38 protein-coding genes and 1 tRNA gene are annotated in these 52,678 nt (G+C 68.3%); 13 read left to right on the top strand and 26 right to left on the bottom strand.

Going from position 1 to position 52,678, the window contains the following annotated elements:
• The 7 genes from AOP72_RS13865 to gcvP all read right to left on the bottom strand — a co-directional run.
• The coding region (locus AOP72_RS13865) for a hypothetical protein (protein ID WP_202965627.1) at window positions 1-372 on the bottom strand (372 nt) is incomplete at its 3' end.
• Window positions 373-475: 103 nt separating this feature from the next.
• Complete coding sequence (locus AOP72_RS00190; RefSeq protein ID WP_062130729.1) at window positions 476-3,031, bottom strand: transglutaminaseTgpA domain-containing protein; 2,556 nt, start codon at window positions 3,029-3,031, stop codon at window positions 476-478.
• 53 nt (window positions 3,032-3,084) lie between these two features.
• The gene (locus AOP72_RS00185; RefSeq protein ID WP_062130726.1) at window positions 3,085-4,476 is read right to left on the bottom strand and encodes a DUF58 domain-containing protein; all 1,392 of its coding nucleotides are present in this window, start codon (window positions 4,474-4,476) and stop codon (window positions 3,085-3,087) included.
• The gene (locus AOP72_RS00180; RefSeq protein ID WP_062130723.1) at window positions 4,473-5,438 is read right to left on the bottom strand and encodes an AAA family ATPase; all 966 of its coding nucleotides are present in this window, start codon (window positions 5,436-5,438) and stop codon (window positions 4,473-4,475) included. Before AOP72_RS00180 ends, AOP72_RS00185 begins: the two co-directional genes overlap by 4 nt.
• A gap of 73 nt (window positions 5,439-5,511) precedes the next feature.
• A complete protein-coding gene (locus AOP72_RS13480) occupies window positions 5,512-11,499 on the bottom strand; it encodes an Ig-like domain-containing protein (protein ID WP_062130719.1) in 5,988 nt (1,995 codons plus the stop codon).
• A gap of 3 nt (window positions 11,500-11,502) precedes the next feature.
• Window positions 11,503-12,624, bottom strand: coding sequence for a serine/threonine-protein kinase (locus AOP72_RS00170; protein WP_062130715.1), 1,122 nt, complete (start codon window positions 12,622-12,624; stop codon window positions 11,503-11,505).
• Between the two features lie 150 nt (window positions 12,625-12,774).
• A complete protein-coding gene (gene gcvP, locus AOP72_RS00165) occupies window positions 12,775-15,636 on the bottom strand; it encodes an aminomethyl-transferring glycine dehydrogenase (RefSeq protein WP_274519719.1) in 2,862 nt (953 codons plus the stop codon).
• A 124-nt stretch (window positions 15,637-15,760) separates the two neighbouring features.
• Here gcvP and AOP72_RS00160 point away from each other — a divergent pair, with 124 nt between their 5' ends.
• The 3 genes from AOP72_RS00160 to AOP72_RS00150 all read left to right on the top strand — a co-directional run bounded on the left by AOP72_RS00160 (window position 15,761) and on the right by AOP72_RS00150 (window position 19,596).
• Window positions 15,761-16,051, top strand: a complete 291-nt coding sequence (locus tag AOP72_RS00160; RefSeq protein ID WP_062130707.1) for a hypothetical protein — start codon at window positions 15,761-15,763, stop codon at window positions 16,049-16,051.
• 10 nt (window positions 16,052-16,061) lie between these two features.
• The gene (locus AOP72_RS00155; RefSeq protein WP_062130704.1) at window positions 16,062-17,048 is read left to right on the top strand and encodes a glycosyltransferase family 2 protein; all 987 of its coding nucleotides are present in this window, start codon (window positions 16,062-16,064) and stop codon (window positions 17,046-17,048) included.
• A 91-nt stretch (window positions 17,049-17,139) separates the two neighbouring features.
• The gene (locus AOP72_RS00150) at window positions 17,140-19,596 is read left to right on the top strand and encodes a glycogen/starch/alpha-glucan phosphorylase (protein WP_062130701.1); all 2,457 of its coding nucleotides are present in this window, start codon (window positions 17,140-17,142) and stop codon (window positions 19,594-19,596) included.
• A gap of 155 nt (window positions 19,597-19,751) precedes the next feature.
• On the opposite strand, the gene AOP72_RS00145 is transcribed toward AOP72_RS00150, so the two are convergent.
• Window positions 19,752-20,135, bottom strand: a complete 384-nt coding sequence (locus tag AOP72_RS00145; RefSeq protein WP_062130698.1) for an RNA-binding S4 domain-containing protein — start codon at window positions 20,133-20,135, stop codon at window positions 19,752-19,754.
• A gap of 62 nt (window positions 20,136-20,197) precedes the next feature.
• Between AOP72_RS00145 and AOP72_RS00140 the strand changes: the two genes are divergently transcribed.
• The 6 genes from AOP72_RS00140 to AOP72_RS00115 all read left to right on the top strand — a co-directional run bounded on the left by AOP72_RS00140 (window position 20,198) and on the right by AOP72_RS00115 (window position 24,611).
• Window positions 20,198-20,845, top strand: coding sequence for a hypothetical protein (locus AOP72_RS00140; protein WP_062130694.1), 648 nt, complete (start codon window positions 20,198-20,200; stop codon window positions 20,843-20,845).
• Entirely contained in the window at window positions 20,842-21,936 is a 1,095-nt protein-coding gene (locus tag AOP72_RS00135; RefSeq protein WP_084631036.1) for a threonine aldolase family protein, read from the top strand. Before AOP72_RS00140 ends, AOP72_RS00135 begins: the two co-directional genes overlap by 4 nt.
• A complete protein-coding gene (locus tag AOP72_RS00130) occupies window positions 21,936-22,316 on the top strand; it encodes a YchJ family protein (protein WP_062130689.1) in 381 nt (126 codons plus the stop codon). Before AOP72_RS00135 ends, AOP72_RS00130 begins: the two co-directional genes overlap by 1 nt.
• 68 nt (window positions 22,317-22,384) lie before the next feature.
• Window positions 22,385-23,692 carry an inorganic phosphate transporter gene (locus tag AOP72_RS00125; protein WP_084631790.1) on the top strand — a complete coding sequence of 436 codons (1,308 nt, stop codon included), beginning with the start codon at window positions 22,385-22,387 and terminating at the stop codon, window positions 23,690-23,692.
• A 9-nt stretch (window positions 23,693-23,701) separates the two neighbouring features.
• Complete coding sequence (locus AOP72_RS00120; protein ID WP_084631034.1) at window positions 23,702-23,938, top strand: hypothetical protein; 237 nt, start codon at window positions 23,702-23,704, stop codon at window positions 23,936-23,938.
• A 139-nt stretch (window positions 23,939-24,077) separates the two neighbouring features.
• Window positions 24,078-24,611 (top strand): DJ-1/PfpI/YhbO family deglycase/protease, encoded by a 534-nt coding sequence (locus AOP72_RS00115; protein WP_062130682.1) that lies wholly within the window; start codon window positions 24,078-24,080, stop codon window positions 24,609-24,611.
• A gap of 119 nt (window positions 24,612-24,730) precedes the next feature.
• Here the strand turns inward: AOP72_RS00115 and AOP72_RS13130 are convergent, their stop codons facing one another.
• The 12 genes from AOP72_RS13130 to AOP72_RS00055 form a co-directional block, all read right to left on the bottom strand.
• Window positions 24,731-27,676, bottom strand: coding sequence for an arabinofuranosidase catalytic domain-containing protein (locus AOP72_RS13130; RefSeq protein ID WP_152650180.1), 2,946 nt, complete (start codon window positions 27,674-27,676; stop codon window positions 24,731-24,733).
• A gap of 56 nt (window positions 27,677-27,732) precedes the next feature.
• Entirely contained in the window at window positions 27,733-28,671 is a 939-nt protein-coding gene (locus tag AOP72_RS00105; protein WP_062136591.1) for a glycoside hydrolase family 43 protein, read from the bottom strand.
• Between the two features lie 2 nt (window positions 28,672-28,673).
• Entirely contained in the window at window positions 28,674-30,008 is a 1,335-nt protein-coding gene (locus AOP72_RS00100; protein ID WP_062130678.1) for a family 1 glycosylhydrolase, read from the bottom strand.
• Complete coding sequence (locus AOP72_RS00095) at window positions 30,005-30,859, bottom strand: carbohydrate ABC transporter permease (RefSeq protein ID WP_062130674.1); 855 nt, start codon at window positions 30,857-30,859, stop codon at window positions 30,005-30,007. Before AOP72_RS00095 ends, AOP72_RS00100 begins: the two co-directional genes overlap by 4 nt.
• Entirely contained in the window at window positions 30,849-31,799 is a 951-nt protein-coding gene (locus tag AOP72_RS00090; RefSeq protein ID WP_084631030.1) for a carbohydrate ABC transporter permease, read from the bottom strand. The genes AOP72_RS00095 and AOP72_RS00090 overlap by 11 nt, the downstream gene beginning before the upstream one ends.
• A 1-nt stretch (window position 31,800) precedes the next feature.
• The gene (locus AOP72_RS00085; protein WP_152650179.1) at window positions 31,801-33,081 is read right to left on the bottom strand and encodes an ABC transporter substrate-binding protein; all 1,281 of its coding nucleotides are present in this window, start codon (window positions 33,079-33,081) and stop codon (window positions 31,801-31,803) included.
• 58 nt (window positions 33,082-33,139) lie between these two features.
• Entirely contained in the window at window positions 33,140-34,177 is a 1,038-nt protein-coding gene (locus AOP72_RS00080; protein ID WP_193746323.1) for a LacI family DNA-binding transcriptional regulator, read from the bottom strand.
• A gap of 251 nt (window positions 34,178-34,428) precedes the next feature.
• On the bottom strand, window positions 34,429-35,919 hold the full coding sequence (gtfA, locus tag AOP72_RS00075; RefSeq protein WP_062130668.1) for a sucrose phosphorylase: 1,491 nt from the start codon (window positions 35,917-35,919) through the stop codon (window positions 34,429-34,431).
• A gap of 14 nt (window positions 35,920-35,933) precedes the next feature.
• Entirely contained in the window at window positions 35,934-36,920 is a 987-nt protein-coding gene (locus AOP72_RS00070; protein ID WP_238581567.1) for an alpha/beta hydrolase, read from the bottom strand.
• Window positions 36,917-37,741, bottom strand: a complete 825-nt coding sequence (locus AOP72_RS00065; protein WP_062130662.1) for a carbohydrate ABC transporter permease — start codon at window positions 37,739-37,741, stop codon at window positions 36,917-36,919. The genes AOP72_RS00070 and AOP72_RS00065 overlap by 4 nt, the downstream gene beginning before the upstream one ends.
• Window positions 37,738-38,712 (bottom strand): carbohydrate ABC transporter permease, encoded by a 975-nt coding sequence (locus tag AOP72_RS00060; RefSeq protein WP_084631029.1) that lies wholly within the window; start codon window positions 38,710-38,712, stop codon window positions 37,738-37,740. The genes AOP72_RS00065 and AOP72_RS00060 overlap by 4 nt, the downstream gene beginning before the upstream one ends.
• 8 nt (window positions 38,713-38,720) lie before the next feature.
• Window positions 38,721-40,112 carry an ABC transporter substrate-binding protein gene (locus AOP72_RS00055; protein WP_062130659.1) on the bottom strand — a complete coding sequence of 464 codons (1,392 nt, stop codon included), beginning with the start codon at window positions 40,110-40,112 and terminating at the stop codon, window positions 38,721-38,723.
• Window positions 40,113-40,284: 172 nt separating this feature from the next.
• Here AOP72_RS00055 and AOP72_RS00050 point away from each other — a divergent pair, with 172 nt between their 5' ends.
• The gene (locus AOP72_RS00050) at window positions 40,285-41,349 is read left to right on the top strand and encodes a LacI family DNA-binding transcriptional regulator (RefSeq protein ID WP_193746322.1); all 1,065 of its coding nucleotides are present in this window, start codon (window positions 40,285-40,287) and stop codon (window positions 41,347-41,349) included.
• A gap of 196 nt (window positions 41,350-41,545) precedes the next feature.
• Here the strand turns inward: AOP72_RS00050 and AOP72_RS00045 are convergent, their stop codons facing one another.
• On the bottom strand, window positions 41,546-41,920 hold the full coding sequence (locus AOP72_RS00045) for a hypothetical protein (protein ID WP_152650178.1): 375 nt from the start codon (window positions 41,918-41,920) through the stop codon (window positions 41,546-41,548).
• Between the two features lie 558 nt (window positions 41,921-42,478).
• On the bottom strand, window positions 42,479-43,036 hold the full coding sequence (locus AOP72_RS00040) for a hypothetical protein (protein WP_062130653.1): 558 nt from the start codon (window positions 43,034-43,036) through the stop codon (window positions 42,479-42,481).
• Window positions 43,037-43,865: 829 nt separating this feature from the next.
• On the opposite strand from AOP72_RS00040, the gene AOP72_RS00035 reads away from it, so the two are divergent.
• The gene (locus AOP72_RS00035; RefSeq protein ID WP_062130650.1) at window positions 43,866-44,612 is read left to right on the top strand and encodes a hypothetical protein; all 747 of its coding nucleotides are present in this window, start codon (window positions 43,866-43,868) and stop codon (window positions 44,610-44,612) included.
• Window positions 44,613-45,009: 397 nt separating this feature from the next.
• On the opposite strand, the gene AOP72_RS00030 is transcribed toward AOP72_RS00035, so the two are convergent.
• The 3 genes from AOP72_RS00030 to AOP72_RS00020 form a co-directional block, all read right to left on the bottom strand.
• On the bottom strand, window positions 45,010-46,146 hold the full coding sequence (locus AOP72_RS00030) for a PIN domain-containing protein (RefSeq protein ID WP_152650177.1): 1,137 nt from the start codon (window positions 46,144-46,146) through the stop codon (window positions 45,010-45,012).
• A gap of 694 nt (window positions 46,147-46,840) precedes the next feature.
• Window positions 46,841-48,079, bottom strand: coding sequence for an RNA polymerase sigma factor (locus tag AOP72_RS00025; RefSeq protein ID WP_062130644.1), 1,239 nt, complete (start codon window positions 48,077-48,079; stop codon window positions 46,841-46,843).
• 102 nt (window positions 48,080-48,181) lie between these two features.
• Window positions 48,182-49,438: a hypothetical protein gene (locus tag AOP72_RS00020; RefSeq protein WP_062130641.1), complete on the bottom strand. Its 1,257-nt coding sequence runs from the start codon at window positions 49,436-49,438 to the stop codon at window positions 48,182-48,184.
• A 194-nt stretch (window positions 49,439-49,632) separates the two neighbouring features.
• Here AOP72_RS00020 and AOP72_RS00015 point away from each other — a divergent pair, with 194 nt between their 5' ends.
• Both AOP72_RS00015 and AOP72_RS00010 read left to right on the top strand, forming a co-directional pair.
• Window positions 49,633-51,420 (top strand): hypothetical protein, encoded by a 1,788-nt coding sequence (locus AOP72_RS00015; RefSeq protein ID WP_152650176.1) that lies wholly within the window; start codon window positions 49,633-49,635, stop codon window positions 51,418-51,420.
• An 87-nt stretch (window positions 51,421-51,507) separates the two neighbouring features.
• Window positions 51,508-52,227, top strand: a complete 720-nt coding sequence (locus AOP72_RS00010; RefSeq protein ID WP_152650175.1) for a hypothetical protein — start codon at window positions 51,508-51,510, stop codon at window positions 52,225-52,227.
• Between the two features lie 150 nt (window positions 52,228-52,377).
• Here the strand turns inward: AOP72_RS00010 and AOP72_RS00005 are convergent.
• A tRNA-Leu gene (locus AOP72_RS00005) sits at window positions 52,378-52,460 on the bottom strand.
• Between the last annotated feature and the right edge of the window lie 218 nt (window positions 52,461-52,678).

The raw sequence follows: 52,678 nt of genomic DNA, 5'->3' as shown, positions 1-52,678 counted from the left end.
GCGGAGCTCGACGATGCCCGCCCCGTAGATCCACATGACCCAGCCCACCAGCGAGCCGAGGAGCCACAGGGTGAGCCCGGCGATCAGCGCGATGCGGACCGCCGGAACCACGGCGTCCGCGGCGACCATGACGATCAGAGAGACCACGGCGGTGAGCGCGCCCACCACCTCGACCGTGCGCGCGACCGCGACCGGCACCGTGGCCACTCGACCCTCGCGGGCCGCCGCGACCCACCGCAGCACGGGGATCCACGCCTGGCGGGGGTCGCCCCCCAGCTTGCGCACCAGCGCGCCGAGTGCCAGCCCCATCCAGACCACATCGACCGCCGCGACGACGCCCAGGGACACCAGCACCGCGGTCCCCACTGCCAAGTCCATCTCCGTGGTCCCTCTCTGTTCATGGTGCACGGGGCACCGTTCACCCTGCACTGTCCCACGCGCACCGGGGTCGATGCCCGGCACGCCTCCGCGCGTCCTAGGTTCGGCGTCGCCGTCCGGTCCGGCGGCGCGAACGCGCTGTAGTCCGCCTGCTGCCCGTGCGCGACGTGTGATCCGACCGCCACTGCGGACGGTCCGTGCGGCGCTGCGCGACCGGCGCGGGTGGCGGAGTCGCGACTGACAGCCACACGGACCTCACCGAGACGCGCATCCTGAGTCTGGCCCACCATCCTCGCTCGCGAAGCCACGCCGCGCGGTCGGCCTCGAGGAGCGCCCACAGCTCCGCCGCCTCCTCGGGCGACGGCGCGGCCCCCGAGAACGTCGCGCGGTCCGCGGCGACGGCGATGCGACCCCCACGCTCGGAGCCGTAGGCCTCGGCCGCCTCCGAGCGCGTCGCGAGCGGCAACGGTGCGTGACCGGCCTCGACGGCGGTGTCCACGTACTCGTCCCAGCCGCCGTGCACCGAGTCGAGCGGCGCGCCCCGCCGGCGCCGAGAACGCCGCGCCGCCTTCCAGGCGATCGCCAGCAGGAACGGCCCGCACAGCACCAGCAGCGCGAGCAGGCCGATGCCACCGACGCGCAGCACCGTCCCGAACCAGCCGCTGGCATCGTCGGCTTCGTCCTCCGCCGCAGAGTCGTCATCCGCGATCCCGCGCTGCGACGACGGCGGCACGATGGGTTCCGCCCGTTGCGGGTCGAGATCCGAGGGGTACTCGGGGTCCGTCTGCTGCGACACCTCGGGCGACAGCGGCGACTCGAACTGCGGCGACACGTCAGCCGCCACCCACGACCCGTCCGTGCCCTGGACCTCGACCCACGCGGCGAGGTTGCGCCCCCGGCACTCCCCCGCGTCGCAGGGTGGGACGGTCCAGCCCGCGTCATCGGTCTCCGCGAGCCGCACTCCCACGATGACCCGCGAGGGGAAGCCCAGCTCGGCCGCGAGCAATGCGCCGGCAGCCGCGAACTGCTCGTCGTCGCCGACCGCGGCAACGAGGGAGGAGCTGCGGTTCCCGATGGCCGTCTCCTCCCGTTCGACGAGCGCGGTGAACATCCGGTCCAGGCGGTCGTAGGAGTGCCCCGCGGCCGACGAGGCGAACGCGTAGTCAGGGAGGTCCTGAATCCACCCGGCCGTGGTGGCATCGTCGTCGAGCGCGTGGCTGAGGTACCCGCGCTCCCGCAGCCGGGTGAGGAGCTCCTGGAGCCCGGCGCCGTCGCGCGAGACATTCTGGAGCGTCACCCAATCGGACAGCGAGGGCGGGATCAGATCAGTATCGATGCTGGCCGCTCCGGGGGACGCCCCCAGCTCCGCGAGCGCGGGACGCTCGGCGGGAATGTGACCCTCGACGGTGTAGCTGTCGCCCGCGACGATGCCTCCCTCAGCCCCCATCACCGCGGTCGCGCCGTCCGCGAGATAGTAGAAGCCATCGACGAGCTGCGCCTGGCGCGGTCCGTGAAACTCCACACTGCCGAGCGGCCCGAGCAGCGGCACCCAGATGCCGCCGCCTGCGGCGATCGTGATGTCCGCGCGCACCGTCGTGGTCCCCGGCTCCGGGGCGATGGACGACGGCACGCGCTGAAAGCGCACCGGTGGCGCGTCGGGGCCCGCCGACGCGCTGAACGTCTCCCCGTCGAAGTGGGCAAGCGCGGCAAGGCGCACGCGATCGGAGGTCCCCGTGCGGGGCGCGACCGTGAACAGCACCGCGTCGTAGGCGGGCTCCTCGAAATACGAGCGGTACGACGCGAGGGGAGACACCGACTCGCCGAGCGTGAGTCGCGGATCGATGGCCGTCCTGGCTACCTCGCGCGGCGTCTCGGCCGCGATCGGCCCCGCTGCGAGAGTCCCGATGCCGGCGGCGACCAGCAGGATCGCCACCACTGCGGCGGCACCGCCGATCGCGCGCCCTCGTGGCGCGCGCACCAACCGGGCCTCCGCGCCACTCTGCGCTCGCGCGATCGCGCGGCGACGGGCGTGACCCGCGCGCCACCCGAACCACGCCAGCACCACGGCGAACAGCAGCAGCCCCACCGCGAACTCACGCGTGACGTACGTCTCGAGGCCACGCGCCACCAGCGCATCGGCCCTCACCCCCGGGCCGATCGCGACCGACACCGCGAGCAGTCCGCCGAGCACCACGCCGCCCAGCCCCCACGCCCGCCGCGCACGGCCAGACGCCCAGGTGGCGAGCACCGTCGCCGTGAGGAACAGCGCGAAGACGGGCACCAGGGTGGCGCGGTAGTCGCCGAGCGGCAGCGGCAGGGTGACGATGTCCTTCCACCCGAAGACCGGGCTGCGGACCAGGTCCACCGCCGCGTCCCGCCACGCCGCTGGTCCCTCGAGCGCGCCCGGGATCGCCAGCAGCACACCACCGACCACGTACACGCCGAGTGTGAGCGCCAGCGCGAGACCCGGTCCGCGCCGCAGCCGCTCGCAGAGCACCGCGATGGCCGTCCCGGCAAGGATCGCCACTCCCATCGCCACCACGTACCGAGTGGACGCGAACACCGGCAGCAGGCTCCATGCCGCCACCGCCGCTCCCGCGATGACGAACCCCGCGTTGATCAGCGTGAACCCCCAGGTGGGGCGGTCGGGCATGGCGCCGCCTCGCGCGCTGCGGGCGCCAGGAGCGACGGCGACGCGCGGCCCGCTCACGTCGCGCCCCGCGCGAGCAGCTGGCGCAGATCGTCGAGCACACCGAGGCTCAGCACGCGCGTGCGGCCCATGGCCCGCATCGACGGCTGGGAGTTCGGGTCGCACACCACGGCCGCCACCGCGACGTCGCCCCCGAACGCCAGGGCCGCGCTCTGAAGCTGACTGTGCGTGGCCGCCGCCCCCGTGATGAGGAAGGCGAGCGAGGTGTCGCCCGAGGACTCCACGAGCATGCGCGTCAGGGTGGGCAGGGCCACCACGGCGGCGCCCGACTCGACGCCGGCGAGCTCGTCCAGCAGCGAGCGCGGGGTGGTCACTCGCAGCTGTCGCAGCGAGCGCACCGAGGCGCGGGCGAACTCCGGCACCTCGCCGCTCACCACCACTTGGACGTCCCGGCCATCGCGGATCGCGCGCACCGCCAGCGATCCGACGGCACTCACCGCCATCTCGAACTCGGTGTCCGAGGCGTAGGAGTCCTCGTCCATGTCGAGGACCACGGAGATCGTGGACCGCCGCGTCTCCTCGAACTGGCGCACCATGAGCGTGCCGGTCTTCGCGGTGGACTTCCAGTGGATCTGCCGCTGTGCGTCGCCCCGGGCGTACTCGCGCACTGCGTGGAACGAGATGTCCTCGTTCGTGATGGTCTTGGTGGTGCGCCCCTCGAGATCGCGGACGAACCCCATGGAGGTGCTGGGGATCGCGATGGTGACGGGATGGATGTACAGCGTGCGCACGTCCGCCCAGTGGAACTCTCGCTGCAGGAGGTGGAGGGGGTCCGTGCGGGACGTGGTGGCGGGACCCACGTCGATGATGCCGCGCCGCGCCGCGGGGATGACGATGGACTCGCGATGCTGGTGGTCGCGCCGCAGCAGTGGCACATGGAAGTCGACCAGCCCATGCCCCACGGGCACGTCGACGCGCCCGGGCAGCGCCAGCCGCGCCTGGGTGTTGCGCACCACGATCTCGCCCTCGGCGTCGTCGCCCGCCACCACCGCGTCGTGGCTGAGCCGGAAGTCGACCTCGTAGGCCTCGCGTCCCACCAGGAACGGCAGCGCCACGAGCAGCAGCACCACCGCGACCAGCGCCGCGATGAGGAACTCGCCCCAGCCGAATCCCAGCCCCAGCGCCACCCCGGTGACGGCCACCACGATGGCCGCCCAGCCCGAGGGTGTCACGACCGCCCGCGTGTGCGCCCACCCCGCCGCGACCGCATCGGCCGTGATGCGGGTCGCGCGCAGCGCCCACAGTCCGAGGGCCACCCACCGTCCACGGGACTCGCCCGTGAGCTGGGTGCGCGTACCCGCCCGCGTCGCTCCCGAGCGCGTGTGGCTGCGGGTGTGCGAGGCGGCGGATTCGTCGGCGCGGGTGCGCCCGGTGGACTCGACGCTCAAGCGAGATCCTTCTGGCTCGGCGGCGGGGTGTCGAGCAGCACCTGGCCGATCACGGCGGTCGCGGTGACGCCGTCGAACTCGGCCTCGGGGTCGAGGATGAGCCGGTGCGCGAGCACCGGCTCTGCGAGCGCCTTGACGTCATCGGGCGTCACGTATGTGCGGCCGTGACCGAGCGCCCACGTGCGCGCGCCGCGCGCGAGCGCCATCGCACCGCGCATGGAGGCGCCCAGGCGCACCTGGGTGGCGCTGCGCGTGGCGTCGACGATGCGGGCGATGTAGTCGAGCACCAGGGGGCTCGTGTGGACGGCGGCGGACAGCTCGGTCATCGCCGCGATCGTCTGCAGCTCCACCAGCGCGGGCACGACCACGCGCGGCGGCCGGCCCGCGTCGAGGATGCGCAGCGTGGCGGCGTGGTCCGGGTATCCGAGCGAGGTGCGCATCATGAAGCGGTCCAGCTGCGCCTCGGGGAGCGTGTACGTGCCCGCCTGCTCGACCGGGTTCTGGGTCGCCACCACCATGAACGGCCGGCCCGCCGGGCGCGTGACGCCATCGACCGTGACGGCGCCCTCCTCCATGACCTCGAGCAGCGCGGACTGAGTCTTGGGGCTGGCGCGGTTGATCTCGTCCGCGAGGACCACGTTCGCGAAGACCGGGCCCGCATGGAACTCGAACGTGCCGGAGCTCTGGTCGAAGACCGTGATGCCCGTGACATCTCCTGGCAGCAGGTCGGGCGTGAACTGGATGCGCGTGCTGGTGCCCTTGACGGTCTGCGCCAACGCCCGCGCCAAGGACGTCTTGCCCGTGCCGGGCACGTCCTCGAGCAGCAGGTGCCCCTCGGAGATCATCGCGGTGAACGCGAGCTCGACCACGTGGCGCTTGCCGAGCACGGCGCGCTCGACGTTGTCGGCCAGCGCCGAGTACGTGCTCGCGAACCAGTCGGCCTGCTCCTCGGTGACGGTCATCGGTTCTCCTTGCGTAGGGGATGGCGGCCGGGCGCAGGCCCGGCGGTCATGGGGCGGGACGGCCGATGCGCGGTCATGGCTCGGGCGTCGGCTCTGGGGAGGGGTCGGGCGGCGGTGCGGTGTAGTCGCACGTCACGGTGCGCGAGAAGGAGTTCATGCCGCCGAGGGCCCCCGTGAAGGACACCTCCCAGCGCATGCGGCGCATGTCCTCGATCGCGACTGCATCGCCGCCCGACTCCCCGAGCATCGTGCTGCTCGCCGTGTAGTGCGAACCGTCCGCATTCACGCTGATGCCGCCGATGTTCGGGTCGACGCCCGCTCGACACTGGCTGATCTGCGCTTCGATGGGGTACAGCGGCGACCCGTCTTGCGCAGGCACGATCGTGGTCTGCTCAGAGCACCGGATGTCGCCGCCACCGAAGTCGATGCAGTAGCGGGCGCGCACCTGGGACTCCCGGCCGGTAGGCAGCGAGAAGTTCTGACTCCAGTCGCCGCCGTTCGCAGAGTACTGAGTGAACGTGCCGCGCGGGTTGCGGGGATCCGGCTGGCGGTCGACCACGGTGGTGCACCAGTAGTCGTTCTGGAAGGTGCAGGTGGACGCTACGCGATAGCCGCTGTCGAACGTCGGTGCGCCTGGCTCGAGGTAGGAGTACACCCGCTGATTGATTGTGTTGGACGGCGCGAAGGTGGCGCCCCCGTAGCGGCTCTCGCCGCACAGTGTGAAGTCGGTTCGCGTATTCGGATCCACGTCGGCAGTCAGCTGGGCTCTGCCTCCCGACACCTGCACCCGGTCGCTGCATCCGCGCCACGTCTCGATGCCGACCCAGGTCTGCGAGCCCTCGCCGCCCGAGCGGACCTGAACAGTGAACGTCACCCGGTCACGGTTCTCGTTGAGCGAGTAGTCCGCGCGAAGCAGCTCGGGCGCACCCACACCGTTCGCCGTGAAGCTCGTGGCCTCCCCGTTCGAGTCGCCACCGCCCACGGGTGGGATCTGGAGCGCGGTCATGGGCGTGACCGTCACCGTCTGGGACTGGTTCGAGCCGACCTCGTAGCCGCTGATCGACAGCGTCCTGCCGCTGACCGCGTACTCGCGCGTCGCGCCCGTCGGGCTCGACAAGGTGACGGCGCGCGTGGTCGGATCCGGGATCCGCATCGTGACGTCGATGAGGCCGCCGGCACCGCCGGTGTCGCGCGTGGGGCTCCACTGGACGTCGGTGGGCGAGGCAGGGGGCGCATAGGCCCAAGCCGTGACGGACACCCCGTCGCGGGATTGGCCGACGGCGTTGACGGCGCGTGCCGTGTACTGACGCTTGTCACCGTTCGTCAGGCCGGACAGCTCGGGGCACGTGCCACGCGCGGAACAGGTCGCCACCTGAGCGTTCCCGGCGTACACCTCGAAGCCCGAGATCGCCGGGTAGGCGGCGCTCGCAGGGCCCGGCGTCACCGCGAGCGTCACGCGGCCGTCGGCGAAGGCGGTCTGCCGGATCTCGGCGGGTGCAGCGGGAAACCCCTGAAGGTCGAGGCTGATGGCACCCTGCCGGTCGCCCGCGCTCACGCGCCCCTGCGCATCGCGCACCGTGAAGGTCGCATCGCACACGGCACCGGGTGCATCCTGCGCCCAGGTCGCGCGCACCGTGCGGCCGTCGACGCGGCTCCACGTGACTTGGGGGCACGACGCCGCGCCCGCGACGTCGACCAGCTCAAGGGGGGTGCCCGGCAGCGGATTGACCTCGCCGGAGACGCCCGCGACCGTGACCGTGCACGAGGATCCCGAGGCCTGCGAGCACCGCTGCACGACGCTCGCACCCTTGGGAAGCTCGGACGGGGCGGGGCCCACCTCGAGAGACAGCGACGTCGCGGGGGTCGCCGGGTCGGACGGCAGGGACACGGTCACGACGTCCTGGCGACCGGGGATGGAGGCGTCCTTCGCCGTGACGGTCAGCTCCGTGCCCGCTCGCGACACGTCGAAGTGCTGACCTGAGTAGTCCGTGAAGAACCCGACCGCACGGGCCGCGGCGCCCTGCGGCCAGGACACCATCTGCGCCACGTCGAACGTGGTGGTCTCGCCCGGCGACAGTTCGAGCGAAGCACCGGTGAGGATGGGCTGCGGGTCCTCGGCGATGATCACGATCGGCACCGGCAGCACGGTGGGCTCGTCCTGGCCGGCCAGCGTGACGGGCACCAGGCACGTGTCTGTGTAGGGGTCGCCCATGCCGGCGGCGTAGCGCAGGGTGGTGCCGGAGACCAGCGCGCACGACGAGTCGGCGCGGTGGCCCGATGCGGCCACCCCGCCTGCGTCGATGTCGAGCTCGAACCCCTCCGGGATCGCGGCGAGGTCGATCAGGTCGAACGTGACCGAGTCTCCCTCATCGACCTCAGGCGGCGCGAAGTCGTCGCGCAGCGCGACGCGGACCTCGTCCGCACCCGGCACGCGCAGGAAGCCGTACGACACCACCTGCTCTCCGGCATAGTCCCGACCGGTCACCTGGAACGGCACCAGGCGAGTCACCTCGGGCAGCGGGCCGGCGATGGCACGGCCGTCCAGCGTGAGGTCCGGCTGGTCTCCCCACAGGGACAGCGCCAGATCGTCGGCCTCGCCGGAGCTCCACGACACCCGGTCGGTGAGGACGTCCACCCCGGAGGCGAAGGTGTCGCGGTTCTCCGCAGTCAGCACCGTGTCGTCCACCACCGGCACGTCCGCGACGGGGTCGCGCACGGCCTTGAGGACGATGCGACCGATCGCGGTCGAGCCGACGGGGTTCCGCACGGTGTAGACGAAGGAGTGGGTGCCGGTCTCCTCGCCGACGGACAGCGTCACTCGGCCGTCCTCCACCGACTCGAGCCGCTCGCTCAGCGCGGCGAACTCCTGCGAGGCCGGGTCCGCGTCGGGCCGCACCGACAGCAGCTCCAGGTCTCCGCCAGCGAGGTCGATGTCGTTGCCGGTGGGCTCGAGGCTCACCCTGCGGTCGGGGCCGACCTGCGCCTGCACATAGTCCGAGTAGGTGACCGGGCGCGGGTCGACGTCCGCCGCGAGCACTCCGACCGTCGCGGTTGCGATCGCCCCCTGCCCGCGGGCGTCGACCACGCTGTAGTCGAACGCCACCTGGCCGGCGAAGCCGGCATCGGCCGTGTAGACGATGGACTGGCCGTCGGAGGACACCCGCGCAGAGCCCGATTCCGGCTGCGCCTCGATGCGCTGCAGCGCCACCGCGTCGCCGTCGGGGTCCGTGCCGGTGCCGTCGAACGGCAGGCGAACAGTCTGGCCCGAGGCCACGCGGCCGCTGAGCGGGATCGGCGTCGGCGGCGCGTTCGTGTCAGATTCGAGCACCGTGACGACCACGGTGGCGGTGTCGCGCTGGGCGGGATAGCCGAGCACGTAGGTGGCGTACGAGATCTCGTGCACGCCGGGCTCGTCTGGAGCGAGGTACCGCACCGTCGAGCGTGCGGGGAAAGCGAGACCCGCCCCCTCGCTGGCCTCGACGGATGCGGCATCCAGCGCGATGACGTTGCCCGCGGGGCCCACGTCGTTGGCGAGCACGTCGACGTCCGCCTGCGTCCCGGCACGCACCGTGATGGCGTCGTCCACGGCGAGCGGCGTGGAGGGCACCTCCGAGTCGAGCAGCATCACGGTGACCTCCCCGCGTGCCGTCGCCTCCGTGCGGCCCGAACCATCGGAGACGCTGTAGCGCAGCACCCCCAGCAGGCCCGGCTGTGCATCGGCGGTCTCGCCGCTGATGCGCAGCGCGGAGTGCCCGACGATGTCCGCCGAGAGTCGCGCCCCCTCTGCGGGCTCGGTCTCGAGTTCGTCCAGCAGGAGCACGTGGCCGCCGGGATTGGTCACCGAGGACAGCACGTCGATGGTGGCGTCCTCGCGCGAGCGGACGAAGGCGGTCAGCGGCACGGTCGACAGCCGCTCCTGCTCGGGTGCGATGACGGTCACGCGGGCCAAGCCGCGCACCTCCGCCACCCCGTCCGTGAGGGTGTAGTCGACCAGGGAGGAGCCTGCCTCCGGCGCCGTGAAGGTGAAGCCCACCGTGCCCTGGGCCACGGCGACCGTCGCGTCGTCGCTCGTGTCCGAGGCGGCCTCGGTGATCACCAGCGGCCCTCGCGCTCCCGACACGAGGCCTGCCACGTCCACGGTGGTGGTCACCCCCGCGGTCACGGTGGCCACCACGTCATCGGCGCGCAGCTCGGGCTCGCCCATGACCGCCACCGTCAGGGTGCGTTCCGCCTGCGCGCCGTACGAGTCAGACACGGTGACATCGACCGGCACGGCACCGGACTCGGTCGACGACGCGTTGGTGTGCTGGAACACGACGTCGCCCTCAGGCGACGACGCGACGACGCCGGCCGACGCCTCGGTGCGCGCGCCCGCCACATACATGGGATCGCCCTCAGGGTCGACCCAGCCAGAGAGCACGTCCACCGACACTGTGCCTCCCGGCGCCACCTGCGGTGCCGGCCACGTGGCGAGGCAGTCGTCGACGCCGCACCACACGGGCGGATCGTTCTCGTCGGTGTCCTTCACGGTGAGCGTGACCGAGGCGGGCTCGGACAGCAGTCCCTCTCCGGCCGTCCCGTCGGTGACGGCGTAGGTGAACGTGGAGGCACCGGACGCGCCGGGCGCCACGTCCACGACCACCGTCTGGTCGTCATCCCCCACCGCGAGCGTCCCGAAGGCGGGATCGAGGCCTGCGAGGGAGTTCGGCACCACGGTGAGCACGTCGCCATTGGCGTCGTGGTCGTTCAGCAGCACGGGCAGGCTGATCTGACGGCCGGCGCGCACGCCCAGCGCATCGTCCTCAGCGACGGGTGCGCGCGGATCGGACACCTGGGCGGCGATCTCCTCATCCTCGGGCGCCTGCTGGGCCGTGTCCTCGCGCACCCACTCCTGGGACGACGGCACCAGCGCGCCAGACGGCACACCCCACACCCATCCCGATCGCGCCTCATTGAGGATCAGTCGCGCCCCGTTGGAGCGCAGCTGCGGCGTGCGGCGCTCCCCGAGCGTGCCCTGGCCGTAGTCCAGCTGAGTGGTGGTGCCGTTGGACATCCACAGCGTGCCCGGGCCCTCGCCGACCGGGAGCCACGCCCCGGCGATGATCGCGGTGCCCGGCAGCGGCGCGGGTCGCGCGGGCTGTCCGAGCGCGAGCTCGCTCGACCCGTGGGTGCGCATCGAGCCGCTGCCGTCGAAGGGAACCGTGACGGCTCCGAAGTCGTCGGCGATGATGACCGTGTCCGACTCGGGCGAGGAAGCCTGCAGCAGCGCGCTCGGTGCCGCGTCGGTCGCGACCGGTTCGTCTGCGAGGCTGGTCCACACGAGTCCGCTGTCGGGGTCGAGCAGCACCCACGTGGACCCCACCCACGCCAACTGCACGCCGTCGCTCTCCGGTCCCTCCGGGAGGTGGATGGTGTCGCGCACCTCGCCGTCGATCGCATCGGCCACGAGAACGCTCTGGCGCTGCGCGGAGTAGGCGGCGAGCGTCCCGTCGACCGAGACCGCCGCGGCGACCGCCCGGAACTGTGGCCGGTCCTCGCCTTCGGCGACCTCCACGTCCGCGTAGGGATCGATCGCGCGGGGCGCCACAGCGGTGCCTTCACTGACCGACCCGGCCAGCACCTCGCCCGACTCGGTGAGGTACGCGACCACATCCCCCGTGTGCGCCACTGCCGTGGTCCCCAACGGAGTCGACACCGTCTCGTCGCCGCTGGCCTCGCCGATATCGCGCGGACGCGCCGCGTCAAGAGTCGTCACCGAGCCGAGGTTGTCCGAGAACACCAGCAGCGTGCGGTCCATCTGCAGAATGTCGCTGGGGTCCTCGACGGCCTTGACCGTGTCGACCTCCGAGACCACAGTGTTCACGCGCCCGAACCGTTCGCCCGCAGCGGTCTGCAGCGCCCACACCGACGGGTCGTCGACCTGGACCTCGCGCTCGTCGAAGCCGGGTGACAGTGCAATGCCCACCACGAGGGCCGTGAGAGCGGCGGCCACTGATGCGCGGCGGACCGTGCGCCAGCGCGCGGCGGTGGCCCGTCCCAATCCGGCGTCGACTCCGCTCATCGCCTAGGTCCCGACCACGACGAGCACGGTGATCGCGGCGCCGATCGCAGCGGCGCCGATCACGGCGGCGGTGATGGCGATCGCGCGGCCCACGCGGTTCGCTGCCGCCTCGTGGCGGGTGACAGTGCCCTGGCGCGTGCCGGTGCCCGTGCGCGACGCGCGCTGTGGCCGGCGTGACTCGACGGCGACCGTCGCTCGTGGCGTGGGCGGCGCGGTCTCCGCGTCTCGCATGCCGACGGCAGCCTGGGCCCACTCGTCGGTGGGGACGTCGAGCGGCGTGGGGGCGAGGCCGAGCTCGCGCTCCACCGCACGCAGCGCCTCGCCGAAGGCCATGGCGGTCGGGTACCGGTCGCCCGGGAGTCGGCGCATGCCGCCTTCGAGCGCACGCTCGAGGGCGGCCGGCACGTCCGACCGTCCCGTCGGCGTGTACTTGGCGCGCGAGATGCGGGCGCGGAGCTGCAGGTCGTCCCCGCGGCGGCCGTCGGGCAGGTCGAAGGGCGCGCGCTGCGCGAGCAGGGTGTACACGGTCGCTGCGAGCGCCCACACCTCCGACGCCACCGTGCCGGAGGTGCGCTGCTCCACCACCTCGGGAGCACTCCAGGGCGGCGACAGCGCGATGGTCTCGTCCTCTCCCTGCGCGAGCGCCGAGGCCACCCCGAAGTCAGACAGCACCGGGTGCCCGAAGGACGTGAGCAGGATGTTGGACGGCTTGATGTCCCGGTGCAGCAGGCCCGCGCGATGCGCGGACTCGACGGCGCCGGTGATCTTCACCCCGATCGACAGCACCTCCGCGACCGGCAGCCGCTCGTTGCGATAGCGGTTGGTGAGGGAGGCGGGGCAGAACTCCACCACGAGGTAGGGACGGCCATCCGCGGACACGCTCGCCTGGTAGACCGTGAGGATCGAGGGGTGAGCGCTGAGGCTCGCCATGATGTCCGCCTCCGCAGAGAGCGCACGGGCCGCGGCCTGGTCCTCGATGCGGCTCAGCAGCACCTTGACGGCGACCAGCCGGTGCGGCATGTCCTGCTGGAACAGGAACACGTCCGCGAAGCCGCCCGAGCCGAGAGGGCGAATGTACGTGTAGCCAGGAAGGACCGGGGGACTGAGCGGCTGGCGACGCACCACGGCACCCTCCCGTTCTCAACTCGTGCCACCGTGCTGCGGCCCGACGGCCGTGGGACGGACGTCACTCTAACCCACGGCGCACGCTCGTCACGAGGGCCTGTGGACGCCGTGTGACACAAGCCACGCAGACTGCGCGAGCAGGGCGCCCGGTCAGACCTCTTCGGCGTCGGCGGCGTACGCCTCGACCGGGGGGCAGGAGCACACCAGATGCCGATCTCCGTGAGCGTTGTCGATCCGCGACACGGGAGCCCAGTACTTGTCCTGACGCAGACCCGCCACCGGGAATGCCGCCTGCTCTCGCGAATAGGCGCGGTCCCACGTGTCGGAGACCACCGCATCGGCCGTGTGGGGCGCGTGCCGCAGCGGCGAGTCGGCGGCGGCGATGTCGCCGCGCTCGACTGCCGCGATCTCTTCCCTGATCACCAGCATTGCGTCGATGAAGCGGTCGATCTCCCCCAGGTCCTCGGACTCCGTGGGCTCGACCATCAACGTGCCGGCCACGGGGAAGGACATCGTGGGCGCATGGATCCCGAAGTCGATGAGCCGCTTCGCGATGTCCTCGTTGGTGATCCCCGTGGCCTTCGTGAGCGGTCGGATGTCGAGCACGCACTCATGCGCCACGAGTCCTCCAGGCCCGCGGTACAGGACCTGGAAGGCGTCCGCGAGACGCGTCGCGACATAGTTGGCGGCGAGCACTGCGGTCTCCGTGGCGCGCATGAGTCCCTCGTGTCCCATGAGCGCGATGTATGCCCACGTGATGGGCAGAATCCCCGCAGAGCCGTAGGGGGCGGCGCTCACCGGAGCGCCCCGTCGCTGCAGCTCTGCCGGCCGCTGGATGGTCTGACGCAGCGCGGGCAGGTACGGCACCAGGTGCTCGGCGACCGCGACCGGGCCCACGCCGGGGCCGCCGCCGCCGTGGGGGATGCAGAAGGTCTTGTGCAGGTTGAGGTGCGAGACGTCGCCGCCGAAGTGACCCGGCTTCGCGAGACCGACGAGCGCATTCAGGTTCGCGCCGTCGATGAACACCTGGCCCCCGGCCTCGTGGACCGCGGCGCAGACCTCGCCCACGTGCGCCTCGTACACGCCATGAGTGGAGGGGTAGGTGATCATCATGCAGGCGACGCGGCCCTCGTGCGCCGCGAGCTTCGCGTGGAGATCGTCTGTGTCGACCTCGCCGTCCGCTGCGGTCGCGACCACCACCACCCGCAGACCCGCCAACACGGCGGACGCGGCGTTGGTGCCATGGGCCGATGCGGGGATCAGGCAGACATCGCGCTCGGCATGTCCGTGATCGCGGTGGTAGGCCCGGATCGCCAGCAGCCCCGCGTACTCGCCCTGGGCGCCCGAGTTGGGCTGCACTGAGACTGCGGCGTAACCCGTGATCTCCGCAAGCCAGCCCTCGAGCTGAGCGATCATGTCGCGATACCCGGCGGTCTGGTCCGAGGGGGCGAAGGGGTGGATGCGGGCGAAGCCCGGCCAGCTGATGGGCGCCATCTCCACAGCCGCGTTGAGCTTCATAGTGCACGAGCCCAGCGGAATCATGGTGCGGTCCAGCGCCAGGTCGCGATCGGCGAGACGGCGCATGTAGCGCATCAGAGACGTCTCCGACCGGTACTGATGGAAGACCGGGTGAGAGAGGTAGTCGCTCGTGCGACGCAGCGACCGCGGGATCGCGACGCGAGGCGCGGTGTACACCGCGTGGCGCTTGACGGCCGTGACCGCCTCGACGAGGTGGTCGAGGATGTCGAGGCTCGTCACCTCGTCGCATGCCATCGCGACGTGATCGTCGTCGACGCGGCGCAGGTTGATGTCGGCGGCGGCCGCGCGGGCGATCACGGAGTCCGCGCCGCCGTGGACCTCCGCCACCACGGTGTCGAAGAAGTTCTCGTGCTTGATGCGCACGCCCGCCGCCGTGAGCGCATCGGCCAGCGTGACGGCCGTGTTGTGGACCTGCTGGGCGATCGCCCGCAGGCCATCGGGACCGTGGTGGATCGCATAGAAGCCAGAGACGATCGCGAGCAGGGCCTGCGCGGTGCAGATGTTGGACGTCGCCTTGTCGCGGCGGATGTGCTGCTCCCGCGTCTGCAGCGCCAGCCGGTACGCCGTGCGGCCGTCCGCGTCCACGCTCACGCCCACCAGGCGGCCGGGCAGCTGGCGCTCGAGCCCTTCCCGCACCGCCATGAATGCCGCGTGGGGGCCGCCGAAGAACAGCGGCACGCCGAATCGCTGCGCGGAGCCCACCGCGATGTCCGCGCCGATCTCCCCCGGGGCCTTGACCATGGTCAGCGACAGCAGGTCCGCCGCGACGGTGACCAGTCCACCGACTGCGTGAGCGGTGGCGACGACGTCCTGGATCTCGCGCAGCACGCCGGTGGAGCCCGGCTGCTGAAGCACCAACCCGATGAGGTCGGCGGGCGCCTCCCACCCCATGTCGACGTCCTGGATCTCGAGCCGCAGGCCGATGGCCTCCGCGTGAGCCGCGACCACCGCGATGGTCTGCGGCAGGCACTCCGAGTCGAGCACCACGACCCCGCCCTCGCGGTCCTTGACCGCGCGGCGCATCAGCAGGACCGCCTCGGACACCGCGGTCGCCTCGTCGAGCAGCGATGCGCCCGCGACCGGGAGCGCAGTGAGGTCGGAGACCATCGTCTGGAAGTTCAGCATGGCCTCGAGCCGGCCCTGCGAGATCTCGGCCTGGTACGGCGTATACGCCGTGTACCACGCGGGATTCTCGAGGACGTTGCGACGAATCACCGTGGGCGTGATCGTGTCGTAGTAGCCCTGGCCGATCATCTGGGTGTGGACCTGGTTGCGCTGGGCGAACGACTGCAGGGCGCCCAACGCGCCGTACTCCGTGAGGGGATCCGGGAGCACCAGCACGTCGTCCTGACGGATGGACTCCGGCACGGCCGTCTCCGCCAGCACAGCGAGCGACGGATACCCCACCGCCGCGAGCATCGTCTCGGTGGCGGTCTCGTCGGGGCCGATGTGGCGGTCAGCGAAGGAGGTCACTTGCCCATTGTGTCTCAAAGGCCCTGGACGCGACAGGGGCGTGCGCCGAACGCCACATGAGGCCTCTCTACTGCGGCGCTGTCCTGCGCCGCTGTGCCACCATGTGGGCACAAGGAGGTCGGCGATGGACGTGATGATCGGCGCGGTGCTCGGCGTGCTGCTGGGCTGGGGCGCCTCCCGCACCCATCCGACGGTGGACGCCGGCCCCATCGTCGGAGTGCTCAGCGGTCTGGTGGGAGGACTCATCGGACAGGCATGGCTCGGTCCGGCGCTCGCGCCTGCGCTGGCCGGCCAGGCGCTCGCGGGCGCGGCCGCCGGCGGGGCCATCGGCGGCCTGGTGCTCGCCCCCGTCGTCGGGATTGGGATCGGCCAGCTGCGTCGCAGGCAGCGCCGCACGGCGCCCGGCGACCACTAGCCTGAGTGGCGTGAAGCTCGTCGTCCAGATCCCGTGCCTCGACGAAGAGGCGACCCTCGGCGAGGTCCTCGCGGGCATCCCCACCGTCATCCCGGGCGTCGACGAGATCGAGGTCGTGGTGATCGACGATGGCTCGTCGGACGGGACGTCGCGGATCGCCCACGAGCACGGCGCCCACGTCATCCGGCACGTCCGCACGATGGGGCTCGCGCAGTCGTTCCGGGACGGCATCGACCACGCCCTCGCCCGCGGCGCGGACATCGTGGTCAACACCGATGGCGACAACCAGTACCCCCAGCACCGCATCGGTGACCTGGTCGCTCCGATCGTCGCCGGTGAGGCCGAGATCGTGATCGGCGATCGGCAGACGCACACGATCGCGCACTTCTCCCCCTTCAAGAAGACGATGCAGCGTTTCGGCTCCTGGGTGGTGAACCGTGCCGCTGGCACGCGCCTGCCCGATGCGGCCTCCGGCTTTCGCGCCTACTCGCGCTACTCGCTGTATCGACTCAACATCATCACCCGGTTCAGCTACACCATGGAGACCATCATCCAAGCGGGCGACAAGCGCCTCGCGATCGCATCGGTCCCCATCGTCACCAATCCCAAGACGCGGGAGTCACGGCTGTTCCGGAACGTCGGAGAGCACATGCTGAAGTCTGCGCAGGCGATCCTGCGCTCGTCGATCATGTTCCGACCCTGGATGCTGTTCGCGTGGCTCGCCTCGCTGTTCGGCATCCTCGGCGCGATCCCGTTCGTGCGGTTCATCATCCTGCGTGCGCTCGGCAACGACGGCAACCACATCCAGTCGCTGATCTTCGGCACCATCATGCTGGTGGGCGCCGGACTCTCGCTGGCGCTGGGGATCCTCTCCGACCTCATGAAGACCAACCGCATCCTCCACGAGCAGGCGCTCGAGCGCATGAAGGAACAGCAGTACGGGCCGGCAGTGTCGCCGCTCCAGCGGTTCGAGCCCGACGCCACCGAGGACGCCTGACCCTCACCACGCGGCTCGCTTTGTGTCGACCGTGTGAATTCTTGCCGCGCGTGGACAGAGGTCCTACTCCGTGAGCCATACATTGGGTGGTGTGACCCACACCTCCGCACCCTCCGCCGCCCGCGAGCACACTGTCGAGAGCTTCACCCGCGAGTTCCTGCGGGAAGTGAACTTCGGCCAGGGCGTCGACCTCGACCGTGCCTCGACCAACGACAAGTACCTCGCGCTCGCGCGCACGGTGCGCGCCTACCTCACCACCCGGTGGCTCGAGACGCTGCGCACGCAGCGCCGCGAGCAGAAGAAGGCCGTCGCCTATATGTCGGCGGAGTTCCTGCTGGGACGCCAGCTCGACAACAACCTGCTGGCCACCGACCTGGACGACATCGCTCGCGACTCGCTGAGCCAACTGGGCATCGACCTGGATGAGCTGCGCGAGGCGGAGATCGAGCCGGGGCTCGGCAATGGCGGGCTGGGCCGGCTCGCGGCGTGCTTCGTCGACTCGCTCGCCACGGAGAATGTGCCGTCCATCGGCTATGGCATCCGCTACGAGTACGGGATCTTCCGCCAGCGCTTCGAGGATGGCCGCCAGGTGGAGGAGCCGGACGAGTGGCTGCGTCTGGGCTCGCCGTGGGAGATGCCGCACCCTGAGAACGCCGTCAACGTCGGGTTCGGCGGCCGAGTCGAGGCCTGGACGGATGAGTCGGGACGCGCGCATCGGCGCTGGATGCCCGACTGGCACGTCACCGGCGTGCCCTACAACTACATGGTGCCCGGCTACCGCAATGGTCGCGTCAACACCCTGCGGCTGTGGTCCGCGCGTGCCACACAGGCGTTCGACCTCGCGATCTTCAACGCCGGCGACTACACGGACGCCGTGCGCGCACAGACGCAGGCCGAGAACATCTCCAAGGTGCTCTACCCCGAGGACTCGACGCCCCAGGGCAAGGAGCTGCGGCTCCAGCAGCAGTACTTCTTCGTCGCCTGCTCGCTGCGCGACTTCGTCGAGAAGGTGCTGCCAGAGGACTACGACCTCCACCGCCTGCCGGAGCGGATCACGTTCCAGCTGAACGACACTCACCCCGTCATCGCCGTGCCCGAGCTCATGCGCCTGCTGATCGACGACCGCGGCTGGGAGTGGGAGGACGCCTGGGCCGTCACTCAGAAGGTCTTCGCGTACACCTGCCACACCCTGCTGCCGGAGGCCCTCGAGGTCTGGCCCGTCGATCTGCTGGGCCGGCTGCTGCCCCGCCACCTTGAGATCATCTACCGGATCAACGAGGAGTTCCTCGAGCAGGTGCGCGAGGCCTTCCCGGGCGACATGCTGCGCGAGCGCCACATGTCGATCATCGCGGAGGAGCCCGTGCGGTCGGTGCGGATGGCCTACCTCGCGACCGTGGCTGGCTCCAAGGTCAACGGCGTCGCCGAGCTGCACTCGCAGCTGCTGCGCGACAAGGTGCTCTCTGACTTCGCCGAGATGTACCCGCACAAGTTCACCAACGTCACGAACGGTGTGACGCCGCGCCGCTTCATGGCGCTGTCCAACCCGCGCCTGAGCGCTCTCATCACCGAGGCGATCGGCGAGGGATGGCTCACCGACCTGGAGCGGCTGCGCGAGCTCGAGCCGTTGGCTGACGACGCCGAGTTCCGGCGCCGCTTCCGCGAGGTCAAGGACCACAACCGCGTGCGGTTCGCCGACGTCATCGCGGCTCGGGACGGCATCGAGATCTCGCCCGACGCGATGGTCGACGCGATGGTCAAGCGTCTGCACGAGTACAAGCGCCAGTCGCTCAAGCTGCTGCACATCGTGTCGCTGTACGAGCGCATCACGAGCGGCGCCCTCCCCCTCGCGGACGTGACGCCCCGGACCTTCGTGTTCGGCGCCAAGGCCGCACCGGGCTATGTCCGCGCCAAGGAGACCATCGCGCTCATCAACGCGGTGGGCAGGACCATCAACGCCGACACCTCGCTCGAGGGTCGCCTGAAGGTCGCCTTCCCCGCGAACTACAACGTGACTCTGGCGGAGAAGCTGATCCCCGCGGCGGACCTGTCCGAGCAGATCTCGCTGGCCGGCAAGGAGGCCTCCGGCACGGGCAACATGAAGTTCGCCCTCAACGGCGCGCTCACCGTCGGCACCGACGATGGCGCGAACGTGGAGATCCGCCAGCTCGTGGGCGACGATCACTTCTTCCTGTTCGGCATGGACGAGCCCGCCGTGTCCGACCTCCAGGCCAGCGGCTACCGCTCGGCGTCGTACTACGAGCAGGACAGGGACCTGCGCGCGGCACTCGACATGATCGCCTCCGGCGCCTTCACCGGCGGAGAGCGCGGCTCGTTCGTCTCCTCCATCACCGGAAGCCTCATCGAGCGCGACCGGTTCATGGCGCTCGCCGACTTCCGTGCCTACGTGGACGCTCAGGAGCGGGTCGAGGCTCACTGGGCGGACCAGGAGGCGTGGACCAGGTCAGCGGTGCTGAACGTCGCACGCACCGGGTACTTCAGCTCCGACCGGTCGATCAGGGACTACCTCGCGCGCATCTGGAACGCCTGACCCTGCCCCCAACCGCGCAAGTGTCGAATTCCGTGCGCGATTGCACCGAGCACCGCACATAGAGCGACACCTGCGCCCGGTGCGGGCAGTGGCCGGCGGTGGACGGCAGCGGGAATGCGGCCGATGCGCGTGTCGGCTACGTGGGCAGCGGGCCGTCAGAGCGTGCGGCGGCCTCGCAGCCGGTCCAGCTGACGGCGCTCGCGCTTGGTGGGCCGCCCCGCACCGCGATCCCGCGCGCCCACCGTGGCGGGGCGCTCCACGCGCGGGGGCGGCGGCGGGCTGTGATCGACATAGGCCGCCTGTGCCATCGGCGCGCTCACGCGCTTGACGAGCAGCTGGCGGACCTCGACGATCGTGATCTGCTCGTGGAGGCGCACCTCGACGCGGTCGCCCGCGCGCACCGTGGTCGAGGCCTTGGCGCGGTCGCCGTTGACGCGCACGTGCCCGGCTCGGCATGCGGCCGTGGCCTGCGAGCGGGTCTTCGCGAGCCGCACGGCCCAGACCCATGCATCGGCCCTCGCGCTCGTCCTGCTCTCCACGCGCTCAGCCTACGTCCGGGCGTGGAGGTGAGCGCGCATCGGCCGGGCATACCCTTGGCGGCATGGACATCATCCTCGAAATCATCGGCTGGACCGGCTCGCTGCTCATCGTCTGGTCGCTCATGCAGGCGCGCGTGCTCAAGTTCCGGTGGATGAACCTCACGGGCGCCCTGATCGCCACTGTGTACAACGGCGTCATCGGGATCTGGCCGTTCGCATTCATGAACCTTGCGATCACCGTGATCGACATCTACTGGCTGAGGCGCCTCTACCGCGAGTCGCACGACGAGGCGGTCTACCAGGTGCTTGCCGTCGACGCGGACAACGCCTTCCTGCGCCGGGTGCTCGAGGAGCACGCCGAGGACGTGAAGTCCCACGAGCCGGCCTTCGACATCGACGCCGATGCGGGCACCGCAGCCGGCGGCACCCGCCACACGTTCCTCGTGGTGCGCGGCGACGAGGCCGTGGGCGTCGTGGTGGTGCGGGACCTCGGCGACGGCGTGGGGCTCGTCGAACTGGACTGGGTCAAGGAGAGGTTCCGCGACTTCACGCCGGGCGAGTTCGTCTTCCGCAAGTCGCAGGTGCTGGCCGATGCGGGCTTCCGCCGGCTCGAGCTCGCGCCACACGACGCGACCGACCTGGACTACCTGCGCCGCGTGGGCTTCCACCAAAGCGGCGCCCGCTGGGCGCGCGAGGTCACGGCGGCGTGACCCCCTCCACGGGCGCCCGGCACTTCGCCTCGGACAACTACGCCTCGGTGCACCCGGAAGTGATCACGGCGATGACTGATGTCAACGTCGGACACGACGCCGCGTATGGGGCCGATGCGGCAACGGCCGCCTTCGACGCGGCGGTGGCGGCGGAGTTCGGCGAGCATGCGCTGGGCTTCCCCGTGTTCAACGGGACCGGAGCGAACGTCATCTCGCTCATGGCGTTGTCGCCGCGCTGGGGCGGGGTCGTCGCGTCGGAGCACGCACACATCCACCGGGACGAGAACGGTGCTCCCGAGCGCGTGGGCGGCCTGAAGATTCTCGAGGTGCCGGCGCCGGACGGCCGCATCGATCCGGCCTCGCTCGACGCCTGGGCCGGCGACCTGGGAGATGAGCATCGCGCGCAGCCCCTCGTGCTCTCGGTGACGCAGTCCACCGAGCTCGGCACCGTCTATGAGCTCGAGGCACTGCAGGCGCTCGTCGACCGTGCGCACGCGCTCGGCATGAGGGTCCACATCGATGGCGCGCGGATCGCCAACGCCGCCGCGGCCCTCGGGGTGTCGCTGGCCGAGGCATGCGCGAGCGCGGACGTGCTGTCGCTCGGCGGCACCAAGAACGGCGCCATGGGGGCCGAGGCCGTGGTCGTGCTCGCTCCCGACCTGCGCGGCCGGCTCGCGGCCGAGCTGCCCCACCTGCGCAAGTCGACCATGCAGCTGGGTTCCAAGATGCGCTTCGCCTCGGCCCAGCTCACGGCCCTGCTCACGTCACGTGATGACGCGGGCGACCCGCTGTGGCAGCGCAATGCGACTGACGCCAACGCCATGGCGACCTGCCTGCGTGCGGAGCTGGAGCCGCTCGCGGCCGAAGGCGTGCTGCGGTTCACGCAGCCCACGGAGGCCAATGCGGTGTTCGTCGAGATGCCGCGCACCGTGGCTCGCACGATTCGCGAGACCTTCCGCTTCTACGACTGGCGGCCTGGCTCTACCGCCGAGACCGTCGAGGTGCGGCTCATGTGCTCGTGGGACACGCGTACCGAGGACTGCGTTCGGCTGGGCGCACTCGCCCACGCAGCCGCGCACCCCGAGGCCTGATGGCACTCGCCTGCCCCTGCGGCTCGGGAGTGCCGTACTCGGAATGCTGCCGGCCGCTGCTGCGGGGAGAGCGGGAGGCCGCGAGCGCATCGGCGCTGATGCGGTCCCGCTACACCGCGTACGTGCGCCGCGACGAGGGCTACCTGCTGCGCACCTGGCACCCCTCGACCAGGCCGCCGTCGCTGGATCTGGAGGATGTGCAGTGGCGCGGTCTCGATCTGCACGGCGCCACCGCCGGCGGCGAGGACGACTCGACCGGGACCGTGACCTTCACCGCGCTGTTCGACGACGACTCCGGCGCGCCAGGATCGATGCACGAGTCGAGCAGGTTCGTGAGCGAGGCGGGGCGCTGGTACTACGTCGACGGAGACGTGCGCTGAGATGAGTGACGGGACCCATGACCGGGGTCCCGTCACGAGACGTCCATCCACCCACCACAATGGTGGACGTGAATGACCCTCTCCTCCTGGGCGTCGTCGTCGCGACAGCGCTCGCCTTCGACTTCACCAACGGGTTCCACGACACTGGCAATGCCATGGCCACGTCGATCGCGACCAAGGCGCTCAAGCCACGCCAGGCGGTGCTGCTGTCTGCCTCGCTCAACATGGTGGGAGCGTTCCTGTCGCTCACCGTCGCCGCCACCATCGCCACCGGGATCGTCGACGCGCGCATCGTCACGCTCGAGGTCGTGCTGGCGGGGCTCGTCGGCGGCATCGTCTGGAACCTGCTGACATGGCTCTTCGGCATCCCGTCGAGCTCTTCGCATGCCCTGGTGGGCGGAGTGGTGGGCGCGGTGCTCGCCGCCTCGGGCTCCTCCGGCGTGCTGTGGAGCGGCCTCACGGCCAAGGTGCTGATCCCCGCACTGCTTGCTCCCGTCGTCGCGATCATGGTGGCGGCGATCGGCACAGCGATCGTCACGCGCATCACCGCAGACGTCGAGGAGAAGGACAACGACACGATGTTCCGCTGGGGCCAGATCGGGTCGGCCTCCCTCGTCTCGCTCGCGCACGGCACCAACGACGCTCAGAAGTCGATGGGCATCATTCTGCTCGCGCTCATCGCGGCAGGGGCGGTGCCTGCGGATTCGGGGGTGCCGTTCTGGGTGATCCTCTCGTGCGCGCTGGCGATGGCCGCAGGCACCTACACGGGCGGTTGGCGCGTGATCCGCACGCTGGGCAAGGGGCTGGTCGAGCTGTCGTCTCGTCAGGGCATGGCAGCGGAGACGTCGTCCGCGGCCGTCATCCTGCTGTCGAGCCACTTCGGCTACTCGCTGTCGACCACTCACGTCGCGACCGGCTCCATCCTCGGCTCGGGCGTGGGCATGAAGGGCGCGTCGGTGCGGTGGTCGGTGGCCGGACGCATGTTCGCGTCATGGCTCATCACCGTTCCCTCCGCTGCTCTGGTCGGCGCGCTGTGCTACTGGCTCGACACCGCGGTCGGCGGCACAGCCGGTTCCTACGTGGTGTTCGGCGTGCTCATCGTGGTGGCAGGCCTCATCTACCTGCGCTCGCGCATCCGCCCCGTGAATCACGCCAACGTCAACGACGACTGGGACCCCGTCGAGGACCCCGAGGCGTACGTGGCCGAGTCCGTCTCGGTCCACAACCCCGCCGTCATGCGAGTCCGGCGCAAGGACCTCAAGAGGGCGAAGAGGCGCGCGCGGCGCGAAGCGCGGCGGCTCGACCGTGAGGCGCAGCGCCGTGCCGACGAGCAGCATCGCAGAGCGCAGGCCCGCGATCGCACCGAGCGGCGCTAGGAAGGAGCCGTGATGCAGTTCATCGAATGGGGAGCGCTGGCGAACATCGTCGGTCTGGGCATCCTCGTGGGGGCCGGTTTGCCGAGCCTGTTTGCGATCGGCGTGCGCGCCCTCGCTGGCCCTGGCGCGCGGGGCGCCGACGGCCGAGTCGCACCCCGCCGCGTCGTGCTCGCCTGGACGTGCTTCGGGATCGCGGCGGCAGCGATCGGGGGCGCCATCATGTTCCTCGCTGCCGGCGGCCACTGACGAACGCACCACCCCCGCGTGCCGTGGTGCTCCCGGGGCCCCGCGCGCGTCGATGCCCCTGCGCCCATGGAATGTCCCCGCCGCCATCTGCGGTTGACGGAGGGGTGGACGGAACCTCCGCCGACGAAAGGAGACAGCGATGAGCGCACTGATCATCACGACCAACTATGGAGTCGAGCAGGACGAGCTCAAGAAGCCCCTTGAGGGGCTGCGGGAGGCCGGCGTGCCCGTGACGCTCGCGGCGACCGAGTACAGCCCCGTGCAGTCGCTCGTGGGCGACAAGGACCCCGGTGAGACCTTCGAGCCGGACACTCTGCTCGCGGACGTCGAGATGGGCGACCACGCCGTGCTCGTGATCCCCGGCGGCACCATCAATGCCGACACCCTGCGAACGGACGATGCGGCCATCGCCTTGGTCCGCGCGTTCTCGGCGGATGGACGCACCATTGCCTCCATCTGCCACGGACCGTGGCTGCTCGCCGAGGCCGACGTTGCGAACGGCAAGACCCTGACGTCCTACGAGTCCATCGCGACGGACCTGCGCAACGCGGGCGCGACGTGGCAGGACGTGGAGCTCAAGCGCTGCGAGGCAGAGGGCTGGACGCTGCTCACTTCGCGCAACCCTGGCGACCTCGACGCGTTCTCGCCGGCGGTCGTGGAGGCAGCGCGGTAGGGGCGCTCACCTTCGCAAGGGCGAAGGCCCCCACCCCGGTGATCCCGGGATGGGGGCCTTCGTACGCTACGGCGCAGCCGGTGAGACAGGCTCGGTGGCCCCCTCGGTCTGGCGCGGGATCAGGGAGCCCATGCCACTGCGGGGTTCCATGTCACGTCGTCTGCCCATGACGTCGGACTGTCCCACGGGTCTGGGCCGCCGTTGGCAGCGGCATAGATGCCGCCGTTGTAATGACGCAGGTACAGCGTGGGATCGGCAAACGCCCTCAGCGAGACACCTCGACCACCGGCGCCCGGCTCCGGGCAGAAGGTCGCATCGGTCTCGAACTGGGCCGTGCCGTCGTCCTGGTCCTGATGGACCGTGTCTCCCTGTCGACGCAGGTAGCCCCCTGGGTAGTTGACAGACTCCAGCGAAACGCAGGCCGCGTCGGCAAGGCCTGCGCGCACCGTCCATGACGCGTCCTGCTTGACGCCCGTCGATGAGGCAGCGGTCACGGTCGACAACACTGCATCACCGAACTGGTGTCGCACGAAGTCGTTCGTGCAGCAAGGGGTCGTGGCACGCAGGGAGATCTCGGAGTCCGGCTGGAGCGCAGCCGTGCCCTGAAGAACGAACTTCTGCTGGGACCCGCCCGAGCACACCTCGATGGTGAGTTGAGTGCCGTTCGTGCTGCCTGGAGCCGTCAGGCAGAGGCCACTGGGCGGATTGAGCATGGACCCGTCGGCCTGCTGGATCCACTCCTGACCACCGACGCCATTGCAGTTGAACAGGATCACCGACGTCCCGGGAGCGGTGCTGTTGCCAGCGACGTCGAGGCAGCGCGTCATGGTCTCCACGGTGTTGTCGCTGGTGTGGATCCAGTGCTGATCTGCGGCGTGTTCGATGCACTCCCACAGTTGAACGGCAGGGCCAGACCAATTGCCATAGGTATCGTTGCCGGCCGTGTCCATGCACGTGCCGCCAGGAGCGGACACCATCTGGCCGCCCGAGACTCCGAACTCCTGTGCGGCGGCGCCGTCGCATCGCTCGATGGTCAGCACGGTGCCGTTGGTGGTGCCGCTCGTCGGGTCATGAAGGCACAGGCCCGACTGAGGGTTCAGGAGCGAACCGTCATCCTGCTGCACCCACTGCTGACCGCCCGAGCTGTTGCAGTCGTACAACTGCACGGGAGTGCCGGGAGTGGTGCCGTTCCCGACGATGTCAAGGCAGCGTCCCAGGGTCGTCAGCGAGCCGTCGGACGTGGACCACCAGCTCTGATCGTTGGCCTCGCGCATGCAGTCCTCGACCACCACCGAGGTTCCGTTCGTGCCGGTATTGGCTCCGTGAACATCGACGCACTTGCCGCCCGGAGCGTCAATGGGCGTGGCCTGGAACAGCAGGCCAGGGGTGATGATGAAGCGTTGGCTGGCTGCGGCGGCGCACGGCTGGATCTCCAGCCGAGTCCCGTTGGCTGTACTCGAGTTGCGCGCAGTCAGGCACTGGCCGGACTGCGGATTGAGCAGCGTGCCATCGCTCTGGGGGAACCACTCCTGCCCACCGAGGCCGTTGCAGTCCCACAACTGTATGGGGGTGCCAGCGGTGACCGTGTTGCCCTGCACCTCCAAGCACCGGCCCATGGTCTTGAGGGTGTTGGGGTACTCGTCGACACCAGAAGTCAGATGCACCGTCGGGGTGGTGCGAATGTGCAGCCAGTGCTGGTCGACAGCGTCGTGCAAGCAGTCCCACAACTGGATGGCCGCGCCACCCTGGCCGTCGTCATCACCTGAGACGTCAACGCACTTGCCACCGGGTCCCGTAATGCCGACCCCGGGTCCGCCTCCCGAGGTGCCGGTGTAAGTGACCGAGGCGATGTCCGACTGCAGGGCAGCGACGCTGGCATCAGGGGCGTAGCCAGAGGTGATCGCGCCCTCGAAGAAGGAGCCCGGGGCCGCATTGCTGTTGTCTCCTCCCGCGCCGAGGGTGATGCCGCCTTCCTGCTTCATCGGGGTGTAGCCCGGCGGCAGCGAACCTTGGAACAAGGCATCGAGCGTCGGTTCGGTGGCGTCACCTCCGTCGAGCGCGAAGCTGGTCTGGCCGTCGTTGCGCAGGACTCCCGTCACGAACGGGCTTGTCTGGCTGACGTTGGCGGGATTGCTGGTGCCATCACCCATGAACACGCCATTCTCGAGGTCCGCCTGCAGCCACGGCCCGCGACCTGAACAGGGCGGTGCCCCGCAGAACGTCGACATGATCAGCGTGTCCATGTGCCCTTCGCCGGTGTTGGTGGACGTCCTCTCCACGTTGCCGAAGTCGAAGCAGCAGGCGTTGGTCGCCATGGTCCCGCTCGCAACCCAGTACATGGACTCCGGCTGGCCGTCGACGGCCATGCCATTGCCGATGGCTCGGCGATAGCCCACCCGGGGTTCCACCTGAATGCCGTACACGTCATGGCCGTCGACCGTGATCGGCAGCGCATCGGCGCGAGCGCCGATCGCGCTCGATCCGGCCTCGCCCACCGGCGCGATCGTGAGGTGGTTGCCCTGACCGGATTGGTCGTACAGCTCCACGATGGTGCACACGGTGACCTGGCAGAAGGAGTCCTGTGCGGCAGCGTCCGCGTAGCCCGAACTCAGCAGGCCGATGTCGCTGCTCACGCCGTCGGAGTCCCTCGTCACCCGGTACAGGGGGCCGCTGTAGACGTCGACGAGGGATCGCACGGTGCTGTACGCCGCCACGCACGGGTTGCCGCCGGTGGCGAAGACATCGCATGGCAGGCCCGGAGAGACCGCAACCGAGACGGGGGCCTCTGCGGGTGTGGAGAGCGGCGGCGCGACCGCGGCGTTCTGCTCCGCCACGGGGGCCTGCGTCCCGGTCGCAGCATCGGCCGCGGCCATGGGCGAGGTGGTGATGCCGACCATCGCCACGACCGCCAGGGCGAGCGCACTGCTGCCCGCCTGCAGCCCGCGTCTGCGTCGACGTTGGCGTGGTGGCTCGCTCGGCTCGGCCGGGCGGTGGGGCGCTCCCCATCTCAGGAGGCCGCGTCGGCCTTGCCGGTGGAACTCGATACGGGTGGTGTCTCGGTGCATTGCTGTTCTCCTCACACGACGTTGGGTGATTCGGAACTACCTCTGGGGTGAAGCAATCAGATGTCTGTGCTGGCCGGGCCTCCTTGGAGATGAACTCGGGGACCGTGGTAGGTGAAATCGACGTCGAGTACGTGCATGCGCCGGGCGGTTCGCGCCTCGTCCCACGCGTGAAACGCGATGACATCGCGGCCGTCCGGAGCGGTCGTCAGGCTGTTGTGGCCGGGCCCGATGAGGCCGCCGTCGCCTGTTCGCAGCAGTGACGGAGCATCGGCCGGAGCATGCCTCCACGGACCCATGGGGTGGTCCGCAACGGCCCACGACACGGCGTACCCCGGACCCGTCCAGGCGCCTCCCGAGTAGGTGAGCCAGTACCGGCTCCCCCGTCGGACCACCGCCGGCCCCTCGAGCGTGTGCCAGTCGAATCGCCGTCCATACATGGCTCTCTCACGCTGGTAGATCTGCCAGTCGTGGTTCGGCTCCAATACCGTCTCCGGCGGATCGTCCAGCGCGGTGGGTGACGCCATCCTCGCCACGGCCAGGTGAGTGCCAGGCCGCTCGGCCTCGACCACATCGCGAGCGAAGAACAGGTACCAGTGCCCGTCGTCATCACGGAACGGATGTGCGTCGATCGCGAAGGTCTCCTGCGGCGTCAGGTTCACCCCGGCATCGACGAACGGGCCGACGGGGCTGGCGGCGCGTGCGACTCGCAGATGGTGCCCAGCGATGCCGTGCCCGACCGAGTAGTACATCCAATAGGCGCCGTCGATGCGAGCGACTTCGGGCGCCCAGTACTCGTCGCCATGCGCGGCGCCCAGGCGCTCGAGGACGCCGCCGAGTGGCGTCCACACGCTCAGGTCCGGCGAGGACATCGCCTCGAACACTCGCGGGGACTGAGGCTGGTCGTCAACTGGCGGCCCGGAACCGTACGCGATGTAGGTTCCGTCGTCGAGCCGGAGCACGAACGGATCAGCGAAGTACCCCTCGGCCACCGGCATGATCACGCTGCGCCCTCTCCGACCGGGCGCATCGCCGCCGCAGTGAACAGGTGCGCGGCGCGAGTCGGATGCCGCTCGAGGGTGCCGTCCGGTTTCTCCTCGAGCCGGACCACGCCCATGCGGCGCAGAAAGGCGGTCTTCCCGTCCACCGGGTCCCCCAGCGGCGGTGCCGGGGCGATCTCGAGCGAGCCATCGGGTCGCGGTTGCGCGACGGCGAACTCCTCGACGTTGGCGCCACCTGCCGCCCAGGACCAATCGACGAAGTCGAACATCGGCCACCACGTGTACCCGCGCACGTCGACGCCCTCGGCGCTGAGGCGCCGGACCGCGTCGACCGACTCACTCAGCCAACGCGCGCGTATGGCATCGTCGCCTTCGACGCTGGTCTCGGTCACTGCCAGCGGCAGGCCGTAGCGGGCGTGGAATCCCGTCAGAGCCTCTCGCAGTCCGCGCGCGCCGCGGTCATAGCTCACCTGGACCACCTGGCCCTCGAGGTTCACGAGTCGCCGCGGGGTCAGATCCGGGTAGTAGTTCACGCCCATGATGTCTGGACTGGTCCCGTGTGCAGACAGCCAGTCGAGCTCAGTCTCGCGCGCGCCGTGCCTCAGCAGCCACTCATGCATGGGATGCGAGGCGTCGACACGGCCCAGCAGCAGATCTGTGGGCAGCCACCCCACCTCCGTGAGGAGGCGTGCATGATCGTCGAGGTCCGGTTCATCGGTGCGGATGTTGGTGGCGGCCTCCACGTGAACGATGCTTGCGTGAGGCTGGGCGCGGCGGATCGCGTGGATGGCGCGCGCCATGCCCACGGCGATCGGCATGACAACGGAGACCCATCCGGTCCAGCCGGCGCGCGCGGGCGGCCACACGCCGCGCAATCCGCAGAACGATGCCGTGGTCACGGGCTCGTTCAACGGGGTGAAGTGGGTGAGGCGATCCCGATAGCGGGAGGCGATCGCGCCGGCGAACTCTTCAATGGCCGCGGGGTAGGCGTCGTCGGCGAAGCTGTCGATCAGCCATGGTGGGGTGCCGTAGTGGACGAGATCGGCCACCAGCGTCAGGCCAAGATCGTCGACGGCGTGCGCCACGACCTGGTCGAGGCTCTCCCAGTCGAACTGCCCCGGGCCGGTGTGGATGCGGGGCCAGCTCACTCCATAGCGAAGCGCTGTCGCTCCGAGCTCAGCCACGAGGTCCAGATCGCTGCGCCACTGCAGGTGGTGGTCCGTCAGGACGTGCTCGTCCAGAGCCATCCGGCTCGGATCAACCGGGTAGACGCAGGTGTCCTCGATTCCCAGGGCCCACGTCAGGTTGCCGGCCACGAATGCAGGGCGTGTCATTTGAGTCCCGTCGTTGCCACGCCCGCCACGAAGTACCGCTGGGCCAGGAAGAAGGCCAGCGCAAGAGGCAGCAAGGAGAGGGTCGCGCCGGCCAGGAGCACGGCATGGTCGTTGACGTGCTGGCCGCCGAAGAGCGTCAGTGCCGCCGGCAGGGTGCGCATCTCGGTGGAGCTGGTGACGATCAGCGGCCACAGCAGGTCGTTCCACAGGTTCATGAAGTGCAGCACCGCGAGCGTGGCCAACGCAGGCTTGGCCAATGGCAGGATGATCTGCCAGTAGATGCGCAGGTGTCCGGCGCCATCGATGCGCGCCGCCTCGTCGAGCTCCCGTGGAATGGAGATGAAGAACTGGCGCAGCATGAAGATGCCGAACGCGCTGGTCGCCCGCGGAATGATCAGCCCGTGGTAGGTGTCCAGCCAGCCCAGATGGAACAGCTCCACGAACACCGGGATGAGCGTGACCTGGAACGGCACCATCAGCGTCGCGATGACGAGCCAGAAGCACAGGGTGGAGCCACGGAACTTGATGCGGGCCAACGCGTAGGCGAACATCGAGTCGAACACCAGGCACAGAGCGGTCGTGACGCCGGCGAAGATGAAGCTGTTCATGACCAGCCGCATGAACGGGAGCTCCTCCCAGATGCCCCGGTATCCATGAAGGCTCCACTGCTCTGGCAGCAGGCTCGCGGGTGCGCCGAACAGGTCAGCCTCGGTCCGGAACGACCCGGTCACCATCCACACGAACGGCACGAGGGCCACGACGATGCCGACGCCGAGCAGCACCCATTTGAGGGTCCCGGTCAGCGCCTTCTGGGGGGAGGGGCGCCGCCGCACATGAAGGTCAGTCGACATCTTGATACCTGAAGATTCGTAGCTGGAAGGCGGAGAGCGCCATGATGATGGCGAACAGCACCCAGGCGATGGTCGAGGCGTAGCCGAGGTTGAAGTTCTCGAATCCCTCGCGGAACATCATCGTGACCAGGGTGTCCGTGGCGAACAGTGGGCCGCCGTTGGTCATGACGTACACCAGGTCGAACACCTGGAGGGAGTTGATGGTCATGATCATGGTGGCGAAGAGGAGTGTGGGGCGGATGCTCGGCAGGGTCACGTGGCGGATCAACTGCCACCCTCTCGCCCCGTCGAGCCGCGCGGCTTCATAGAGGTGCTCCGGCACGCCCTTCAGGCCGGCCAGCAGGATGATCATGGTGAAGCCCACGTTCTTCCACACGCTGACAGCGATGACCGCGGGCAGAGCGAGCGAGGTGTCCTGCAGCCACGGAATCGGCTCGGCACCCACCAACTCGGTCACGCCGCCGATCAGACCGATGCTGGGATCGAGCATGAAGCGCCACACGATGCCGATGATCGCCAGCGCGACGATCGTGGGAAAGAAGAACACCGACCGGACGATCCTGTTGAGCCAGGTGTCGCGCTGCAGTGCCGATGCAGCGGCGAAGCCGAGGATCAGCTGCGCCACCACGGACACGACCGAGAAGATGACGGTGACGTAGAGGGCGTTCCAGAACCGCTCGTCGCCGAGGAGCTCGGCGTAGTTGGCCAGCCCCACCCACTCTTGGGTCTCGGCACCGATGCGCCAGTTGTACAGGCTGTAGCGGAACGACTGCACGATCGGGTAGACGATGAAGCCGAGCAGGATGACCAGACTCGGTGCCGCGAACAGCCAGGCGGGTTGGAAGCGCCACCGGCGAGGTCGATGACCGCTGCGGCCGGCGCGCCCCGTGCTGGGCACGGGGCGCGCGGCACGCGCAGAGCGTGTAGACGTGGCCGTCATGTCAGCCTTGGCATCCAGTGGTCGAGTTGATGCGCTCGGTCGCCGCCTGGATGGCCTGCTCCACGTCCTCCCCGCGAGTGATCTCGCCGATCAGCGGGATATAGCCCTCCGAGTCCACCTCGGTGGCGCTGGGCACGCCCGGCAGGTACAGACGCGCGCCGGGCAACGCCGCTGCGAAGGCAGAGACGTCCTCATTCGCGGCGAGCTCAGGGTCGTCGCCCATGTCGGTGCGCACCGGCGGGAATCCGCTCTCCAGCGCGAACTGCTTCTGCGCCTCCTGACCCGTCCACCACGCGAGGAACTCCTGTGCCTCCGCGGGGTGCTCGGTGTTGGCGGAGATCGCCAGCGGCGCGGTGGAGGCAAGGGTCACGTCGCCGTCGACTCCTGTCGGCACCGGTGCGATCCCCAGTTCGATGCCCGCGTCGCGGTAGCCAGGGGCTGCCCACGGACCGTTCAGTTGCATCGCAGCCTGGCCCGCGCTGAACAGAGCGTCGGACTCCGCCCCCGTCAGCCCCACCGGCGCCACCTCGTCGACGACGAGCTGGGACCAGGTGGTCAGGCTCTCGACGTTCTCCGGGGTGTCGAGAGCGGCACAGTACTGCTCGTCGACGATGTCGCCACCGTCAAGCCACTGCAGTATGGGCCACATCTGAATGGTCTCCCGCTCAGCAAGAGACAGCCCATAGACCCCGTCACCGGTCAGATCGCGAGCGACCTCCCGGAACTCATCGACGTCCGCCGGCGGGCCGTCGATTCCAGCCTGTTCGAAGAGGGTCTTGTTGTAGTACAGCTGCAACGTCGCCATGTTGGCCGGCACCGCGTACAGCGTGCCGTCCACGGTGAACGCCTCGACGGCGGCCGGGGCGAGCTGCCCCACGTTGATCTGGCCCTCTCCCTCACCCACCGCGTCGAGCGCCAGCAGCGAGTCGGTCTCGAGGTACTGGCCCACGATGTTCGGATCGAAGTTCGGCGTGGCCACATCCGGACCCTGCCCGGTGGCCCATGCGGACGGCAGCTTCTGGGCGATGGTGTCCCACGGCTGGACCTCCATCTCCACCTGGATGTCGTCATGGGTGTCGTTGAACGTCTCGACCAACGCTTCATACGCGCCCCGGTCGCCGCCGGTGAAGCCAGTCCACAGCGTCAGCTCCACGGGCCCGGCGTCGGCATCGGTCTCCATGCCGGGGTCGCCGTCATTGTCGGTGGAGCCTGCGGAACTGCACCCGGCCACGGCCAGAGCCGCGACGGTCGCGATAGTGAGGTGCCTTCTGATAGTGCGCATGAGCGTGTTCTCCTTTGAACGGTAGCCCCAGACGGAGCGTGGATTGCGGCTTGCGTGCCTATGGACAGCCGCAGGACTGGCGCACGACCAGTTCCGTCGGCAGCACAGCGTGAGCGTCGGGTCCGGTGAACCGGACTCCGCCGATCAGATCGAACAATCGGTCGGTCGCGAGGCGTGCCATCTCCTCGGCCGGCACCCGGACCGTCGTGATCGCGGGCGTCGTCACGCGCGCCAGGCCGAAGTCATCGAAGCCGACGATGGAGATCCGGCGCGGGACATCGTGCCCATCGGCGGCGAGGCGGCGCATGGCCCCGAAGGCCATCTCGTCATTCGCGGCGACCACCCCATCGACGCCCTCGCGTCGCTGTATCGATACAGCAGCCGCATCGCCGGACTCCTCATCGAAGTCTCCTTCGACGACCTCGAACGTCGCGCCGTAGTGCTCGGCGGCTGCGATGAACCCATCACGCCGATCAATGGCCGCCTGGTGGTCCAGCGGACCACTGATGTGGACGACTGAACGACGCCCGTGGTCGCGCACCACGTGCTCGGTTGCCGCGTAGGACGCCGCCACATCATCAATGCCCACGCTGACCGCATCGGGCAGCACAGGGAAACCGCCGAGGAGCACCACCGGCACGCCGGAGCTGACCAACTGAGCGATGCCCTCGTCGTCGACCGCGGCACTGGTCACGATCGCGCCGTCGACCGATCCCGATCGCATCACGCGGTCGTAGGCGGCTTTGCCGTGCTGCTCGTCGACATTGGTCGAGATGACGAGCTGGGCCTCGCGGGAGTTGGCGGCATCCGTCACGCCGGTCAGCACGTGCATGAAGTAGGAGTGCCCAAAGACGTGTTGGCTGGTGTTCGGCACGATCAACGCGACGGCATCGGCCCGGCGGGCGCGCAGTGCACGGCCCGCACTGTTGGTGACGTATCCCAGTTCTTCCGCAGCCTCACGCACGCGCGCCTTGGTCTCGGTGCCGATGCGCGGTCCATCCAAGAGCGCCTGAGATACAGCCGAGACCGAGAGGCCCACTCGCTCAGCGACGTCCCGCAGCGTCACCTTGGCCACATCCATCTTGGGAGCGGTCATGAGTCCAAGCACCTCCATTGGCTACTCTGCTGTATCGTTACAGCAATTCCGGGTTGCACAAGAGCTGTATCGATGAAGCACGACAGTAGCCGACGCTGCTGTTCGTCGTCAAGCCCTTGCCGCACCTCGATCACCTCGACGCGTTCTCGCCGGCGGTCGTGGAGGCAGCGCGGTAGGGGCGCTCACCTTCGCAAGGGCGAAGGCCCCCACCCCGGTGATCCCGGGATGGGGGCCTTCGTGCGTGCTTGCGTCTAGACGGAGGTGGCCACGCTGGTGTGGTCGCAGACCACCTCGTCCTCGCGACCGCTCGCGAGCAGCGAGAAGGTGCCCGCTCCGACGTCCGCCTGCAGCACCACCTCCTGGTCGCCCTGGTTCCACCGCATCGACAGCGTGGTGTCGGTGAACTCCGAGGTGAACTCTCCCCCGAAGGCGCCGTGCTCCCGGCGCAGACGGAGGGCGTCCAGCTGCGCTGCCACGACCGGACGCTCCACCGCAGCGCGGATCTCGTCGGCCGAGTAGTGGTGACGGTTGACGTCGCGTCCCACGCCGGACGCTTCGAGCAGCTCCATGTCGTTGGCGCCCGCGAGCAGGCCCACGTAGTAGACCTGCGGAATCCCCGGCGTCATGATCTGGATGAGCCGCGCCAGAAGATAGCGCGCATCGTCGCGTCCGAGCGCATCGTAGAACGTGCAGTTGACCTGGTAGAGGTCGAGGTTGGAGGCGGCCGCACCCGTCGCCGCCCGGCTGGTGCCACCGCTGGCGTCATGAATCGACTCCACCAGTGCATCGATCTGCGCGGGGTTGAGCAGCCCCGGGTCGCCGGGACGCAGGTCGTTCGCGCCTACATCGACGATGCCGATGCCGTCGTGCGTGTCCAGCACGGTGACGGCGTTGGCGGGGCGGACGCCGAACCACGCCTTGAGCGGGCGCAGGTCACGGGCGTGGAGTGCGTGCAGCACGAGCGGTGGGAGGGCGAAGTCGTAGACGTAGTCCACGCTCTGTGCGATCTCCACCTGCTGCAGGTAGTGACCGTGGATCTCCAGCAGCACGGAGGCGCCACGCGCGTGCGCGAGCTCGAGGATCCGCTGGGTGTAGCGCGCGGCAGGCTCGGTCATGAAGCACGAGGTGCCCGCCTCCTTGCCGGTGTAGCCCACGGCGTCGAGGCGCAGCATCGTGACGCCGGCGGAGGTCAGAGCGTCGATGACGCTCTCGAGGTACTCCCACGCCACGTCGCTGCGCAGGTCGAGGTCCACCTGGTCGGGAGTGAAGGTGGTCCACACGAGGCGCCGCTCGCCGCCGAGAGTCATGGTCGTGAACGGCATGCCGGGCCGCGGCCGGTAGATGCGGGCGAGGTCCGCCTCCGTCGCGCCGTCGGGAAACAGCGAGGACAGGGTGAGGAACATCGGAGACCATCGCGACCCGTCACCATGTTCGACGACGTCCTGGAACATCGCGGAGCGTGACGACACGTGGTTGACGATCACGTCGCTCATCACGGTGTGGTCACCGCTCAGCGCGCGCACGTCCTCCCACGACCCGAGCCGCGGATCCACCTGGGTGTGATCGGTGGGGTCGAAGCCCGCATCGGTGCCGTCGAAGGGCGTGTAGTAGGGCAGCAGGTGAACGCCGTCGAAGACGCCGTCGAGTGGACCCCGCAGCACGGACTGAAGGCCGTCGAGGTCGCCGGCCAGTCGATCGATGTAGGTGATGAGCTGGGGTCCCCCAGCGCGAGAGTCGGTCATGAGATCTCCTTGGGTCACGCGGCGGGCAGGCGGGTCAGCAGGCGACGGAGCCAGGCCTCACGTGTGTCCCGGGCAGTGCGCGCCATCCGCGTCCACGGCGCGAGCATGTCGAACGCATGGGCGCCGCCCGGCCACACGTGCAGCTCGGCATCGCCGCCGTGCTGCCACAGACGTGACGCGAAGTCGACGCACTCGTCGCGGAACGTCTCCGTCGAGCCTACGTCGATGAACACCGGGGGCAACTCGGAGAGGTCGTCGGCCAGCGCCGCGGACGCGTGGGACGTCGGGGCCGCGCCGGCCAGATAGGCCTCCCATGCCGTCGCATTCGCGGTCGCGTCCCACGAGCCGGCGCCGATCATCTGGCGTGCCGAAGCAGAGTTCGAACGGTGATCGAGCATCGGGCACATCAGCAGCAGTCCGCTGAGTCGCGGACCGCGCGCATCCCTGCACCGGAGGGCGACGGCGGCCGCGAGGCCACCCCCTGCGCTGATCCCGCTGAGCACGATGCGTTGCGGGTCGAGCGAAGCAGGAGCCTCGCCCGACGCGAGCCACTCGAGAGCCGTCACCACGTCGTCGACTGCCGCGGGGTACGGCTGCTCAGGAGCAAGCCGGTACGCGACCGACACCACCGCGCAGCCGGTGTGATGGGCAAGGTCGGCCATGGCATCCAGGTCGGACTCAGGAATGCCCGCGATCATGCCTCCGCCGTGCAGGAACACGAGCACCGGGGCCGGCGCTCCGCGATCCCCCGGGGTGAGCACCACGACGGGGACGTCCGGGAGGTCCTGTCGCCCCGGCGCGGTCAGGTCCGTCCGATCGAAGCCGCCGTGGGTCAGCGGCGCCGTGGGGGCGACGTCCGCACCCAGGCTCCGCACGCGTGGAATGTCGTCGTGGCTCATGGTGGTCACGATGATGTCCTGCTGCTGCGCCAGTGCCCTGGCCACCTCGGGGTCGAACGGGGGGCGTGACAGCTCCTCGGTCATCCCATCACTGCGCGTCATCCCTTCACCGCTCCCTGGAGCAGTGCGGCGACGAACTGGCGCTGGAACACGAGGAACACGATCAGCGTGGGGGTGAGGATCAGCAGTGAGCCGGCGCACAGCAGCGGGATGTCGGTGCCCCACTGGCCTTGGAACGCACCCAGCGCACCGGCCATGGTGCGCTTCTCCGGATCGTCGACCAGGACGATCGCCAGAAGGAACTGGTTCCATGTCCACAGGAACAGCAGGATCGCGAGCGAAGCGATCGCCGGGCGCGACAACGGCACATGCACCCGCCAGAACAGCTGCCACGTGCTCGCGCCGTCCATGCGCGCGGCCTCCGACAGCTCCTGCGGCATGTTGACGAAGTGCGCGCGCATCCACATCACCGCGAACGGCATGAACAGACCGATGAGCGGCAGGATGATCGCCAGTTGGGTGTTGAGGAGCCCGTACTCGCGCATCTGGTAGTACAGCGGCACGATGATGCCCTCGAACGGCAGCGTCAGGCCCAGCACGAAGATGATGAACAGCGTCCGCTTGAAGGGCACGTTGAGGTGGCCGAGAGCGAAGCCCGCGAGAGTCGCGATCAGGATGGCCACCGGCACCACGCCGAGTTCGATGATGAAGCTCGACTGGAGCAGCGCGCCCATGTTTGCGGCCTCGAAGGCCAGCAGGAAGTTGTTCCAGTGGAACTCCTCGGGCAGCGCCAGCCCGGGCGGGTAGGTGCCGGGAGGGTGCAGCGCCGTGATGAACAGGCTCACGAACGGCACGATGGTCACCGCCATCACGACGATGAGGAGGATCCGCCCCGTCCAGAGCTCGCGAGCGGTGGTGTTCATGAGTCGCTATCCGATCTGGTCAGGCGGTTGAGCGGGAGGACCACGATGAGCACCAGCACCGTGAGCGCCACGGCGAGGGCGGATGCCTGGCCGATCTCCCGCTCGAAGAACGCGAGGTAGTAGATCTCGAGCCCGGGCACCATGGTCGAACTGCCTGGTCCGCCTTGAGTCGAGATGAAGATGATGTCGAAGCTTCGCAGCGCGCTGATCACCGTGATGATGATCGCGACGCCCAGCTCCTGGCGCACGGCCGGGAGGGTCACGGACACGAACTCCCGAATGGGTCCGGCGCCGTCGAGGCGGGCGGCCTCGTACAGCGAGGGGTCCACCTTGGTCATGCCGGCGAGCATCAGCAGCATGCACAGGCCCACGTTGACCCAGGCGCCGATCACGCCGACGGCGGGAAGCGCGGTGTCGAAGTCGCCCAGCCAGGCTCGGGTGAGGCCGTCGAGGCCGATCACTCGCATGACCTGGTTCACGGCGCCGTCCGTGGCGAGCAGCCACGTCCACATGATGCCGGCTGCCACCAGCGGGATCACCTGGGGCAGGAACAGCACCGTACGGGAGATGCCCGCGAGCCGGCTCGCTCCCATCTTGCGGATGATCGCCGCGGCGATCACGCCGAACACGACGGGGACGAACGAGAAGTAGATGATGAGCTGCAGAGCGTTGAGGATCGGCCCGAGAAGGTCGGGGTCGGTCAGCAGCCGCACGTAGTTGTCGACGCCAGCCCAGGTCGCGGTGCTGATGCCGTTCCACTCATAGAAGGAGTACTGCACCGTGGCCGCCAGGGGCCGCAGCACGAACACTCCGTAGAACGCGAGCGCCGGCGCCACGAGAAGCAGCCCCGGCAGCCCCGTCCGCAAGCGCCGCACCTTGGCGGCGCGGCGCTTGCGGCGGAGGTCGTCTGACGGCCCTGGGGCGGACGGGCGGCTCGTGGCCTTATCCGTGGTGCTCCAGGACGTAGACATCGGTTAGGTCACTCGCCAATCTGCTCGAGGTAGTCGGACTGGACGGTCTCGAGGAGACCCTCGGGCGTCTGCTGACCGGCCACCATGTTCTGGAGCTGAGGAGTCCAGCTCTGTGCGTAGATGGATCCCGTCGCGTTGGCGATGAAGTCCATCGTGCCGTTGTTCTCGGCCACCGTGGCGCCGGCCGCGAGGGTCTGTGCGGTCACCGAGGACTCGTCGAGCTCAGGCATGAACGCGTCTGCCGGTCCCATGGGGTGGGAGCCGCCGATCTCGACCGCGATGGTGCGAGCGGTCTCGTCGGTGGCGACCCAGTCAAGGAACGTCGCGGCGCAGTCGGGATTCGCGGCGTTCGCCGAGACTCCGTAGGTGAGCGGTGCGGACATGGCGCCCAGTTGGCCGCCCTCTTCCAGCGGGGGCATCAGGAAGAAGCCCGCGTTGCCCGGCATCTGGGTGTCGAGGTTTCCAGACTCCCAGTCGCCGGTGAAGATGAAGACGCTGTCGCCCTCGATGAAGCGCGCCATCATCTGCGCGTAGTCGATCGCGTTGATGTCATCGGCGAAGTAGCCAGACTCGATCCAGCCGTTGAGGTGCTGCGCGGCCGCGAGGTTCGACTCCGTGTCGATGTTCGCGCCCTCCTGCTGGTAGACCCACGAGTTGATCTCGCTCGGGTCGCCGTAGGACGCCATGAGCGCCTGCAGCGGGAACGCGAGGCCGCCGGTGGCGCCACCGTTGAACTGGTTGAGCGGGGTGAGGCCTTCGTCCGCCGCCGCCTGCAGGTAGGCATCGAACTCGTCGAGCGTGGCGGGCGGCTCGGTCATGCCGATCTGCTCCGCGAGCTCGACGTTGTAGAAGACGCCGGTCATCGAGTAGTTGAGGCCCATCGCGTAGAGCGGGCCGCTTCCGCGACGCCCCTCGTCGTCGACGCGCATCTGCTCGAGCTGCGAGGAGGGCCACTGGTCCCATCCGAATGCCTCGGCATAGGGGTCGAGGTCGAGCAGCAGGCCGTCGGACGCGAGCTCCGACATCTGCGGCAGGCGCATGATGTCCGTCTCGGAGTCCGCGAGGATGCGCGGCGCGTTCTGGGTGATGACCGCGAACTGGTCCTCGCGGATGTTGAACGTCACGTTGGGGTGCTGGCTCTCGAACTCGGCGGCGAGCTCGGCGAAGACCGGGAAGCCGGTCTCGACGTACGCCTCGACCGTCACCTCCTCGGTGCCACAACTGATCTCGCCGCTGGCGGAGGTCGTGGCGGACGTGGTGGGGGCAGAGGTCTCCTCTGGCTCTTCATCGCCTCCCGGGGGGGAGCAGGCGGCGAGGGCGAGAAGCCCGATCGCGCCCAGTGCGGCGGAGCGCACCGTGCGCCGCCTCGTGGTGGTGCGGGGTGTTGGTGTCTGGGACATCGTTGTCTCCCATTCCTCTCCTGCCCAAGTCTTGGGCGCTCGTGCTAAACCGAACTAGCAAGCGTTAGCGTCGCTCACGATCAGGCAGACTGTCAACTCAGATGCCCTAAGGTGGCTCAATCGTTATAGTCCTGGCGGACACCGCTACGGCAGCGGAGGGGAGGAGAGTGGCGTGGCCAACAAGAGGGTGACCTTGGCCGATGTCGCCGCCGAAGCCGGCGTCGCCGTCTCGACCGCCTCCCTCGTGCTCTCCGGACGGGGCGCCGCCGTTCGCATCTCCACCAGCTCGCAGCAGCGCGTCCGTGACGCCGCTCAACGACTGGGATACCGACCCAACGCCGTGTCAGTGGGCCTGCGCAAGGGCCACACGAGCACCCTGGGCTTCATCTCCGACTCCGTCGCCTCCTCCCGCCTCGCCGGCGAGATGATCAAGGGCGCCATCGAGGCAGCCCGCGACCGCGGCTTCATGGTGTTCGTCGGCGAGACCGGCGGCAACACCACGCTCGAACGCCAGCTCCTCGACGCGATGTTCGATCGTCAGGTCGACGGCGTGATCCTCGCCTCGATGCTGACCCACGGACGCGACCTGCCCGCCGAGCTCACCCGGACTCCCGCGGTGCTGCTCAACATCTCCACCGACGGTGACCTGACCCTGCCCGTCGTCCTGCCCGCAGAGCACCAGGCCGGGCGCGACGCCGCCGCCGCTCTGGTCGAGGCGGGACATCGCGACATCCACCTCATCGGCGCCGGCCCCGGCCCGGACGACGTCCGCACCATCTCGAGCGCCGCCCGGCAGCGCCTGGCTGGCATCCTCGAAGTGCTGGGAGAGAACGGCCTCGCCCCCGCATCGGGCCGGGACATCAACCAGTGGCTGCCACCGGAGGGGTACCGCGCCGCCAGCGCACTGCTGGAGAAGGGCGTGCCGGAGGCGCTGCTGTGCTTCAACGACCGCCTCGCGATGGGCGCCTACCAAGCGGTGCAAGAGCACGGCCTGTCGATTCCGGGCGATGTCTCCGTCGTCTCCTTCGACGACGCGTCGATCGCTGCGTGGCTGCACCCGGGCCTCACCACGTTCGCGTTGCCGCACCGCGCCATGGGCAAGAGGGCGGCGGATCTGGTGGTCGACGTGATCGAGCACGACCGCCGCGGCACTGACCAGCCTGCACCCGGCAGCGGCGTCCACCTGATCCCGATGCCCAAGCGCGACCGTGACTCGGTGCGCCAGCTCGATAGGTGATGCCACCCCGGCAGCCATCGAGGCCGCCTGCTGCGCTTACTCCGCGAGGGCGTCAGCACTCACCGCCACCGAGGAACCAAACCCACGACGGATCAGCCGGATGGGCAAGCCAGATCAGATGTCACCCGTCGATGCGGCAGACCCCCGTCGGACAAGGAACCTGAGCGGAACGACACTCAAGCCAAGACGCTCTCGGTCACTCCCCTGGGGCTTCGGAGCACCATGCCAGCGCTCGCTCCGCGATGCTCACACCCGAGTCCTCAATGGGCGACACCACCACCTGTGCCGAGGTGTCACTCTGCACCAGGTACACGCCCGGACCCTCGAGAACGACGTCGGACCAATCGAAGCCGAGCGACCACGCGTTCGTGCTAACGGTCCAGCGTCCCAAGCCCTCCAAGTCTCCTGCCCCCGAGGAGAAGGGTCGGTCAGCAACCACCGGAAGATCACTTGTCAGGCGACCTTGCTCGACGGTCTTGGTGGACACGTCGAACAGGTGGCTGCGCGCCACGTCCAGCGGCTTATCCTCTCCATGGAGCAGAGCGCCGCCAGTACCGCCGCCCTCGCTCACGCCGGCAACTCTCAGGCGATCTCCGGCGCACGCGGGTACAGCGACCATTGCCGATTGATCGCCGCGAATCTCGACCACCACCGCCCAACCGCCACGCTCCGGTTCGCAGCCAGCCGATGACAGTGACGCAGCAAGAAGGACGACTGCCACGACCGCAACCCTCACTACCTGCACGACCCGTATCCTCCATCTGCAAAACCAGCTACTCGTTCCATAGGGTTGCAGCCTATGGGCCCGTTGCGGCCGTTGATCGTGGTCACGGCCCACTCCCAGCCAGACGACACCGCATACGCCAATCCGTACCCAGCAGGTCCCATGACGAGCGCCTGGTCTCCGTGTTTCGCCCGGATACAACGACAAGCTGTCCGTGCGGCCCAGCGACCCGGGTCCCGACGACCCTGCGGGCCGCCGCGAGTCCTCCTACTTCAAGAGCGTCAGCGGGTGATGCAGTAGTCGCCCCCAGCCGACGGCGGGACAGCCACGGGGCTGTGGAGAGGAAACTCTCCGGATGGACTGGGCCGTCCCGAGCCATGGAACACGCCAGACCGGGACGCTTCGTCAGCGCGGAGCGCGCACAACCTCGATCTCCGCTGGGACCCCGATCCTCGCGAACACTCGATCGAGCCAGGCGTGCCAGTCGTAGTCGCGCGTGTAGTTCTCGATGGCGATGGTCAGCGGGCTTCCCTCGCCATTATCGAGTGTGAGCTGGAAGTGGTAGACGCCCCTGACGGACCCTCGCAACGTGCGGTGCGGAAGAACGAACTCGCGCAGAACGACCTTCAGCCGACCACGCCTTGCTGGCGTGAGCGCCAAGACCTTGCTGATCAGGCTTGTGCGGAGAACGGTCTCGCCTTGGGCGTCGATCGTGATGATGAGAAGCGGCATCAAACGCAACGACCGGAGCCTCACCGCGACGACAACAAGGAGTAGCGCAAGAACAAGAATCGCCAGTGTCGGGAGCACCGTCCGAGTCCACGGCGTTGGGCGACCGATCGCTGGATCGATGAACCCCAAGAACCCTCCGAGAAAGGTGGCAAGTCCCACAGTGAGCACCGCGACGAGCCTCCGCAGCGCGCCCCACTTGTCGACGCCAGCCCTCGGCAAGTACACGAACATCACTCTTCTGCCTGACAAAGCGATTCTCACCCCCAGGGCCGCAAGTCCACGAGACACCACCGTCAAACCGCGCTTGAACCCAGCATTCGTCCTGGCGGTCTCCGCTGCATCGAACGCTCATCCTCGATCACCGTCCCAGTGAGCGTAGCGTCGGTGACCGGTGCGCGCCCCATCCCGAACCGACGGCATCGGATGCGAACGTGCGCCGTCGCGACGGAAGACACCTGAGCCCCGAGGCGACGTCCTCGCAGACCTGTTCTTCTTCATTGACGCGAAGTTCCGCAAGCCACATTGCTCGCGTTGGCCTTGGGGTCTAGCGCAGCAATTTCCTCGAAGAGCACAGAGCCTTCGAACTCACTCGAGCGTTCCTGGCCGCTGGAGGTTCGTGCCACGGGCTCGCGAGCGTGCGCAAGTACACGGTCGAGATTGAGCGTGGAACTCGGCACAGAGTCGAGCCACGCTTCAGAGCCGGATCGCACAGCTCCTCGCGGAACGTGCGAAGGATGGCGCCGGGTAGTTCTAGCAGCGGCTATCTGAACCCATCCGTGCACTCGAGGGGCCCGGACGCGCGCGGGCGGGCACGAGAAAGGCCCCCGATCCTCAGGGATCGGGGGCCTTCTTCTTTGTGGGGTGTTCGGAGAATCCGCGTACCTGGAGCTTCGCAAAGCGCTCGCGTCCGCTTCCCACGGCGAGATGAGCGATTTCCCACGGACCTCGCGCGGCTGCGCCGATTCGTCGGGCACGGGAACCTCCCGGGGAGTGTCAGGACACGGGCAATCCCTGTGGGCCTTGCAGCGGTAGGTACGCTGGCGAACGAAGGAGGTTCGAAATGTCAAAGGCGCCCGAGCCCGTGGGCACGATCACGATCAACCAGTCGGACGGGTCCTCCAGGGAGGTTCCAATCCAGGCTCCAGGCGGAGCGGTCCGCTTCGCACTCGGCGACGCTGCCGCGTATCCGAGCGTGTGGCGGCTGTGGTCGTCGAAGACGGACGCAGACCTGTACCTCGCGACCCGCGATGAACGCCACGGCACCGATTCGAAGTACTCGTTCCACGCGTCCGGCGACTGGCGACTTGCTTACGACCCGGCGGCGGCCGCCGCACTCGGCGTCGACCGGGTCCTCAGCCAATGGGAGCGTCCTGCCGTAAATGCGGACGGGCTGATCCCAGTCACCCGAATCCTCACGCCGTCAGATGACATCGTCCCCCGCGCCCGTCCGTACGCTGCCGCAGCCAAGGTCACCTGGCTCACACCCGCACCCGTCGGGTCCGTCAACGCGCTCGTGATCGCGATAGCGCGTCCCGGCAAGGTAACTCTGCCAGCAGACGCACCGCTCGTCGCGGCGCTCGCACTCGCAGATCGGTCACTCGCGCTTGTGCTTCACGCGACGGGACCCGCAGACGCCATCACTCTCGACATGTTCGACCAGATACGCCGCCACACGCATGACACCGTCCCTCCCCCAGGCGCGCCCACGACCTACACGCCGCGCGCCGACCCGGAGTACCGGTGCCACGCCGACGTCCATGAAGGTGCGCCAGACGGGCCCAGCCTGATCTTCGACCTCATGATGTGAGCCGCACGTTCAGACGCTCGCGGCCCGTGCAAAGCCAGCAGGGCCTCGGATGGCGAACTCCGACTGACTCTGTCTTGGGCGCCGCGTCGGAGTCCTGGGTTGAACGCCAACTGGTTGTACGAACACAGCGCCCGGGGCGTCGTCTGCCACACTGAAGGGCACTGGGATCACCCGGACGGGGCTTTCAGCCGGAAGTAACCCATGCCAAGGATCGGGCAAGTGAACTCACGCAGCTGGTGGTGGGACAAGCGCCGCCCGCCTGCGCACGGATACGCGACACACCCCGCTCAGTAGGGCCGGAATCGCTGCGTAGAAGGCCGCCGCGGGCGTACGCGACCATCTCACGCACTGACAAGGCGCACTGATGCTCGGCCACTTCGACCCATGAGGCTCTTTCCTAGAGGACGTGGGCAGAAACTACATTGACTTCAAAGCCGTCCTTGGATTCCCCCGTGACCTCAAGCAAGATCTCGACTTCGCGGGTGGCTTCCACCAAGAGATAATGATCGTTGATCTCGTCAAGTAGGTCGTAGTCCGCCGGGTCGCCCCCCGTGTCCACGTAGTAGTCCCACTTGTTCACAGCGCCAGTGACGGTAATCGTGCCGGTCACCTGCCAGCGTTCCTGGTGCTCCGCCTCCCGCGAGAGAGCTTCCACCTCGAGGTGCCATTGATCGTAGTGGCCCTCAATCGGAATCATGAGATTAATGCCGAGGCCCGTATGCGTCTCATGGGCGACGTCCCAAGTTCCGACGAGGTCTTGCTGACTTCGATCCTCCGCCCAGTGGGCTATGTGGAGCATTTGCTCAAGGTCCTCATCGGGAGCGTCCTGAGCAAGTGGGGTCAAGACCCTCGCGAGCTCGATGACTGAATCGAAATGCTGAAGCCTGTGTGGCTGGACCCCACGGCTCTCCAACTCGGTAACGAGATCCGGCCACATTTCGCCAGGCGCGCCAAACGCCTTACGGTCGCTAGAAACGAGCATAAAACGGGTATGAGGAGAATCCTCCATCGCGTCGAGGAGGCCCAGCCAGATCATAGTGTCCCGGTACCCCTTCGCGACCTGGCCCTCATTCTCGGCTCCCGCCGGAGAAAACGGGGGCCGAATCTTGAGTTCGCGACGAACCAGATCCTCTGCGCTCGGTGTAGGCCACGGCAGAACTCGCGACCAAGTCTCTTTGTAGAACTGCCTCGCGATGGCTAGGCTCGCTTGCCGCGCTTCCAAGACATAGTTTTCGAATGCCGTGCTCGTCGCGACCGCCTCTTCAAAGCCGAGGAACGCCCGGGAAACCCCTCGTGCCTTTGTGACCTGCATGTCGAGATCAGCCTCACGTTGGCGCTCCCGCTCCTCAACAACCACGGGCGAGAACCAAATCTCGATGCCTTCTCGCTGCGCCAGTGCGCGAAGGATCCGCGCGTGGAGGGATGTCCAGTAGTGGTCTTTGAACACCACATTGGTGTCGATGTAGATGACATGCGAGAGGAGCATCCTCTGCCTCCGATTCGTCATGGGCTTGCGCTTGTGAGGTGCTGCCACGAGGCCTACCGAGTTTGCAGATCTCGTGTGGGATGGGGCTGGCACGCGCTCGGCGTGCCAGCCCCACCGCACCCTAGACCCGGACCATGAGCTTCGCGCCGCAGTGTCCACAGCGTGCCCAGCCGGCAGAGACTGCCGAGTACGGCCCGAGCTTGCGGTGACACTTCGGACTCGGGACGAAGATGGCGCGGGCCATGCCTAGCGCCCCTTCGTCTTGGTCGGGTCGACCAACCTGTAGGTCATCCCACGCTGAGGCGTTGGCGGGAGCGGCTCGCCTCGGGTGACCGTGCGCTCCACTCCAGTCCTTCGGCCACGCGGGCCGACCTGCTCGTACTGGCCCGACCGCTTCGCGGTCTCACCAGGCTTCTGATTCGCACTCATGGCGAACCTCCTTACCGGTTCACCAGTGGCCGGTGTGGCAATGGTCACTCTGGTGAGCGGCCACCCGCAAAGAGGCTTAGGATCGTAGACACCCGAACGGCCAAGTGAAGGTGCCTACAAGCCCGAGACCTCGACACACCCGAGGTCCGGGCTTGTCGCGCATCTGGCGTTCTTATACTACATCTTGGGTCTCACGCGGGCACCTGCCCCCACATTTTGTGTTCGTTCGAGGGCGACTTCGCGAGTAGCTCGTCTTCGGCGTCTGCCTTGTGCGGTCGCGTGACCGGGCTGATCCGATCGGTCTGCGCTCGGCTCATGCGAGATCGAAGTGCTGTTCCGCTTGCTTGCGAATGCGGGCGAGCCTCTTCGCGATCGGGCTATGGTTCGCATATCCCAGGCGCTCAGCGATTTCATGCTGCCGGTAGCCGCTGGCTAGGAGCACGACGATCTCCCGCTCTTTGTCGTTGAGCACGGCGAGGAAGTCGCTCGTCACGATGTTCCCCAGGAGGTCACTGTCGGGGCTCTGGACTGGAACCGCGTCCGTCAATTCGACGAAGCGAACCTTGACCCTGTTGCGCTTGCGGTAGAGCTTGCGCTCGAAGTCCTCGCGGGCATAGGACCACCGGGGCGAGAAGTCTTCCTCGACTCTGTTGCTGCGGACTGCGTCCAGGATTCCACGCAGGCGCCCGGCATGGTCTGCGGCCTCGACGACGTCTCCGACTGCCCACCCGGCTTGTTCCTCGCCTGTCCAGATCGGGCCGCCCTTCCGCGGGTTGCCAGTCGTGGCCCCCTCTAGAAACGTTCCGTCTTCCAGGGTTACGGGCCCAGTGGGCTGGCCGTTGTCGACTTCGGGGAACGACGCGAGCGTGTCTTGGATGACGTCGGTAACGGGCGGCACCCAGAAGTCGAGGTTGTGGGCGAGCAATCGAATCGGGTCCTGGTTTGAGAAGGCCGCCTGCCCCGATCCGGAAACGAGATGTGGCCACACGGTCCAGGCCCACGCCTTTGCGAGCCGGTCGGCGAAGTCGGGCGTGAGGAAGCGGCCCATGTTGCTGTGGTCAGCAGTGAAGGGCCACTGGCCCTTGCGTAGCAGCGGCAAGCCGAATCGATGCAGCGTCTTCGCGGGAAGTAGGTGGTAGATCGGCGCGTACTCGAAGTAACGAGACTCCGTTCGAGGCACGATGACCGCGTTGATGTCGCCGAGATCTGCGATTCGTGCGAGCGGCTCGGAGAGGTCTTCTCCCGAGAAGACCCTCCGGCGGAACTGGCCCGCTTCCCACAGCATGTTCCACTCCGCGAGTTGGCCGCTCATCGGTAGGTCGGCCCGGTCGATCGAGATTGTCACGTAATCGGGTCGCTCGGGTTCGACAGGCCGGATCACGCCGCGGTACATAAAGGCCGCCGACATGTTGTACAGCGCAGGAAACCGGTCCGGAGTCGCTTCGCTCTCAGGCAGAAACGTGCTGTCCCGCTGCCATGCCTCCACCTCGGCGGCGGTAGGTGCACGCTCGTCATCCACAAAGGCGCCCAGTGGGGTCGATGTTGTCGTCATACTTCATCCACGACAATCCGCGCGAGAAATGTTCCGACCATCTCAGCGGACCTGCCAGAGAGCCATGACCGCTTGCACGCGACGCCACTTCCCGCGGCACCGCTAGCCTCGGATCTCGTCAATGAGAGGCCACGTGAGCCACTCGCGTTCGCCTAGTGCGCCTACCGTCCGAAGCCGCTGCGCGATTCGCTTCGCCTTGCCAGGACGACTCAGCAAGATAGCTCGAGCGGCATCGAGAACCGTCCCGTCGACCTCCGGTCCCCACCTGGATAGCTCGCGCATGTACTTCCCTTGTCGTCCAAGCCGGTGCAGTGCAAGCCAGAAGTTCACCTGGAGGTGCCGTTCCTCGTCCACGTCCTTTGAGATTGCTTGGTCATGAAGGTCCTGGGCGCCGGCGATCACGGAGTCTCGGCGCCGCACCAGGAGCTCGTAGTCGAGCCTGCCGAGCACGTACGACGACGAGAGCTCGGCGTCCCCAAACGCCCTGTTCAAGATCGTCACACCAAGCGCCGCTGCCGCTGTCAACTGCGCGTCAAGCACGTCGCGCAGAAACTCGGGAGTGATCTCCGCGGCACTGTCGAGGCGCACGTCACTGTCGGAGTGCGCGCCATCCTCCGGGTGCGCGACGAGGCCGTTGGTGTGTGCGACGGCGTTGCGCACGCGTGACGCTTCCTCAAGCAGCGGCGAGGCTTCCGGAAGGGCGAATCCAAACCATCCGAAGAGGCGTTGCCATCCTCTCCAACCACCGCGCGCCGAACGCGTGGCTGTGTAGATCGCTTCGAACAGATGCTCGTGTTCGCGAAGAGTGACCACGGCCGCACCGAAGCCCTGGCGCTCGCGCCCTTTGGTCCGTGCCGCCGTTGGGTCGGCTGCTGCGAGCACCTGGACGAGTCTGAGCAACGTGCCCTCGAAGGAGGCCATCGCACCCATGAGTAGTGTCGCGTACATGCGGGTTGAGTCTGAAACGTCTGCGCACGCGCTGAGAACTGTTGCCGCAAGGGTGGCGCCGTCTGTTCCGTGTGGGAGTTCGCCATCGTATGTATGCGCCATCTCGAGCACGGACTCGACGACGCTCTCGAGGTCGTCCGCCTTCGCGACTCGCTCGAAGTACAGGTCCGTCGTCTCGTCGACGAGCCTGCGCAGGTTCGTCTCGCGCGCACCGGGATGCTGGGCCGCTAGTTCCTCAACGAGCCGGGTCGTGCGTGCGTCGGCCTCTTCGGCTTGCGCTTCGACAAGTGCGAGCATGCGCAAGTCTGAGTCTTGCTGGCGCAGCAAGCCCACCAGCGCCTCGAGAAGAAGACGTGAGACGTCCGCCGAGATCTCGGCAGGCGCGTGTCGTGGGGTCTGGTCGGCTCCCATGCGACGACGCTAACGAACGGCTCCGACACTCCCGGGGTCGTGCGGGAGGCTGACTGTCTCGGTTCAGCCACATGAACCGCACGTGGCGGCCCCACAGCCGGAGGTACTCAATGTGGCGCGCCGTCCCAGGCGTGTCGGAGGGCGCGCGCGGCGCCCTCGTCCACACGAAGCAACGCCATTGGCAGAATGGCACTGTGGACGTCGAGGCCCTAAGCGTTGCCGAGGTTGAGAGATCCGTTGCGCTCTGCCCATTACTCAAGCCGTTCTTGGACAAGAACGACAAGACGCCACTGACAGACGGGCACATCGAGGTCTATGACAAGGCGCCCTTGAGCAACGCCAACAGGGCAGGACGTGTGCCCGTTCAGGTCAAGGGACGCACCGGCAAGAGGATCGACACGCCGCAGAAGCACTGGAACGTGCCTCGGGTGGACCTCAACGGCTATCTGCAGGAGTCGGGAGTCCTGTACTTCTTCGTTCGTGTCAACAGTGGCACCGGTGAGTGCGTGACCTACTACGCGAACCTCGCACCGTTCACCATCACCAAGCTGCTCGCCAGTGCACCAGAGACCTCGCCCACAATTCCCGTGCCGCTGACGGCACTTCCCAGTAACTCGCATGCGATCGACTCGATAGTGAGGCTGGCCCTTCGAACACGGGACCAGAATCCCCAAGCCGGCATCGATCCCGTCTTGCTCGAGGCAGCGGAGAGCTTCACCTTTTACTCGCTTCGGGAACCAAACTTCGGTCAACGCACGCGCATCGACCTCGATTCCGGCAACGTTTCGCTGGTGCTGCACACGAAGGGTGGCATGGCCGTGCCGCTTCCCGGCGTGCTCGAGATCATCCCCGACGACTACTCGAAACAGCGTGTGGAGGCGGACTTTGCCGCAGGTGACACTGTCTACACGGAGAGTTACCGCCAACGCATCGACGACCAAACCGTTCGCATCTCAATCGGTCCTGGCATATCACTAACCCTCACCGAATCCGCAGACAACCGATCAATGAAGGCACACCTCGAACCGGAAGGCTCGCTCGCTGACCGCATCCGCGCTTGCAAGTTCATGTTGGCGCTGAACTCAGGCGGAACGATCACCGTGGGAGGAAAAGAGACTGCTCTCGGGATAGTGGCGGACGACAAACTCTCTCGCGAAGTCGGCGAGGTCCTGTCTCAACTACAGATGCTGTCGGAACTATTCGACGCCCTCGGCGTGGACGGCAACCTCGCAAGCATTGGCGACATCGACGATCAACAGATGTCACAGCTCGAAGTGCTCCACCGAGCGATCGTCAAGGACGAAGAAGTCCAGGCCGCGATGCCCGGACCTGGGTTTGTGCGCCAGGCCGTCGGTCCAGCGCAACTCGTGCTCTTCGCACTCGCCGGGGAGTCCGAGAACCATTGGCGAATCATCGACTTGTTCTCCTCCGATTTCCGGCGACAGTTTTGGGCTCGATCAGAAAGCGGCGATGGACCCGAATACCCGGTCACGCCGTACGACTGCATCGAGGAAGAGCACGTTACTTCCGCGCTCAACTTGCGTCTCGACGGGCTAGTTGGCGCCTACCAGACACTCTTGGACTGGCCCCGTTCCACATTCGCAAACGCGACGCAGTTCGTGCTAAAACTCCTCACGGCGAGCGACACGAACGCAGCTCGAGCGGACGAGTTCCTTGCCGCCGCCGAAGGACTGAACGATTGGCTCCTAGAGTCCGACCAGCAGGCTCCGCACCACCTAGTGAACCGGTGGCAGATCCTTCACCGCCGCGATCTGTTGACGGCGGAGGATCGGCTTGAGATCCGCAAGCTCAAACACAAGATGGCCGGTGACCGCACGCACCCTCTCAGCGAAATGCTGGAGATCGCCTGCGCGATCCTGCTGGGAGAAAGTGACGAGGTCGAGTACCTCTCATCACACATCAAGCGCGACGACCTTGAGCGAATGCGGACCTGGCCTATCTGGTCGCTGTACAACGGCTAGCTGCCGGACGATCGCCCTCAACAACAGGCTCCTAGATCGGATGTCAGACGCCGGTGGCATGGTGCCTTCATGACTGAGATCGCTTACATGATCCGCGAGGACTGGGCCCAGCAGGGCACCGGTATGGAGCGCAACAGCGCGTCGATCCGGAAGTGGCTGGGCAATGATCGCTTCGCGCTGTTCGTGCTGGCCGCGCGCGCGTATCTCAAGGACCGTCCCGCCGATCGCGAAGCCGCGGGGTTCATCGGTGCCTCTGCACAACGTGTGGGCCCTGCCAACTTTTCGGATCTTGTCGCGGCGCGAGACACGCCACTGCGTGGTCTCACGGCGGTAGCGCTACACCCGTACCGCGACGAGGACGTGGATGCGCTGCGAACATCGGTTGCGAACGGAACGCTTGGTCGGCTCTTCGTGATGGTGTGGGCACCCCATGAAGTGGCGCGTATGTGGCTGGAGGCGGTTGGCGCAGTCAACTTGTACACGGGCAGCCGACACGAGGCGCCGGACGACGTGATGGTCGAAGCCGCACGGGTCATGGTGAGCGAGGAGTACAACGGCCTCGAGAGCGGGCACGGCAAGGACGCAGTGGTCGGTCTGATGCGAGCCTTCCGGGCAAAGGGCTACCCGAGCGACGAAAAGTCGTGGGCACGAGCGTTCTTGGTGGCCGGCGGGTCGCTTCGGAGCCTTGAGAGCGTCCGGAAGTTCGCGGCTGAGATCGAGGGCGGTACCCGGCACCGTGTGGAGCCGCGGTTCCGGGAAGGCATCGTGGACATCCTCGCGAAACGTGCGAAAGATGGCGCCTCGTAGTTCGAGCAGCACCTCCACACCATCGCCATGTCCGTTCGTACACCGCGGCCTTCTGAACCCATCCGTGCACTCGAGGTGCCCGGACGCGCGCGGGCGGGAACGAGAAAGGCCCCCTCACCGGATCAACCGGTGAAGGGGCCTTCTTCTTTGTGCGCGAGGGGGGATTTGAACCCCCACGCCCTTTCGGACACTGGCACCTGAAGCCAGCGCGTCTGCCGTTCCGCCACTCGCGCGCGACGAGCAACTTTAGCACGTCGAGAACGCCCGCCACGAGGCACGCTCGCGGTGGGCGGTCTCAGGTGCCGCCGTCGAGATGAGGCCGGCGCCCGCGGGAGATGAGGGGGGTCACCGCGGGCGCCGGACGGTTGTCAATACCTGAATGCTTCGACGCTGCTGCGCAGGTTGGCCGACATCTCTGCGAGCTCGTTGACCGAGGCACCGATCTGGTCCA

It is taken from the genome of Demequina aestuarii, assembly GCF_000975095.1.
In the GTDB taxonomy this organism is placed as follows: domain Bacteria; phylum Actinomycetota; class Actinomycetes; order Actinomycetales; family Demequinaceae; genus Demequina; species Demequina aestuarii.
Note: the sequence above shows the minus strand (reverse complement) of the source record. Positions and strands in the feature narration are given on the sequence as shown.

What these genes read in the sequence shown, in the direction of transcription:
- AOP72_RS00190 (WP_062130729.1), bottom strand. Translation starts at nt 3,031, where the DNA reads ATGCCCGACCGCCCCACCTGGGGGTTCACGCTGATCAACGCGGGGTTC.
- AOP72_RS00180 (WP_062130723.1), bottom strand. Translation starts at nt 5,438, where the DNA reads ATGACCGTCACCGAGGAGCAGGCCGACTGGTTCGCGAGCACGTACTCG.
- AOP72_RS13480 (WP_062130719.1), bottom strand. Translation starts at nt 11,499, where the DNA reads ATGAGCGGAGTCGACGCCGGATTGGGACGGGCCACCGCCGCGCGCTGG.
- AOP72_RS00160 (WP_062130707.1), top strand. Translation starts at nt 15,761, where the DNA reads ATGGACGTGATGATCGGCGCGGTGCTCGGCGTGCTGCTGGGCTGGGGC.
- AOP72_RS00140 (WP_062130694.1), top strand. Translation starts at nt 20,198, where the DNA reads ATGGACATCATCCTCGAAATCATCGGCTGGACCGGCTCGCTGCTCATC.
- AOP72_RS00130 (WP_062130689.1), top strand. Translation starts at nt 21,936, where the DNA reads ATGGCACTCGCCTGCCCCTGCGGCTCGGGAGTGCCGTACTCGGAATGC.
- AOP72_RS00115 (WP_062130682.1), top strand. Translation starts at nt 24,078, where the DNA reads ATGAGCGCACTGATCATCACGACCAACTATGGAGTCGAGCAGGACGAG.
- AOP72_RS13130 (WP_152650180.1), bottom strand. Translation starts at nt 27,676, where the DNA reads ATGCACCGAGACACCACCCGTATCGAGTTCCACCGGCAAGGCCGACGC.
- AOP72_RS00105 (WP_062136591.1), bottom strand. Translation starts at nt 28,671, where the DNA reads ATGCCGGTGGCCGAGGGGTACTTCGCTGATCCGTTCGTGCTCCGGCTC.
- AOP72_RS00100 (WP_062130678.1), bottom strand. Translation starts at nt 30,008, where the DNA reads ATGACACGCCCTGCATTCGTGGCCGGCAACCTGACGTGGGCCCTGGGA.
- AOP72_RS00095 (WP_062130674.1), bottom strand. Translation starts at nt 30,859, where the DNA reads ATGTCGACTGACCTTCATGTGCGGCGGCGCCCCTCCCCCCAGAAGGCG.
- AOP72_RS00090 (WP_084631030.1), bottom strand. Translation starts at nt 31,799, where the DNA reads ATGACGGCCACGTCTACACGCTCTGCGCGTGCCGCGCGCCCCGTGCCC.
- AOP72_RS00085 (WP_152650179.1), bottom strand. Translation starts at nt 33,081, where the DNA reads ATGCGCACTATCAGAAGGCACCTCACTATCGCGACCGTCGCGGCTCTG.
- AOP72_RS00080 (WP_193746323.1), bottom strand. Translation starts at nt 34,177, where the DNA reads ATGACCGCTCCCAAGATGGATGTGGCCAAGGTGACGCTGCGGGACGTC.
- gtfA (WP_062130668.1), bottom strand. Translation starts at nt 35,919, where the DNA reads ATGACCGACTCTCGCGCTGGGGGACCCCAGCTCATCACCTACATCGAT.
- AOP72_RS00070 (WP_238581567.1), bottom strand. Translation starts at nt 36,920, where the DNA reads ATGACGCGCAGTGATGGGATGACCGAGGAGCTGTCACGCCCCCCGTTC.
- AOP72_RS00065 (WP_062130662.1), bottom strand. Translation starts at nt 37,741, where the DNA reads ATGAACACCACCGCTCGCGAGCTCTGGACGGGGCGGATCCTCCTCATC.
- AOP72_RS00060 (WP_084631029.1), bottom strand. Translation starts at nt 38,712, where the DNA reads ATGTCTACGTCCTGGAGCACCACGGATAAGGCCACGAGCCGCCCGTCC.
- AOP72_RS00055 (WP_062130659.1), bottom strand. Translation starts at nt 40,112, where the DNA reads ATGTCCCAGACACCAACACCCCGCACCACCACGAGGCGGCGCACGGTG.
- AOP72_RS00040 (WP_062130653.1), bottom strand. Translation starts at nt 43,036, where the DNA reads ATGTTCGTGTACTTGCCGAGGGCTGGCGTCGACAAGTGGGGCGCGCTG.
- AOP72_RS00035 (WP_062130650.1), top strand. Translation starts at nt 43,866, where the DNA reads ATGTCAAAGGCGCCCGAGCCCGTGGGCACGATCACGATCAACCAGTCG.
- AOP72_RS00025 (WP_062130644.1), bottom strand. Translation starts at nt 48,079, where the DNA reads ATGACGACAACATCGACCCCACTGGGCGCCTTTGTGGATGACGAGCGT.
- AOP72_RS00020 (WP_062130641.1), bottom strand. Translation starts at nt 49,438, where the DNA reads ATGGGAGCCGACCAGACCCCACGACACGCGCCTGCCGAGATCTCGGCG.
- AOP72_RS00010 (WP_152650175.1), top strand. Translation starts at nt 51,508, where the DNA reads ATGATCCGCGAGGACTGGGCCCAGCAGGGCACCGGTATGGAGCGCAAC.